General features: G+C 34.6%; 42 protein-coding genes and 4 tRNA genes. 31 read left to right on the top strand and 15 right to left on the bottom strand.

Translation table 11 applies throughout. The features are described 5' to 3' along the window. Window positions 1-541: 541 nt before the first annotated feature. The 4 genes from ACH2CJ_RS07355 to ACH2CJ_RS07340 all read left to right on the top strand — a co-directional run bounded on the left by ACH2CJ_RS07355 (window position 542) and on the right by ACH2CJ_RS07340 (window position 5,032). Entirely contained in the window at window positions 542-2,017 is a 1,476-nt protein-coding gene (locus ACH2CJ_RS07355) for a phytoene desaturase family protein (protein WP_394991689.1), read from the top strand. A gap of 202 nt (window positions 2,018-2,219) precedes the next feature. Then, window positions 2,220-3,056, top strand: a complete 837-nt coding sequence (locus tag ACH2CJ_RS07350) for a phytoene/squalene synthase family protein (RefSeq protein ID WP_394991693.1) — start codon at window positions 2,220-2,222, stop codon at window positions 3,054-3,056. A 139-nt stretch (window positions 3,057-3,195) separates the two neighbouring features. Next, the gene (gene dnaN, locus ACH2CJ_RS07345; protein ID WP_394991688.1) at window positions 3,196-4,320 is read left to right on the top strand and encodes a DNA polymerase III subunit beta; all 1,125 of its coding nucleotides are present in this window, start codon (window positions 3,196-3,198) and stop codon (window positions 4,318-4,320) included. 373 nt (window positions 4,321-4,693) lie between these two features. Further along, window positions 4,694-5,032, top strand: coding sequence for a potassium transporter KefB (locus tag ACH2CJ_RS07340; protein WP_394991687.1), 339 nt, complete (start codon window positions 4,694-4,696; stop codon window positions 5,030-5,032). Between the two features lie 135 nt (window positions 5,033-5,167). Here the strand turns inward: ACH2CJ_RS07340 and ACH2CJ_RS07335 are convergent, their stop codons facing one another. From ACH2CJ_RS07335 to ACH2CJ_RS07325, 3 genes are read right to left on the bottom strand one after another with little or no spacing between them, the layout of a single operon-like run. Then, the gene (locus tag ACH2CJ_RS07335; protein WP_394991691.1) at window positions 5,168-5,917 is read right to left on the bottom strand and encodes a succinate dehydrogenase/fumarate reductase iron-sulfur subunit; all 750 of its coding nucleotides are present in this window, start codon (window positions 5,915-5,917) and stop codon (window positions 5,168-5,170) included. A gap of 56 nt (window positions 5,918-5,973) precedes the next feature. Further along, on the bottom strand, window positions 5,974-7,956 hold the full coding sequence (locus tag ACH2CJ_RS07330) for a fumarate reductase/succinate dehydrogenase flavoprotein subunit (RefSeq protein WP_394991686.1): 1,983 nt from the start codon (window positions 7,954-7,956) through the stop codon (window positions 5,974-5,976). Window positions 7,957-7,984: 28 nt separating this feature from the next. Next, a complete protein-coding gene (locus ACH2CJ_RS07325; RefSeq protein WP_394991685.1) occupies window positions 7,985-8,776 on the bottom strand; it encodes a succinate dehydrogenase cytochrome b subunit in 792 nt (263 codons plus the stop codon). A 254-nt stretch (window positions 8,777-9,030) separates the two neighbouring features. Between ACH2CJ_RS07325 and ACH2CJ_RS07320 the strand changes: the two genes are divergently transcribed. Both ACH2CJ_RS07320 and ACH2CJ_RS07315 read left to right on the top strand, forming a co-directional pair. Further along, window positions 9,031-11,895 (top strand): gliding motility-associated C-terminal domain-containing protein, encoded by a 2,865-nt coding sequence (locus ACH2CJ_RS07320; RefSeq protein WP_394991683.1) that lies wholly within the window; start codon window positions 9,031-9,033, stop codon window positions 11,893-11,895. 119 nt (window positions 11,896-12,014) lie between these two features. Beyond that, window positions 12,015-12,989: a LytTR family transcriptional regulator DNA-binding domain-containing protein gene (locus ACH2CJ_RS07315; RefSeq protein WP_394991681.1), complete on the top strand. Its 975-nt coding sequence runs from the start codon at window positions 12,015-12,017 to the stop codon at window positions 12,987-12,989. 199 nt (window positions 12,990-13,188) lie between these two features. On the opposite strand, the gene ACH2CJ_RS07310 is transcribed toward ACH2CJ_RS07315, so the two are convergent. Genes ACH2CJ_RS07310 through ACH2CJ_RS07300 form a run of 3 tightly spaced genes read right to left on the bottom strand, consistent with a single transcriptional unit; the run spans window position 13,189 to window position 15,090 of the window. Next, window positions 13,189-13,635 carry a nucleotidyltransferase gene (locus ACH2CJ_RS07310; RefSeq protein ID WP_394991679.1) on the bottom strand — a complete coding sequence of 149 codons (447 nt, stop codon included), beginning with the start codon at window positions 13,633-13,635 and terminating at the stop codon, window positions 13,189-13,191. Beyond that, window positions 13,595-13,801: a hypothetical protein gene (locus ACH2CJ_RS07305; protein ID WP_394991677.1), complete on the bottom strand. Its 207-nt coding sequence runs from the start codon at window positions 13,799-13,801 to the stop codon at window positions 13,595-13,597. The genes ACH2CJ_RS07310 and ACH2CJ_RS07305 overlap by 41 nt, the downstream gene beginning before the upstream one ends. A gap of 53 nt (window positions 13,802-13,854) precedes the next feature. Then, window positions 13,855-15,090, bottom strand: a complete 1,236-nt coding sequence (locus ACH2CJ_RS07300; protein ID WP_394991676.1) for a protoporphyrinogen/coproporphyrinogen oxidase — start codon at window positions 15,088-15,090, stop codon at window positions 13,855-13,857. Window positions 15,091-15,350: 260 nt separating this feature from the next. Here ACH2CJ_RS07300 and ACH2CJ_RS07295 point away from each other — a divergent pair, with 260 nt between their 5' ends. Next, the gene (locus tag ACH2CJ_RS07295; protein WP_394991674.1) at window positions 15,351-16,124 is read left to right on the top strand and encodes an alpha/beta fold hydrolase; all 774 of its coding nucleotides are present in this window, start codon (window positions 15,351-15,353) and stop codon (window positions 16,122-16,124) included. A gap of 33 nt (window positions 16,125-16,157) precedes the next feature. Next, window positions 16,158-16,823, top strand: a complete 666-nt coding sequence (locus tag ACH2CJ_RS07290; protein ID WP_394991673.1) for a CBS domain-containing protein — start codon at window positions 16,158-16,160, stop codon at window positions 16,821-16,823. Here the strand turns inward: ACH2CJ_RS07290 and ACH2CJ_RS07285 are convergent. The 9 genes from ACH2CJ_RS07285 to ACH2CJ_RS07245 all read right to left on the bottom strand — a co-directional run bounded on the left by ACH2CJ_RS07285 (window position 16,820) and on the right by ACH2CJ_RS07245 (window position 25,630). Further along, window positions 16,820-18,049 carry a TCR/Tet family MFS transporter gene (locus ACH2CJ_RS07285; protein WP_394991671.1) on the bottom strand — a complete coding sequence of 410 codons (1,230 nt, stop codon included), beginning with the start codon at window positions 18,047-18,049 and terminating at the stop codon, window positions 16,820-16,822. The two genes, ACH2CJ_RS07290 and ACH2CJ_RS07285, sit on opposite strands and share 4 nt — an antisense overlap. 47 nt (window positions 18,050-18,096) lie before the next feature. Continuing rightward, the gene (locus ACH2CJ_RS07280) at window positions 18,097-20,601 is read right to left on the bottom strand and encodes a YfhO family protein (RefSeq protein WP_394991670.1); all 2,505 of its coding nucleotides are present in this window, start codon (window positions 20,599-20,601) and stop codon (window positions 18,097-18,099) included. A 131-nt stretch (window positions 20,602-20,732) separates the two neighbouring features. Then, complete coding sequence (gene tuf, locus ACH2CJ_RS07275) at window positions 20,733-21,920, bottom strand: elongation factor Tu (RefSeq protein ID WP_394991668.1); 1,188 nt, start codon at window positions 21,918-21,920, stop codon at window positions 20,733-20,735. A 199-nt stretch (window positions 21,921-22,119) separates the two neighbouring features. Then, a tRNA-Thr gene (locus ACH2CJ_RS07270) sits at window positions 22,120-22,191 on the bottom strand. A gap of 54 nt (window positions 22,192-22,245) precedes the next feature. Next, window positions 22,246-22,318, bottom strand: a tRNA-Gly gene (locus tag ACH2CJ_RS07265). A 31-nt stretch (window positions 22,319-22,349) separates the two neighbouring features. Beyond that, window positions 22,350-22,432, bottom strand: a tRNA-Tyr gene (locus ACH2CJ_RS07260). A gap of 643 nt (window positions 22,433-23,075) precedes the next feature. Beyond that, window positions 23,076-24,110 carry a hypothetical protein gene (locus ACH2CJ_RS07255; protein ID WP_394991666.1) on the bottom strand — a complete coding sequence of 345 codons (1,035 nt, stop codon included), beginning with the start codon at window positions 24,108-24,110 and terminating at the stop codon, window positions 23,076-23,078. Window positions 24,111-24,135: 25 nt separating this feature from the next. Further along, on the bottom strand, window positions 24,136-25,038 hold the full coding sequence (locus tag ACH2CJ_RS07250; RefSeq protein WP_394991664.1) for a hypothetical protein: 903 nt from the start codon (window positions 25,036-25,038) through the stop codon (window positions 24,136-24,138). Between the two features lie 34 nt (window positions 25,039-25,072). After that, complete coding sequence (locus ACH2CJ_RS07245) at window positions 25,073-25,630, bottom strand: RNA polymerase sigma factor (RefSeq protein ID WP_394991662.1); 558 nt, start codon at window positions 25,628-25,630, stop codon at window positions 25,073-25,075. Between the two features lie 147 nt (window positions 25,631-25,777). On the opposite strand from ACH2CJ_RS07245, the gene ACH2CJ_RS07240 reads away from it, so the two are divergent. From ACH2CJ_RS07240 to ACH2CJ_RS07130, 23 genes are all read left to right on the top strand, one after another. Further along, window positions 25,778-25,848, top strand: a tRNA-Cys gene (locus tag ACH2CJ_RS07240). Between the two features lie 174 nt (window positions 25,849-26,022). Further along, window positions 26,023-27,222 (top strand): site-specific integrase, encoded by a 1,200-nt coding sequence (locus tag ACH2CJ_RS07235; protein ID WP_394991661.1) that lies wholly within the window; start codon window positions 26,023-26,025, stop codon window positions 27,220-27,222. Window positions 27,223-27,230: 8 nt separating this feature from the next. Continuing rightward, window positions 27,231-28,019, top strand: a complete 789-nt coding sequence (locus ACH2CJ_RS07230; RefSeq protein ID WP_394991659.1) for a hypothetical protein — start codon at window positions 27,231-27,233, stop codon at window positions 28,017-28,019. Window positions 28,020-28,107: 88 nt separating this feature from the next. Beyond that, a complete protein-coding gene (locus tag ACH2CJ_RS07225; protein ID WP_394991658.1) occupies window positions 28,108-28,413 on the top strand; it encodes a helix-turn-helix domain-containing protein in 306 nt (101 codons plus the stop codon). An 81-nt stretch (window positions 28,414-28,494) separates the two neighbouring features. Then, entirely contained in the window at window positions 28,495-29,862 is a 1,368-nt protein-coding gene (locus tag ACH2CJ_RS07220; protein WP_394991656.1) for a phage/plasmid primase, P4 family, read from the top strand. A 158-nt stretch (window positions 29,863-30,020) separates the two neighbouring features. Continuing rightward, window positions 30,021-30,914 carry a toprim domain-containing protein gene (locus tag ACH2CJ_RS07215; RefSeq protein ID WP_394991654.1) on the top strand — a complete coding sequence of 298 codons (894 nt, stop codon included), beginning with the start codon at window positions 30,021-30,023 and terminating at the stop codon, window positions 30,912-30,914. A gap of 176 nt (window positions 30,915-31,090) precedes the next feature. Further along, complete coding sequence (locus ACH2CJ_RS07210; protein ID WP_394991652.1) at window positions 31,091-31,420, top strand: hypothetical protein; 330 nt, start codon at window positions 31,091-31,093, stop codon at window positions 31,418-31,420. Window positions 31,421-31,422: 2 nt separating this feature from the next. After that, window positions 31,423-31,617, top strand: a complete 195-nt coding sequence (locus tag ACH2CJ_RS07205) for a hypothetical protein (protein WP_394991650.1) — start codon at window positions 31,423-31,425, stop codon at window positions 31,615-31,617. Window positions 31,618-31,804: 187 nt separating this feature from the next. Beyond that, entirely contained in the window at window positions 31,805-31,984 is a 180-nt protein-coding gene (locus ACH2CJ_RS07200; RefSeq protein WP_394991648.1) for a type I restriction-modification system subunit M N-terminal domain-containing protein, read from the top strand. 170 nt (window positions 31,985-32,154) lie between these two features. Then, on the top strand, window positions 32,155-32,751 hold the full coding sequence (locus ACH2CJ_RS07195; RefSeq protein ID WP_394991646.1) for a DUF6088 family protein: 597 nt from the start codon (window positions 32,155-32,157) through the stop codon (window positions 32,749-32,751). After that, complete coding sequence (locus ACH2CJ_RS07190; RefSeq protein WP_394991645.1) at window positions 32,744-33,757, top strand: nucleotidyl transferase AbiEii/AbiGii toxin family protein; 1,014 nt, start codon at window positions 32,744-32,746, stop codon at window positions 33,755-33,757. The genes ACH2CJ_RS07195 and ACH2CJ_RS07190 overlap by 8 nt, the downstream gene beginning before the upstream one ends. Window positions 33,758-33,975: 218 nt before the next feature. Next, a complete protein-coding gene (gene hsdR, locus ACH2CJ_RS07185) occupies window positions 33,976-36,384 on the top strand; it encodes an EcoAI/FtnUII family type I restriction enzme subunit R (protein ID WP_394991643.1) in 2,409 nt (802 codons plus the stop codon). Then, window positions 36,381-37,514 (top strand): PD-(D/E)XK nuclease family protein, encoded by a 1,134-nt coding sequence (locus tag ACH2CJ_RS07180; protein WP_394991641.1) that lies wholly within the window; start codon window positions 36,381-36,383, stop codon window positions 37,512-37,514. The genes hsdR and ACH2CJ_RS07180 overlap by 4 nt, the downstream gene beginning before the upstream one ends. A gap of 11 nt (window positions 37,515-37,525) precedes the next feature. Then, complete coding sequence (locus ACH2CJ_RS07175) at window positions 37,526-38,956, top strand: N-6 DNA methylase (RefSeq protein ID WP_394991639.1); 1,431 nt, start codon at window positions 37,526-37,528, stop codon at window positions 38,954-38,956. Window positions 38,957-38,958: 2 nt separating this feature from the next. Further along, window positions 38,959-40,617, top strand: a complete 1,659-nt coding sequence (locus ACH2CJ_RS07170) for a restriction endonuclease subunit S (RefSeq protein WP_394991637.1) — start codon at window positions 38,959-38,961, stop codon at window positions 40,615-40,617. A 14-nt stretch (window positions 40,618-40,631) separates the two neighbouring features. Further along, window positions 40,632-40,862, top strand: a complete 231-nt coding sequence (locus tag ACH2CJ_RS07165; RefSeq protein WP_394991636.1) for a hypothetical protein — start codon at window positions 40,632-40,634, stop codon at window positions 40,860-40,862. Then, window positions 40,859-41,269, top strand: a complete 411-nt coding sequence (locus ACH2CJ_RS07160; RefSeq protein ID WP_394991635.1) for a putative toxin-antitoxin system toxin component, PIN family — start codon at window positions 40,859-40,861, stop codon at window positions 41,267-41,269. The genes ACH2CJ_RS07165 and ACH2CJ_RS07160 overlap by 4 nt, the downstream gene beginning before the upstream one ends. Before the next feature lie 890 nt (window positions 41,270-42,159). Further along, window positions 42,160-43,332, top strand: coding sequence for a hypothetical protein (locus ACH2CJ_RS07155; RefSeq protein ID WP_394991634.1), 1,173 nt, complete (start codon window positions 42,160-42,162; stop codon window positions 43,330-43,332). A 1-nt stretch (window position 43,333) separates the two neighbouring features. Beyond that, window positions 43,334-43,759 carry a hypothetical protein gene (locus ACH2CJ_RS07150; RefSeq protein ID WP_394991632.1) on the top strand — a complete coding sequence of 142 codons (426 nt, stop codon included), beginning with the start codon at window positions 43,334-43,336 and terminating at the stop codon, window positions 43,757-43,759. Window positions 43,760-43,772: 13 nt separating this feature from the next. Then, on the top strand, window positions 43,773-45,293 hold the full coding sequence (locus tag ACH2CJ_RS07145; RefSeq protein ID WP_394991631.1) for a hypothetical protein: 1,521 nt from the start codon (window positions 43,773-43,775) through the stop codon (window positions 45,291-45,293). Between the two features lie 45 nt (window positions 45,294-45,338). After that, window positions 45,339-48,884 (top strand): hypothetical protein, encoded by a 3,546-nt coding sequence (locus ACH2CJ_RS07140; RefSeq protein ID WP_394991630.1) that lies wholly within the window; start codon window positions 45,339-45,341, stop codon window positions 48,882-48,884. Window positions 48,885-48,887: 3 nt separating this feature from the next. Further along, window positions 48,888-50,024, top strand: a complete 1,137-nt coding sequence (locus ACH2CJ_RS07135; protein WP_394991628.1) for a hypothetical protein — start codon at window positions 48,888-48,890, stop codon at window positions 50,022-50,024. Between the two features lie 11 nt (window positions 50,025-50,035). Further along, window positions 50,036-50,263: a hypothetical protein gene (locus ACH2CJ_RS07130; RefSeq protein ID WP_394991626.1), complete on the top strand. Its 228-nt coding sequence runs from the start codon at window positions 50,036-50,038 to the stop codon at window positions 50,261-50,263. The last annotated feature ends 103 nt before the right edge of the window (window positions 50,264-50,366 follow it).

Genomic DNA, 50,366 nt, shown 5'->3' with positions numbered 1-50,366 from the left:
ACTTTATTTTACCTTTATTTCTAATCCTAATTAACTCCGTTTACCATGCTCTTGCTCCGTAACGCTCGGTCGTCTTACTATTATCATTAATCCCTAACTTCCATTTTAATTAACTCCGTTTACCATGCTATTGCTGCGTAACGCTCGGTCTATTGCTCTTTCTGTTTGGGAGTGCAAAGGTAAGAACCTTTTTTAAAAATACAATACCACCTCTAAAAATATTTATTACCCCAATTCAATGACCTCCTTAGTATCAACCTATTACAAATTATACCCAACCAAAAAATACAACAAGTTCTTCCTATTGTCCTGTAAATAAATACTGCCTTCTCACCTCAAAACAAAAAAATAGCACCAAACCTTCTGTACGAAGGGTGAATTTAAACAACTTTCAATAATAAACGTTTTAGGATAAGAAGTTTCATGCTTGGTACGGTTAATAAATCAATATTTATATCATCTTTGTAATTCATTCTTACTACTATATATATAGCCTCAATAATATGGTAGTCTTTACCAGTAATAATGTTCAAGTTTATTTATGAAAAAAGTAATTGTAATTGGGGCTGGGTTCGCTGGGCTTTCGGCAGCAACAAAATTGGCTGATGAAGGTTATGATGTAACGATTTTGGAAAAGAACTCGATGGCAGGCGGGCGAGCGAGGGTTTTTGAGGAACTAGGTTTTACATTTGATATGGGTCCAAGTTGGTATTGGATGCCTGATATTTTTGAAAGGTATTTTGCGGAGTTTAATAAAAAGCCTTCAGACTATTATCATTTGATAAGGCTTGACCCTTCATATAAAGTTATATTTGATACTCAAGATGAAATTTCTTTACCCGCTAATATGGGAGAACTCGAAAAGCTTTTTGAGAGCATTGAAACTGGCAGTAGTAAACGATTAGCCGATTTCCTTTCCGAGTCTAAGTATAAGTATGATGTAGGTATTGGCGAGTTTGTATGGAAACCTAGTATTTCGATTACTGAGTTCTTTGATTTTCGTTTGGTATCTAAAGCTTTTAGTTTAGATTTGTTTGCGTCGTTTGGTAATCATATTCGAAAGTTTTTTAAAAGTGAACGCCTTTTGAAGTTAATGGAATTTCCAATTTTGTTTTTGGGAGCTACTCCTCAGAATACTCCTGCATTATATAGTTTGATGAATTATGCAGAAATAGCTCTTGGAACTTGGTATCCTGTGGGCGGAATGCATGAAATTGTGAAAGGAATGGTAGCTGTTGCAAAAGAGAAAGGTGTAAAAATCAAACTGAACGAGCCAGTAACTCGTATATTGGTAGATAAAGGTTTGGCGAAAAAAGTCATTACTAATAAAGATGAGTATGAAGTTGATGTGGTAGTGGGGGGAGCTGATTACCATCATATTGAAAGTAAGTTATTGGATACTGAGTATCGAAATTACAGTGAGAAATATTGGAATAACCGAACGATGGCTCCTTCATCACTTTTGTTTTATTTAGGTGTTAATCGTCGAGTAGAAAAATTGACCCATCATAATTTGTTTTTTGATGAAGATTTCAATCTACATGCCGACGAAATTTACGAAAATCCTAAATGGCCATCAAAACCTTTATTTTATGCTTCTGCTCCATCAAAAACTGATGCAAGTGTTGCTCCAAAAGGTTATGAAAATTTATTTATTTTGATTCCGATTGCTCCAGATTTGGAAGATAGTGAGAAAATTCGTGAAAAATATTATAAAATTGTGATGGAACGCCTTGAAAAGTACGTGGGGCATGATGTCAGGAATCATGTGGTTTTTAAAAGGAGTTTCGCAGTAAGTGATTTTAAGGAGGACTACAACTCTTTTAAAGGAAATGCTTATGGCTTGGCAAACACCTTATTTCAAACAGCGTTTTTGAAACCAAGTTTGAAAAACAAGAAGGTAAAGAACTTATATTATACAGGGCAATTGACGGTTCCTGGGCCTGGGGTTCCACCGTCATTAATTTCTGGTTTGGTTGTGGCACAACAAATCGTGAAGGAGTTTAAGAATTTTTAAACAAGTTGAGCAAGATATTACTAAATTTATATTGCTCAATTCTAAACAGTTTTAAATTTCTCTTGTTTATAAAAATAAACATTTATCATAGAGTAAAAAATGTTTTACAATGATAATTGTGTAATAACAAAGAATTAATGTGTCGAATTTTGCAAAAAAATATTAATAAGTCAGTTTCCCAACCGTTTTGAATAGAAAAGTAATGCTTGATTTGTACGAAAAAACTACCTTTGGATGTAGTAAGCTCATCACCGAGCTTTACAGTACTTCGTTTACGTTAGGAATAAAAACCCTCGACCGAAAATTTCATGGTCCTATCTACGCTATTTATGGTTTCGTTCGCTATGCCGATGAAATTGTAGATACTTTTCATGATTTTGACAAAAAAGTTTTGCTTGATCGCTATAAATATGAGGCGTTTAGATCTATTGAAGAAGGCATTAGTTTAAATCCTGTTTTACATTCCTTTCAAAAAGTAGTTCATCAATACAAAATTGAGAGTGAACTTATAGCAGCATTTTTGCATAGTATGGAAATGGATTTGTTTAATGTAGTGTATGACGATAGTGGTTACGATGAATATATATATGGTTCGGCAGAAGTGGTTGGATTGATGTGTTTAAGAGTTTTTTGTGAAGGCAACCAAGTATTATATGATAAATTAAAAGCCGATGCTCGAAGTTTAGGGGCTGCTTTTCAGAAGGTTAATTTCTTGCGAGATTTAAAAAGTGATTTTAGCGAACGTGGCAGGGTTTATTTCCCAGGCGTAGATTTTAATGATTTTGGTATTGAAGCAAAGAAAATCATTGAAGCCGATATTCAGAAAGATTTTGATAATGCTTACCGAGGTATTATTGGGTTACCTGACGGAGCAAGAAAAGGTGTGTATCTTGCTTACGTTTATTACTTAAAGTTATTTGATTGTATCAAACGAACTTCTGCTAACCGCATTCAACACGAACGTATTCGTGTTCCTGACCGTATAAAATTTGCTTTACTTGCCAAAACTTTAGTACAAAGTGGATTAAATGCTTTGTAGTAATGACCAAATTTCCTTTGGGTAGATTCATATTTTTTTACTAAATTTGCTAACTTATCTCGTGCCGAAAAAATTGGCATAATTTTCGTGAATAAGTTTTGAATAATGAAGTTTTAATAGCAAAATCTAATAAAAACCCATGAAATTTATTATTTCGTCCTCTTCTTTACTGAAACATCTTTCTACTATTAACGGCGTAATTGCCAGTAATCCAATTGTCCCGATTCTTGAAAACTTTATGTTTCAATTAGATAAGGAAAACTTGACTGTTACGGCATCGGATATGCAAACTGTTATGATTACTGAGTTTGAAGTGGAATCTCGTGATAAAGGTGCATTTGCTGTGCCTGCCCGTTTGTTGTTGGATACTTTGCGTAGTTTGCCTGAGCAACCTATTCAGATAAATATTGATGAAGAAACTTTCGGAACAGAATTGGTAACAGCTAATGGTCGCTACAAATTGGCTGGGGAAAATCCGCTGGATTTTCCCCGTGTTCCGCAAGTAAATCGCAACTTTAGCATAGAAATGGACTCTGATATGCTCGGTTCAGCTATTGCAAATACTATTTTTGCAACAAGCACCGACGATTTACGTCCTGCAATGACAGGCGTTTTTGTTCAAGTTTCTGACGATGCAACTACTTTTGTGGCAACTGACGGGCATCGTTTGATTCGTTACCGTCGTGAAGATATTAAATCTCCGAACGCAACTTCGATGATTTTGCCTCGCAAAGCTCTAAATTTATTAAAATCATCGCTTCCTGGTGAAACATTACCAGTAAAAGCTGAATTTAGTAGTTCTAATGCTTTTTTCAGTTTTGGAAATATAAAGATGATTTGTCGTTTGATTGATGAACGTTTCCCGGATTACGAAAATGTGATTCCGCAAAGCAATCCAAATAAATTACGCATCGAACGTACGGAATTGTTGAGTACATTGAAACGAATTTCAATTTATTCAAACAAAACTACGCATCAGATTCGTTTGAAGATTTCGGCAAATGAATTGGTAATTTCGGCAGAAGATTTAGACTACTCGAATGAAGCTACTGAAAAGCTTTCTTGCGAATATGACGGAGAAGAAATGGAGATTGGTTTCAATGCTAAGTTTTTAATTGAAATGTTGAATAACTTGAGCGTAAAGAATATTTCATTGGAAATGTCGCAGCCAAATCGTGCTGGTTTGATTATTCCTGTTGAAAAAACAGAAAATGAAGATACTTTGATGCTTGTAATGCCGGTAATGTTGAATACTTATGCTTAAAGATAGTTTTCAATGAGTGAATGTTTGAATGAACGAATATATTCAAATGTTTTTCTTCATAAAATAAATACCCCGAAAACTGGCAGATTGTCGAGCTTTCGGGGTATTTATTTTTATTTAATTTATTATTTTCGCATCTATGTGACTGTTAACTGTAATTATAAATTGGTATTTTAATATCGAAACAAGTAAAAGGTAAACTTCAAAAGTAAAAAATTGCTTTCCACATAAAATCATTTTCTTTTTCTTAACAAACTATCTTATGATTTTTTTTAAAAATATATCTTGTATAATTCGAGTATTCATGATTACTTTGTAATTCAAAGTACTTTTTAATTAAAAAACTATTTGTAAATTATAAAACTCAATTATCATGACACAGAGCAACAATTTGACGACAAAGCCTATTCATCCAGCTTCATTAGGTAAGAGAATGTTTTTGGGTGCCGGTATTGGATTAATCCTAATCACGATTTTTCTTTTTGGAGCTGGAAAACCTAATCCAGAATGGGGAAAGTTTTGGATGATTAGACCTTTAATAATAGTTCCCTTCGCTGGTGCAATGGGTGGGGCATTTTATTACTTTATGGATTATCTGCGTTACCGAGGTAGCTTGAAAAAGATAGTTGCTATTATATTGAGCATAATTGTATACATTATTGGGCTTTGGATGGGTATTGTTTTGGGATTGGATGGCACGTTGTGGAATTAAATAACTCATAATATAAGAAATGCGATAGATAATCTTGATAAAGCAAGTACACCTGTAATCCATTCTTTTAAACAAAAAGCCCTATTTTCTGCAAAAATTTGCAAAAAATAGGGCTTTTGATATTTATATATACTCTTAGTTCGTAGAACCTAAGCTTGCTCCAAGATATTCACGATTTAGACGAGCGATGTTTTCGAGAGAAATCTCTTTTGGACACTCGGCTTCACAAGCACCTGTATTTGTACAAGAACCAAATCCTTCGAAATCCATTTGAGCTACCATTTTCTTTGCACGGTCTTGACGCTCTGGTTGTCCTTGTGGCAATAAAGCTAATTGCGAAACTTTTGCCGAAACAAATAACATTGCCGACGCATTTTTACAAGCAGCAACGCACGCTCCGCAACCAATGCAAGCCGCAGCCGCAAATGCCTTATCGGCATCGTCTTTCGGAATTGGCAATGAGTTTCCGTCTTGGGCATTCCCTGTATTTACAGAAATATAACCACCTGATGCAATAATGCGGTCAAATGAGCTTCTATCAACAACCAAATCTTTTACAACTGGAAAAGCGGAGGCTCTCCAAGGCTCAACTACTATAGTATCGCCATCTTTGAAACTACGCATGTGCAGCTGACAGGTTGTTACGCCTTGCAAAGGCCCATGTGGTTTTCCATTAATGTGCATGCTACACATTCCGCATATTCCTTCACGGCAGTCATGGTCGAATGCGATTGGTTCTGTGCCTTCCGAAACGAGACGTTCATTTAAAACGTCAAACATTTCCAAAAACGACATATCTTCTGAAATGCCTGCAACTTGGTAAGTTTCAAGTTTACCGTTTACTTTTTTATTTTTTTGACGCCAAACTTTTAGCGTCAAATTCATATTTCCTTCAGACATAAAGTTAAATATTTTGAATTCACCCCTTTGGGGCAAGCGGTTTATTTATAACTACGTTGAGCAATTTTGATGTTTTCGTAAACTAATGGTTCTGGATTCAGATTCCACTTGCTTTCACCATCATACTCCCATGCGGCTACATACATATAGTTTTCATCGTCACGCAGTGCTTCTCCTTCTTCGGTTTGGTATTCCTCACGGAAGTGTCCTCCGCAAGATTCATTACGATTAAGAGCATCAACACACATTAATTCTCCGAGTTCGATAAAATCAGCAACACGACCTGCTTTGTCTAACTCAGGGTTAAACTCATCGGCATCACCCAAGATACGTAAGTCTGACCAAAACTCTTTTTTCAAGGCTTGAATGTCTGTAATTGCTTCTTTCAAACCTTCGGCATTGCGAGCCATTCCACATTTTTCCCACATGATTTTTCCCAAACGCTTGTGGAATGATTCGGGAGATTGCTTTCCTTTAATATTTACTAATGTATTGATTCTTTCTTGAACCAATTTTTCGGCTTCAACAAAGGCTGGATGGTCAGTTGGAATTGATTTTGTACGAATTTCGTTTGAAAGATACGAACCAATTGTATAAGGAATAACAAAATAACCATCGGCTAAACCTTGCATTAAAGCACTTGCACCCAAACGGTTTGCACCGTGGTCAGAGAAATTAGCTTCGCCCAAAGCGTATAGACCTGGTACATTTGTCATTAAGTTATAATCAACCCAAAGTCCACCCATTGTATAGTGAACCGCTGGATAAATACGCATTGGCAAAACGTAAGGGTCTTCGCCAGTAATTTGCTTATACATATCAAACAAGTTACCGTATTTTTCTTTGACTACTGCCCTACCCATTTCGTTGATTAGGTCTTCTGAGGCATCGTGGATATTCTTTTTATTTGCTTCGATTTTGCCATAACGGTCAATTGCGAAAGCAAAATCAAGATAAACTGCCATTTTTGATGCACCTACACCATAACCTGCATCGCAACGCTCTTTGGCGGCACGTGAGGCAATATCACGAGGAACTAAGTTTCCAAAAGCAGGGTATCGACGCTCTAAGTAATAATCTCTTTCTTCTTCTGGAATATCATTTCCTAAACGAGTATCATTTTGTTTTTTCGGCACCCAAATTCTACCATCGTTACGCAATGATTCTGACATCAAAGTAAGTTTCGATTGGTGGTCGCCCGATACTGGAATACAAGTCGGGTGAATTTGTGTATAACAAGGATTAGCAAAATTTGCTCCTTTTTTGTGGGCTTTCCAAGCGGCGGTTACGTTGCTACCCATTGCATTGGTAGAAAGGTAAAATACGTTTCCATAACCACCTGTACAAAGCAGAACTGCATGTCCGAAATGACGCTCCAACTCACCTGTTACTAAGTTTTTAGCAATAATTCCACGAGCTTTTCCGTCAATCGTTACTACTTCGAGCATTTCGTGGCGGGTATACATAGTTACATTACCGATACCAACTTGACGCTCTAAACCAGAATATGCTCCGAGTAACAACTGTTGTCCTGTTTGTCCTGCGGCATAGAAAGTACGTTGTACTTGTGTTCCACCAAACGAACGGTTTGATAAAAGTCCACCATATTCCCTGGCAAACGGTACGCCTTGAGCTACACATTGGTCAATGATACTGCCCGAAACTTCTGCCAAACGATGTACGTTTCCTTCTCTCGAACGATAATCGCCACCTTTGATGGTATCATAAAACAGACGATAAACCGAATCACCATCATTTTGATAGTTTTTGGCAGCATTTATTCCACCTTGTGCTGCAATTGAGTGAGCTCTACGAGGTGAATCTTGAAAACAAAATGCTTTAACTTTATAGCCCATTTCGGCTAATGTAGCAGCAGCCGATGCTCCTGCTAAACCTGTACCAACCACAATAATTTCCAAACTACGCTTATTAGCTGGATTTACGAGAGGTACAGTTGAGCGATACTTTGTCCATTTGTCCGAGATTGCACCTTCTGGGATTTTGGCGTCTAATTTATTTGACATCTTATTTCTATCAATTAGTCTATTAAAATCAATTACCCATTAAATGTTGTACATAAAAGAAAATCGGCATTGCCGCAAAGCCAATTGGAATTGCAATAGCAAAAACCCAAGTTCCGATGAACTTAACCAAAGGGGTATATTTTGGGTGATTCCAACCTAATGTTTGGAATGAACTTTGAAAACCATGATATAAATGATATCCCACGGCAAACATTCCTAAAATATAAAGAATTACCAACAAAGGATTTTGAAATGAAACCCCTACCTCCTTATATAAATCTTTCAAGATAACTGTATGTGTACCAGCCGCTTGGTTGCTCATTTCGACCATTTTCACTTCTTGTGTGTAAGTGCTTGGCATTTGCTCGGTTATAATTACACCTGTATTTATATTTTCAGTATATTGAGCATAAGGAAGTGGCTCATTATGAAATTTGTACCAGAAATCACTCATGTGAACAACAATATAAACCAATAGAATTGTACCAAGAATAGCCATGTTGCGACTCGAAAATGACGATGAGTTATTTGAAACAGCATAACGTATTGGACGAGCCTTGCGGTTTTGAAATTCGAGGTAAAGTCCCCAAAAAGCATGAAATAGAATCAAAGCATAATTGACATAAGAAACCACTTTAATCAATGGAAACGTTGTCATAAATACAGCGTATTTATTAAACGCGTAACCACCGTCATCTTTAAAAAGTTGTAAGTTTCCAACGAGGTGTACTAATAGAAAAGTACAAAGAAATAGCCCTGTTAATGACATGAGAACTTTCTTCCCTATTGAGCTTGAAAATGTTTTTGTTAGCCAAGACATAGCCTTATTTACGAATTTTGATTGACAATTGAGAAATCTACGATTCCTTTGAAAAGTACAATTACTTTCAATCCTCAAAAGTAAGCCACAAACAATTTAGAATCAATAAAAATAAGGTACTTTTTTATTGATTAATGTTGTTTAATAAATCAAACTTCTTGTTTTGTAAAATTGTTTTCAAAAATTATGGTCATTTTTCACACAACAGCGTTGTTTTTTTCGTTTATATTTACAGAAAACCTAATCATTTGCTTATGAAAGCTTTGAAGTTTACAATATTTACTTTTATTATTAGTCTTTTGTCGTTATTCCACGCAAACGCTACCCACTTACGAGCAGGTGAAATCACTGCGAAGCGAATTTCAAATACAACTCTTACCTATCGTGTTACGCTCACGACTTATACCGACCAAATTAATGGCGTACAGGCAAACGAAGGGCAAAATTTTGTAAAATTTTACTTTGGTGTTACAGGCGTGCCTCTTTATGATGTAAAACGTAAGAAAAAATTTCTTATCAATGCCTCCACTATGTGTAATGTTTATGATACAACATTTACATTTCCTGCTCAAGGAAAATATACCATTACCTGTGCCATTACCAATCGCAATGCAAATACAGTAAACCTCCCTGGAAGAACAGACGAACTTAGCTTTTTTGTAGAAACCACAATTGTAGTAAATGGTGCATTGGGCTTAAATAATACACCTGTTTTGTTGAATATTCCTATTGATACGGCTGGTGTTGGTAAAAGATTTATTCATAATCCAGGTGCTTTTGATGCTGACGGTGATAGTTTGGCTTACAGACTGACGACTCCAAAACGAGATTTTGGCGAAGGTTCGGGTTTGGGTGAATTTATTACTGGTTATAAAGATCCCGCTTCGTTGGGACAGCCACTCTTGACCGAAGATGGTTCGGGAGCATCTGTTTTTAAAATTGACCCCATTACAGGAGATTTGATTTGGGACGCTCCTGGAAAGTTTACAACACCTCAATATCAAATAAATGTGGCATTTATTGTGGAAGAATGGCGAAAGGGATTTGATGGAAAATATGCAAAAATCGGAGAAATTACGAGGGATATGCAAATTATTGTTGTAGAAACACCTAATAATAGACCCTTATTGACTGTGCCAAATCAGATTTGTGTGGAAGCTGGACAAAAAGTTGAGTTTAAAGTTTCTGCCAGAGATAAAGACAATAGTAACCTAAAAATAACAACTAATAGTGGTGTTTATAACCGTGATGCCAGCGGAGTAAATACCAGCTATGTATTTCCGCTCGAAGCTAAGTTTACACCTCTTAATCAAACACAAAAAAGCCCCGCCGAAGGTACTTTTACTTGGGAAACTAATTGTAAACATGTGCGAGAACAGGCGTATGATGTTTTGTTTAAAGTAGAAGACTTTCCTGGGCGTTTTGCTGTGCAACTGACTGATACCAAGACCGTTAAGATAAAAGTAATTCCGCCAAGACCTCGTGGTTTAATTGCCAAAAATACTGAAAGAGGAACCGAATTGCGTTGGCAGCTATACCCCGATTGTAATATTCAGAAAGCTGAGATTGTAGTTTATCGCAAAGAAGGGTGTTCAAATTATATTCCTTCGCAGTGTGAACTGGGCTTACCTGCTTCGTTGGGCTTTGTTGAAGTGGCACGGGTTTCAGTAAAAGACACGTTTTTTCTTGATACCAAAACTCAAAATGGCAAGATTTACAGTTATAGTATTGTAGCAAGTTTGGCAAGTTCTGACTTTGTCTCGATTCCGAGCGTGCCTTCTAACGAGGCGTGTGTTGGTAGCGAATTACCTCAACTTGCCCCTGTAATGACCAATGTAAGCATTGATAAAACAGATATACAAAATGGTCAAATTACCGTAAAATGGACTCGCCCGCTGAATTTTGATTCAACAAATTTCAAAGGACCTTATCAGTATAAACTTTATCGAGCAACGGGTATTAGTGGTGGCGTTTTTCAACTTATAACTTCAATTAGTACAAAAGTTAACAAGCTTGCCGATACTATTTTTGTCGATAAAGCTTTAAATACTTTTCAAAATGGTTATACTTACAAAGTAGCTTTTTTGTATGAAGGAGAGAAGATTTTAGCAGAAAGCCAAGCAGCCAGTAGTGTGAGACTTACAGCAGTTTCGGATGCTCAAAAAGTAAAATTAAGTTGGCAAGCTAATGTACCTTGGAATAATGATAATCGTAAACATAGAATTTATAGAGAGGTTAAAAATAAACCAGGTACATTTAATTTGATAGCCGAAGTTGGTGTTCAAGCAGTAAATACTTATGTTTATTTTGACGATGGTCTTGACCGTTTTCCTGATGATGGAACAAACACGATTCAGTTGATAATAGATTCGACTTACTGCTATAAAGTTGAAACTGTGGGTGCTTATTTGAAGCTGCCACAATTGGGACTTCTAAATAATTTCTCACAAGTATCGTGTGGATCACCGATTGACAATACGCCACCCTGTCCACCAAATTTCACTTCTGAGGAAATCGACTGTCAGAATCTCGACCGAAAAGCCATTTGTGAGGCAAGTAGTCTCTCGAACAAATTCAAATGGAGTACGCCACTGAGTACGGCAGGAATTATTTGCCGAAAAGATATTTCCAAATACAATATTTATTACGCTCGCTACAAAGACGAAAAGCCAAAATTACTGGCAAGTGTGCCATCAACTGAAACCTCTTACACACACGTACGACCTTTGCAAGATGGTTTTGCAGGATGTTATTACATTACGGCGGTCAATCTCTTAAATATCGAAAGTGCCCCAAGCAATATTATATGTAAGGATAATTGTCCGACTGTTGAGCTACCAAACGTTTTTACGCCAAATGGTGATGGTAAAAATGACACATTTTCGCCTTTAACTTGTACTGCTTTCATTCAGACCATAAGTATTGAAATATATAATAGGAATGGAACGAAAGTATATGAAGCAAGTGGAAATAATTTGAATTGGGATGGAAAATCAACTAATGGAATCGAACTTCCGTCTGGTACGTACTATTATTTAGCGAAAGTGCTGATTCAGCGTTTAGACAAAAATGATGAGACGCCAAGCACTATTAAAGGTTGGATTGAGCTGATACGTTAGCGATTCCGAGCGAACTTTTAATTATATGGTTATTTTCAAGCCAAAAACCTTACCTTTGCACCTCAATTTTTGGTATAGTTTTTGAACATTGATTCAAAAACACCAAAATTTCGAGTCCAATGAAAACTATATTGAATTTACCAATGAATATTTTACGTAGTATTTTTAGCGTTATTAGTCAGTTTTTTAGTAATATTTTCGGTGCGATTAGTCAGTTTTTTGCTTTTATTCGTAAGCAAATTGTAGCCTTGATTAATTCTTTCAAACGACCAATGGCTACTTCTATCAATTCGATGAGAGGCTTTGTTATTTCTCTTTTGGCTGGACTTTTTGTTGCTATCATTGCTGTTGGCGTTCAGCCTTTTGGACTTTCAAACTTTAGCCATGAATCAAAAACACTTTATTTGGTTGGTTTTGGCCTAGTAGCTTTTATAGGAATGCTGATTGCAAAGTTTGTTTTACCACAATTCTTAAAAGGTTTCTACGATAACCAAGATTGGACAATTGCCCGACAAGTGATTCATCTGTCAGTTGTAATGTGTATTATAGGTTCATTGTTTATCGCTTATAGCAACTACTTTAGTATCTCAAATTTTACATTTATTGATGTTTTGAAAGTATTAGTCATTTGTATTATTCCTGCGGTTGTGGTTACTTTTATTCAGCAAAATTTATTTCACACGCAATTTTCTACAGCAGCCGATAAAATCAATTCTCATCTAAATTCTTTAAATTTACCTGCTTCTAAGCAAATATTGCCTGTTTTGGTTTTTGGTGAAAACGGACAAAAATTGAGCCTTTTACCAAACCAATTGATTTATGCTGAAACCTCAAAAAACTCGACAGATTTTTATTGGCAAAACTTAATGGGTTTTGAAAAAACAACTGTTCAAACCTCTTTGGCAAATGTAGAAAAAGAACTTTCGGCTCACCCGCAGTTTGTACGTTTGCACCAAAATTTTGTAGTAAATATGCGAGGAATTCAGGAGGTAGAAGGCAATGCTCGTGGCTATCGTTTACGTATTGCTCGCAAAAATCAAGCAATTCCTGTTTCGTGGAAGTTTCATAAGAAATTAGAAAAAATTGGAAAATAGTCGTTTCACATTAAATACAAAAAAAGCAGCCTTAAAGAATCATCTTTAGGCTGCTTTTTTTATTCAAGTTTAATATAAACTTTCACATCTCAGCTACCTTTCTACCTGTTTGCATAGTAGCGTTGAGCGATGGATATGCCAAATAATCGCCACAACGATAAAGATTTTCACTTAATTTCGATAGTTTTTCTAATGTTAATTAATTTTCAGTTTTGGGGAGATTTCTTATGTCTTCCAAATCTTTAGGGCGACCAACCGCCTGCTTGTTTTTAATTAAGTCTGGTAAACTAATAACATTGATTGAAACACCCTCAGTTTCAAAAACAAATTTATTTTTGAAACATTCATCAAAAGTTACTCCGAGAGTTTCTGTCAAAAGTTCTATTTTTCCATCATAGCGGTCAAGTGAAATGCAGACATTAGGCTGTGTGAAGTCCGATTGCTCAAAATCATAAGGGCCATAACCAAATTTTAGCATGACCATAAGTAATTTGTCAGCATTTTGAATTGTAGGGTTAATTAGAAAGTCAACATCAGCGGTGGTGCGAACATAACCATGCACAATTACAGCATAACCACCCAAAAGAACATACTCCACCTCATGCTCATTTAGCAATTGGATGAAACTTAGATATTCGTCCTTCATAATAAAGAGGCTTATTTTTAGGATTTGAATAATAGAATTTTTCAGCTCTTTCAATCAGTATTTTTGCTGCTTGAAGGCGTTGCTCTGGTGTTTTTTGCAACCAAAATTCTAAGTCATTTGTAGGAACATCCTGCCACGATTTGTATTTTTTAATTACTAAATCCATTTTAGAATATGTTTATTTTCACAAATCTAATAAAAAAATCACCGAAATAAGTTCTACATCTCAGTTATCATCTCAGCTACCTTTCTACCTGTTTGCATAGCAGCGTTGAGCGATGGATATGCCAAATAATCGCCACAACGGTAAAGATTATCATTCAATTTCAATGCTTGATTTGGCATTCCTGCTCGATATTGCACCAACGATTCGGGAATATGATAAGTTTTAAGATGTTGCCAAACATTTACTTGAGCTCCAAACCAATCAAACAATTCTCTTTTGATTCGGCTCGTCAGCCTATGTTCATCAACTTTTTCTAAACCTTGTGTACTGACCGAAATCAACGATTTGCCTGAAGTACTATATGTTGGTGAAATATCGCTTGGCACGCATAAGTTATGCACTACTCCTCTACGATTGGGGTTCAATGCAATAAACTTTTGTCCTCGCAATGGCGAAGATTCTGCCGAAAAATAAGTACAGGTTGTCGTATTATAAACTCGCTTGGTAGTTTCGCCCAAAAGATTATCAGTTGTATGCGGGTTAGTTGCCAACACTATTTTATTGGCTGTAAGAATTTCACCCCCTTCCAAAAAAATTTGATTATTTTCAATGCCTCTCACCCGGGCATTTAGACGAATCTTTACGCCTGAAATCTTTTCTGCAATTTGGTCAGGAATTGCCTGTATTCCCTCCGCAGGAATAGCTGTATCGCCTCTAAAAAATTGCTTAAATGTAAATTGAAAGAAATTACTCGATGTAACTAAATCATTTTCAAGAAAAACACCTCCAAAAAAGGGTTTGAAAAAATTAGCAATCATCTTATCGCTCCAACCATAATTTTTCAAGAATGTCAATGTATCAGTAGCCTCCATCTGAAAAAACTCTTCGTCAGGAATTTCGGCTAAATCATTAGCAAACTTTCTAATTTTTAATTTATCACTCAATGAACCCACCGACGAAAAAGCCATTGTGAAATAAGCCATTTTTTTTCGGAAAGGATTCTCCATTTTCATAAAACCATTTTCAGCTTTTATTAACGAACCCGAATCAAAATATTTTAAACGTAAATCGCTGTAATTTAGCGTTTTACGAGCTTCTGGATAATTTGTTAGCAGAACCTGAAAACCTCTATCAAGTATAAAACCGTCTACTTTATCAGTCTTTACTCGCCCTCCGAGTGCATCCGAACCCTCTAAAAGTATGAAGCTGCATCCTTTTTCATTGAGATATTTGGCACAAGTTAGTCCCGAAATACCCCCACCGATGATAACTGTTGAAAAATCATTCATAAACTTTTATGGAAGGTTTGACGTTTTTAAATTAAAAGTTTTGAAAATTCGATTTTAAAGCCCTATTTTGTCATTTAGCGATAAGCCATAGTCTTTATACAATATACTTTTTTAGTTATTACAGCAAATTTGCTTTTCAACAAAAGAAGCCTAACGATTATTGCTACATCAACGGTCTGATCATAGCTTAAAGCTAAAGAATACACAAATATACACGCTTTTACAAACAAACAGTACAAATAGAAATTTACAATTAGCGAATGAATTACGAAATAAAACAAGAGGGAGAATTCAAATACATTGACGAGGGTCAAGGTGATACTTTACTCATTTTACATGGTCTTTTTGGGGCTTTGAGCAATTTTGATGATGTAATTGAAGGCTTTAAGCATCGTTGCAGAATCGTTATTCCTGTGATGCCTATTTATGATATGCCCATGCGAGAGGCAAGTTTGGAAGGTTTACAGGCATTTATTGAAAGATTTGTGGCATTTAAGCAATTAGATGACATTATTATTTTGGGAAATTCTTTGGGCGGTCATGTTGGCTTACTTTATACGCTTGCTCATCAAGAAAGCATCAAAGCACTGATTTTGACAGGTAGTTCGGGGCTTTTTGAAAATACAATGGGCGGCTCTTTTCCTAAACGTGGTAATTATGAGTATATCAAAGAGCGTGTAAGTTATACTTTTTATGACCCAAATACGGCTACTAAAGAATTAATTGACGAATGTTTTGAGATTACTTCAAGTATTCCAAAATGTATGAATATTGTTCAGATTGCAAAATCGGCTCAACGACATAATATTGCAAAAGAGATTCGGAACATCAAAGTACAAACTTGCTTGATTTGGGGCTTAAATGACACCATTACACCACCTCATGTTGGTTTTGAATTTAATCGTTTAATACAAAATTCGGAGTTATATTTTATTGACAAATGCTGTCACGCACCCATGATGGAACGTCCTGCGGAATTTAATGTTTATCTTGAAAACTTTCTTGATAAAGTTCAAGCAGAAGTGGAGGCTTAATACGTTGTTATTATTAAAACTATATTAACAAAAATGACGACCGCTGAAATTATCAACCATGAATTGCCGATTTTGAAACTTTCTGACACCGTTGGAAATGCTTTAAATTGGATGGAAGAAAACCGAATTGTGCAATTGGTAGTTGCTAATAATGGCAAATACGCTGGCATTGTAAGCGAAGAAACGTTGATGAATTATGATGAAAATTTGCAGTTAATAGACGTGATGTTACAATTTTCTGAAATATATCTATTTGATTATCAGCATATCTATGAATCTTTAGGAGTCATTTCCAAATACCATTTAGACATACTTGGGGTTGTTGACGAAGAACTAAACTTTGTTGGAACAATTACCGCCACTGATATATATAGTAAGTTTGCTGAACTTTTGGGCAGCCAAGACCCTGGTGCGGTTTTAGTTGTATCGCTCAAAAGTAGAGATTATTCACTTGCCGAAATTAGTCGTTTGATAGAATCAGACAATGCAAAAATTACGAGTAGTTATTTTTCAGGAAGTAACTATGCTAACGATGATTCGGCAAGACTAACGCTTAAAATTAATCGAGAAAATATCACTTCTATTATTGCTACTCTCGAACGCTTCGGGTATATCGTAGAGGCGAGCTACGCCCACGAACCCATTGAAAGCCTCGAACAAGAACGCTACGACATGCTAATGCGGTATTTGAGTGTCTAAGTTTTGGCAGTATGACTCGGATTCTTCTTTAAAGTTCTGACTATCAACAACAAACTTATCGCCGTCAAGATAGCTGCTGCCATAAATGATGCTCCGGGGAAATAAATTGGTGCATCTTTTGCCGTAAATTTATAAAAAAGTGAAGTCATCAAAATCGGACCAATGATTGCTGCCACACTATTCAAACTTGTAAGCGAGCCTTGCAACTCTCCTTGTTCATTGGCAGGAACTTGTGACGAAATAATTCCCTGCATAGCTGGGCCAGCCAAACCACCCAACGAAAAAGGAACCATGATTGCGTACATCATCCAGCCTTGGTTAGCAAAAGCGTAAGCAAACGAACCTAAAATTGAAAAAGTAAAACCCGCATAAATTGAATTTTTAGTACCTAATTTTGGAATCAAAATTCGAGTAAGTCCGCCCTGCACCAAAGCAATCATAAATCCGATAAAGGTCAATGACCATCCAATTTCTTTATTAGACCAATTGAATCTTTCTTTTGTGAAATAAGACCAAGTACCTTGCGTAGAAAAATTAGAAATATAAACCAAAAATAAAGCCGATACCAACCCAATTAACATTGGGAAACGACGAAGGTTCAATAAAGCTCCCACTGGATTAGCCCTTTTCCAATCAAATTTTCGTCGATTTTCGGGTTTTAATGATTCTGGAAGTACGAAATATCCATAGCAAAAGTTACACAAAGTTAATACTCCCGACACTATAAATGGAACTCTTGTGCCAAAATCACTTGCGATTCCCCCGATAATTGGCCCAATGATAAAACCTAAACCAAACGCTGCACCAATCATTCCAAAGTTTTGAGCCCTTTTTTCGGGTGTACTAATATCTGCCATATAAGCAGCTGCGGTTGTGAAACTTGCTCCCATTACTCCCGCAATCAGACGGCCAATAAATAACCAAGTAATTGTCGGGGCAAAAACCAAGAAGAGATAATCTATTCCAAAGCCGAAAAGTGATGCTAAAAGTATGGGTCTTCGACCAAATTGGTCGCTCAAACCTCCTACAATTGGTGAAAAAACAAATTGCATTACCGAGTAGGCTGCAAACAAAAACCCGCCATAACGAGCAGCTCCACTGACATCGGTATGAGCTAATTCTGAAATAAGTGAAGGCATTATAGGAATAATTATTCCAAAACCAATTGAGTCAATCAATACTGTAATTAAGACAAAAATTGTTGCTGCACTACGTTTTTCTACCATTATTGATGATTTTAAAAATCTATTTTTTATGTTTTAAACTTAGAAAACTACACCTTAGCCTCTTCATTTTTTTTCTTTTTCTTCTTTAAAGAAAAAAACACTATACCAGCTCCCCAAAGTAAAACTGAAAGAATTGAGATATAAGTACCCTCTCGAACATAGGGTGGTTCAAATTTTAGTTCAATTTTATGATTTCCTTTTTCTAATAGAATACCCATTAAACCAGCATCTACTTTTTCGATGTTTGCTACTTTCCCGTCAACCATTGCAGACCAACCTTTATCATGTGGAATTGCAAGAAAAAGCACCTTTGATACATCAAGTTGAATATCGCCTTTAATCAGGTTTGGAAAAAACTCCTTTATTTGTAACGTATCTTGTTTTGCTTTATCTATCCATGTTTTTAGTGCTTCAATCGTAATGCCTTGTGGTGGTAAATTTACTGAAGTAATTTCTTTAAAGCCTTTTAATTTTGCTTGAAAATCTTTATTTATCGCCATTGATTGTAATAAAATTACCTGCCGACTTACTGAATCAAGTTTTTCGAAATTATCTTCCGAAATATAAGTATCAAAAGTAATTCCTAAAGGCAATGTATCTTTCAGCTTCAAAACTCTCACCTCGCCAAAAGTTGCAACCGAATCCATGTTCATTCCTTGATTCGCAGCAAAGGCATCAGGATTTTTAGAGAGGTAATATTTTACTCCACACAACCGCTGAAGTAACGGTGAACTTATTAAACCAACAATCCATCGAGAAGCTGTTTCATCCTTAGGGTTCAACAATTTAACACTTCTCATAAATCGCACATAATTGAGCTGATTAAATGATTGATAAGTACGAGAACCATAATAACCCTGTACTTTTGCATCATTCATACTTCCATGTATGGCTGTTCCCGACGTAAAATCTTTTTCTATTCTATAAAAAGGAGAAGGGTCTGCCTTTTTTAGATATGCAATAGCATCTAAAGTAGCATCTCTAAATCCATTACTTGCTTCATTCATTTCTTGTTTTGTTGCTCTACTCCTTTTATTAACTGTTGTATTATTTGAAAAGAAAATCATTTCTCCAATACAAACTAACAACAAAGCAACAATTCCAACACTTAGCAATATTTTTTTTGAAATCAAGTACATGATTCCTGCATAAGTAATAACTAAAAGAGCAGCAGTTTTTTGCAACGATTTATTGATGTTTTCGGCTGGAGCAAATGCAAAAAGTATAATCAACACAAGAACTACTGTTGCTAAAAGTGTCAATAAACCAACTTTTTTCTCTTCAATAATGCTTTGAATAGCTCTTATGTTCAAATATAGCAGGGCTAATAAAGTAAACAACCCTAATGTTCGGTAATAGTCTCCTGTAAAAAGCCAAAAAGTATACCTGAAATATGGAAATAACATTACCCAGAAACATAATCCTAACAAAATACCATAGATAATTTTTGATTTCCGATTTCCAAAATAAAATACTTGTGGTACAGTAACCAAACTCAATAGACCACAGTAAAACATTGGGGCTTCCATATAATTATTCCAACCTCTAAAAGTTTCGGCATTTCCAATCATATTAGTTGAAAACAATCGCATAAAATGGGTACTTCTCTGTACTGAATCTGCCAAACCTAAAATTGGCTGTGATAACAATTGATTGGTATAAGCAAATTCTCCACTTCCACGAGGACTTTCAAACATTTGGAATACGTTGCTTCCAAACATGAAAGCCCCGATACCTACGCCTAAAACTGAAATAATTCCGATGGTTAGCAATCCTATAAACCATTTTCCAAAATTCCACCGTTGAATCTCATTAAAGCGAAGAGTATAATAAACAACAATCAAAATTGTGTAGAGATATAAATAAAATGGTAGGTGAATGGCTATCATTGCGATAGGAATTGGGATAAAATACCATTTCTTCTCGCTAATAAACTTTTCTAATGCAAATAATAGCAAAGCGGTATACACCACTTCTGTACCAAAAACAGACATTTGCCAAGTCGTTCCTAAAACCATATAACCACTAAAAGCATAAAGTAACCCACCTAACACTGCTAAAAATCCTTGTACTTTTAATGTACGGAGAAATAAGTAGAAAAATAATCCTGCCAAGATCAGTTCAAGTAAGAAACCATAAATGAGGTTATTAGCTATTTGCTCTTTTCCTCCTAAAATCAGTAAGAATGAAAAAGGGTCAAACCAATATGGGTGCATATTTTGTCCTAATCCCTGTTCGAAAGACCAACTTGGTGAACCATATTTTTCCCAGTAATCAGCTAAGTGATAAAATTTAGGGTAATCAAAATTATACGAATCGCTACCAATATCTTTGAATAAAAAGACATTCTTACCAAACAAAAAATCTTTATATAGAATAGAGGCTACTATAATGAGGATAATTGGTAAAATAACGATTCCATAGCGTTGAAAAAAAACTAAAAGGATATTTTCAGAAGTATCGGAAACATCAATAGTCGAAGGCCCTATTTTATTAGTTGATACAGATTGAAGCGGAACGTTGGATAAAGCTTTGTTCTTTTTCTTACTCATTGGTTTAGAAGATTAGAGAGTTGCAATTTAATTACAAGTTTTCAAATCTCATGCCATTTGTGAAAGTAAATAGCAAAAAAAAGAGCATCCTCTTTCGAGAACGCTCTTTTATATTTTCAGCTTAAAAATGATTAAGCTATGATTTCTGTTACTTGACCAGCACCTACAGTACGTCCACCTTCACGAATCGCAAAACGAAGACCTTTATCCATAGCAATTGCACTGATTAATTTTACCTCGATAGTGATATTATCACCTGGCATAACCATTTCTACTCCTTCTGGTAACGTGATTTCTCCTGTTACGTCAGTTGTACGGAAATAGAATTGAGGACGATATTTGTTAAAGAATGGTGTGTGACGACCACCTTCTTCTTTGCTCAATACATAAACCTCAGCTTTAAAATGAGCGTGTGGTTTTACCGAACCTGGCTTACAGATAACCATACCACGTTTGATATCGGCTTTCTCAATACCACGAAGCAATAACCCTACGTTATCACCAGCTTCACCACGGTCAAGGATTTTACGGAACATCTCAACACCAGTTACAACTGATTTTAAGTTTTCTGCACCCATACCCAAAATTTCAACACCTTCACTTGAGTTGATGATACCTGTTTCAATACGACCCGTAGCAACTGTACCACGACCTGTGATTGAGAACACGTCTTCAACTGGCATCAAGAAAGGCTTGTCAGTTGCACGTGGAGGAAGTGGAATAAAGCTATCCACAGCATCCATCAATTCTTCAATTTTTGTAACCCAAGCTGGCTCTCCATTCAAACCACCAAGTGCCGAACCTTGAATTACAGGAATCGCATCACCATCATATTTGTAGAATGACAATAATTCACGAATTTCCATTTCAACAAGTTCCAACAATTCTGGATCATCAACCATATCTACTTTGTTCATAAACACAACCAATTGAGGCACACCAACTTGGCGAGCTAAAAGGATATGTTCACGTGTTTGTGGCATTGGTCCATCAGTAGCAGCTACTACAAGAATAGCTCCGTCCATCTGAGCAGCACCCGTAACCATGTTTTTAACATAGTCAGCGTGACCCGGACAATCTACGTGAGCGTAGTGACGGTTTACAGTTGAATATTCTACGTGAGCTGTATTAATTGTAATACCACGCTCTTTTTCTTCAGGAGCATTATCGATTGACGAGAAATCTCTCTTCTCAGCCAAACCTTTTTCTGAAAGTACCTTTGTAATGGCAGCCGTCAAGGTTGTCTTACCGTGGTCAACGTGACCAATAGTTCCGATATTTACGTGAGGCTTACTACGGTCAAAATTCTCTTTTGCCATGATTGATAAAGTCTATTATTGTTGTTCTTGTATACTTATTTAAACTATTACTGTGATTTTAAAGATAAGAGCTTTGATTTAAAAAAACTCTTATATAAAACGAGCCTTCAAGCAGAATCGTATAGTGCGACTACCGTAGCTACACTACGGCTTCCGATCTCTTCCTTGACAAGGAAACTATATTTGCTTTAAGATTTTGAGCCTTCAAGCAGAATCGGACTGCCGACCTCTTCCTTACCAAGGAAGTGCTCTACCACTGAGCTATGAAGGCTTTCAAGCAGAGCAGTTTCAATTATGTTTGATAACTGCTCTACTTGTCCAAATGAGCGAAAGACGGGGCTCGAACCCGCCACCTATAGCTTGGAAGGCTATCGCTCTACCAAATGAGCTACTTTCGCATAAACTACTAAAATTATTTCAAAATAAAAGTGGGGGCGGATGGATTCGAACCACCGTAAGCGTAAGCTAGCAGATTTACAGTCTGCCCCATTTGGCCGCTCTGGTACACCCCCTTTTTGCGTTATTCTCTGTTCAAAAATTAGACTTTTCAATTGCCCTGTTTCTAAAAAGAGTTGCAAAATTATACCCTTTTTTTGGTTTGTCAAACACTTGACGAAAAAAAAATTTTTGAGCAACACTTTTACATGCTTTTTTAGGGCTAAAATAAAGGCCGATTTCAGGGTTTTGGTTATGTTTTGATGTACTATCAATGTCACTTCAAAATTACAGTTATATTGTATTTTTTTGCATTTTTAGCCTAAAATATTAGCCAAAGACTACAAAATAAACGCATTTTGATGATTTGTGGTATAGGTGTTTCAAGCGTTCAGCGTGAGAAATTGGAGTTTGTTTTTTTGTTATATATCCCTAATTTTTTATTTCTGTGCGAAGATAATATTTTATAAAAATAATGAATTCTTGAAATATTTAATGGTGTCGAGAACAAACATTGGCAAAATTTTATATTTCACTAGCAGTGTTTTATTTTGTTTGCCTTCAATGCTCCGATATTTGTAAGGCAACTGCTATGAACATTTTCGTAGTATTTCCAAATTTGTTTAATTAGCTTATATTCCTCTCATCTGTTAGAAAAACATATGGGCTATCTAAAAATCAGATAGCCCATATATTAAAATTTTCAACTTAACAATCTCATTATAATCTCAAACCAACACTCCATGCTTGCAAACCCTTCGCATTTACTTGATCAGATTTAAACATTTCACTTAAATCATATCTTAAAAAAAATGTTAAGCCTTTTCTTTTACCAAGTTCGGCAGTTAAACCATATCGAAAATCATTTAACCCAAAACTACCTTTCTGTTTTTCTTTCTTACTATCTTCATACTTTATTTTTCGATAGCTCCCTACTCGATAGCCAATGTATCCTCCCACACCTATTTTGAATTTTGATTCTTCAAAGCCAAAGTTGAGCATCATTGGAAAGTTCAATGTTGGAACAACTAACTTTGTTTTATTAAGATTTTGTCCAAAATTTTTGAAAACAACTTGCTTTCCTGACATTTCTACAACATTATTTTCTTCAAACATAAAATTATTCCAAGCGATTTCTGGACCATAAGTAAAAGCCAAATCTACTTGCTTTCCATTAATTAACGTGGCATTTTTTTGTAATGAAACTGCAAAATACCTTGAACCCCATGTATCGAGAGATGAACCACTTGTATTTCCTTTTGACCAATTGTTTAGTCCAATATATACACCAAAATCACTGCCCGAAAAGAAACGTCCTGAGCTTTTGGTTTTTTTCTTTTCATTCATATTACGATGGTCTTCTCTTTTTTCATCACGTGACCAATGGTCATTATCGGACTCGTTCCGTAATGTATCACGTCGCATTGTGCTTTCATTTGGCACTTTAGCTACAATTTTAATGCTACGTCCATCACGAGCGATTACTAAAATTGTATCTTGTTTTTCGCCATTACTTCCTGCCAAAATAATAGCCTTTTTCCTTTCAGAAGAATCTACACCGATACTTTTGAGCACATTATCGAGGTCGAGTATTTTTGGCAGATCAAAATCTCTTTTGCTTGATGTATATACGGTTATTCTTTTTTTAACTCCTTTGTCAGTAAACTCAACGATGGTCGTATCTGACTTGACATTTGCTTTTGCCGTAATACTACCAATAATCATCAGTAGCAAAATTATTTGAACTTTTCTCATTTTTTTCTTGCGTTTTTTATCCTTTCTAATCTCTTTTTTGAAGTCTTCCTACCCTTCTTTGTACAAAATCTCTTACATCTTCTCTTTCTTCTTTAAATAAGCTTTCATCAACTCTTACCAAAGCATCTTTTACGCCTATTTTTTTAAAATCTACTTTTTCGCCGTATTTAAAGTGCTTATACTCTCCATAAAGTTTGGCTATGAAAGACTTGGCATTTTCTTCTTTTTCAGCACCCAAACGCTTAACTTCTGCCAATGAGGTTTCTGAATCTTGATTAATTGCAGGAATCATCTCTCTTTCAATCTGTTCGGGTTCGAGAATAAGCACGATTGATTCATCAGTAATGTTTTTACTTACGTCAGTCGTTTGTATTCCCTTCGGTTCAATCTTTTCAATGATTGTTTTTTCAAAAATTGTATTAATAGCTACTGCATTTGGCTCTTCAGGCGAATCATCATCAATCAAATTCTCTAACACTTTTGGTTGATTTTCAAGTTTTGCTACGTTAGTTTCAAGGCTGATAATAGGGGATTTCAATGTATGCTTTGAAGCTTTTTTTTCTGATTGCTCAACATTGGTTTCAATTAATTTCTTTGTATTATTTTCCGATGCAACTAATTGACTATCAGTATTTTTGTTAATATTATACGGCTTATTATCTACCTTTTTTGGCATATCGGCACTTGCCAAAATTGTTTCATTTGACGTATTTTGTTGCGATAAAATTCCTATTGCCAAGGCCACAACGATTCCTGCAGCGGCAGCATAATAGCCCCAGTTTAGATTAGCTAAGAAAAAGCCACCTCTACGTTTATCTTGTTTTTCTGCCAAACGTACCTGAAATTTCTCAAAGGCTTTTTGCGAAGGTTCTTGTCGATGTTCTGCCAATTTTTTGGCAAAAAGGTCGTCAATTGGATGTTTTTTCATTTTAATTAGTATATTCATAACCCTTTTCCATTTATTAACCGAGGGCTTTTTGTTCTAACTTCATTACTTTGCTTTGTAACATTACTCTTGCTCTACTTAATTGTGATTTTGATGTTCCTTCGGAAATCCCAAGCATCTCGCCAATTTCTTGATGATTATAGCCTTCAATAGCATAAAGGTTAAAAACTGTTCGATAACCAACTGGTAATTCTTCAATTATTTTCATCAAATCGGCTGCTTCTAAATCGGTACTGAACGATGATTCATTAGGTTCTTCAACGGCATATTCTAAATCTACTATAATCATTTTTTTACTTCTGACATACATCAGGGCTTCATTTATCATGATTCGTCGCAGCCAACCTTCAAAACTTCCTTGAAACGTAAATTGGTCTATTTTGTCAAAAACTCTCATAAAACCATCAATCATTATATCTTCTGCTTCCATTTTATCACCTACGTAGCGAGTGCAGACTGCCAACATTTTCGACGAAAATTTTTCATAAAGTCGAGTTTGTGCTTTGGGGTCTTGTCGCTGTACGGCTTTTGCCAGGTCGTACTCGTTGCTAAATAAAGATAAAATTTTTGCCATAAAGTCTTGTGTTCAATAGCAAGATGCAAAAAATAAGTGATAGGGTTGCATTGGCGGAAGAAAAATAAAAAAAGTTTTTTTATAAAAAAACTTGGCAGTTTGGCATGAGTCTTGTACTTTTGCAACCCAGTATAGTAAAAAAAGTATGGTCCTGTGGCCGAGTGGCTAGGCTCAGCTCTGCAAAAGCTGCTACAGCGGTTCGAATCCGCTCGGGACCTCTCAAAAATGTTAAAAGCACCTCAAAAGGGTGCTTTTTGTGTGAAAACACTATAAAAAGTGCATTTCATTTAACATTTAATCACTACTTTTAACACTGTTTGTGATACCAGTTTGATACCGCTTTTTATTCTGACTACTTAGGGTATGTTTGTGCAACTAAACACAAACAAATCATGCAAGCAGAATACAAGGTAGTTTTCAATAGGAAAAAGAAGCTAAACAGTAAAGGAAAAGCACTCATCCAGATAGAGGTGTACTTAGATGGTAATCGTAAATATTTTAGCACAGATATTTATGTAACACCCCAAGAATGGAAACCTTCTCCTTTAAAAGCCAAATACATTTCTGATGCTTATAAAAATAAGTTGATTTTAGATAAGATTCAGGAATTAATAGGTTTTGAGCAAAAATGTCGATTTAATAATAATGGCAAGTTTTTATTGTCAGAATTCGATATTCTGAACCAACCAAAACCCATAAAACCAGTAGTTTTAACTTTTACCGAGTTCTACGCCCAACAACTTGAAATTGAAAAGAAAAACATTCAGTTTGTAACATGGCAACAGCAAAAAACAAACCTTGGTTTTTTGAAGGAATATTGTCCAGCAATAGCATTTGAAGACCTTACTTATGCTTTAATAGAAGGATATGACCAGTTTTTGAAAAGTAGAAAAGGTCGAGATGGTAATGGTATGAAGCTAAATTCGGTGGATAAACGCCATCGACAAATGAAGAAATATATTGCACTGGCTATCAATCATGGACATTTACCTTATGACCAAAATCCGTATTTAAAGTTTAAATCAAAAAAAGAAAGTGTAAATAAAGCATGGCTTTCCAACCAAGAGTGGGAAAGAGTTGAAAATCTAACATTTGATAGTCAATCAACCCCACTTATAGAGTTGGTAAGAGATATGTTTCTGTTTTCGACATATACTGGTTTAAGATACTCTGATGTTCATGCTTTGACAAAAAAGAGTTTTCAAACTACACCAGAAGGTTTAGAATTAGTAATTACTGCTAAAAAAACTAATAAACCTTTTAGATTACCACTTTATCACCTTTTTGATGGAAAACCACAGGAAATTGCCAATAAATATATAATGAGAGGTAAGGATAGATTATTTTATGGGATTACAAACCCTAAAGCGAACAAACTGATTAAAGAAATTGCCAAGCTTGCAAAAATAAATAAATACTTGACATTTCACTCTTCCAGACATACGTTTGCTACATATATGGTACAGAAAGTAGGGTTATTGTATGCTCAAAGTTTATTACAACATGGAGATATAAAATCCACGAGTGGGTATTTACATATTGATTTGTCGGAAATGTTTGACCGAATAAAAAATACTGATTGGAAAAAATAGATTAGACTATGGAAAATACTACTACTACAAAGCGAACTTATCAGAAACATAAGACAGGGTACACGATAGCTGTTAATTACAAGCTAAATAAAAGGTTAAAATCATTATCATTTTATAATCAAGATTGTTATCCATTATATATAGAAGTACGAGCAAAGGGTAAAATGAATTTTTTCCCAAGCAGATTAGGTATCATGTTGTCAGAAAAGGGTTTAAGTGATTTTAACAATTCTGAAATAGGAAAATTATTTATAAATCAAGAATGTAATAAAATAAAAAAATCCATTAGTGCTTTTTTTGAAGAAAATGATACTTTAACATTATCAAGCTGGTACGAAGTTTATTCAAAAGAAATTTTAAATAATTCTGTCCTTCATTATGCTAATATCTTATTTGCAAATCGTATAAATAGACTTATTGAAGAAAAAGCTACTGATAATGATGGAAAAAATTATTTTAAAGGTTTGAACGAACACTTTAAAAATAATTCTGAAGATTATGGATTTTTAATAGAATTGTTTTCTTTCTTGGGATTTCCAAATTTAGTAGGTCTGAATGAGTTCAGGATTTTATCACGAATAGTTGTCGAAAACTCAATGGGATTAGAATTCGATTTTAATCTGATTGGCTCTATTACAGGCTTTTTTACAATACAAGATATTCAAGATGGTTTTTATGAAAAATTAATCAATGATTATTATCAAAATAGTTTTGACCCATCTAAAATGCTCAAAAAAGATGTCATAAATTATCTCAATAAATTCAAGAATGAATTAGAAATTTTAGAAATTAAATAAAAAATAATTGTTAATTATTTTTTATCAAACATTTTTGTTTTACATTTGTGTATCATTGAATTATCAATTTTATTAAAACACAAATCCAATGCAAAAAGCATTATTATTTACTCCAACAAACCAACCAGATTTCACTCAAGTAATTCTCAAAGAATTATCAGAAATCAAAACATTATTAGAGCATTCTAATATCAATACTACCAAAAAGTACCTCCAACCTACTAATGAATTTCTTCGACCGAAAGAAGTATGTTCCATTTTCGGTATCTCCAGAACAAAATTTGATAATCTCAAGCGTGGGGGTGTCTTTCCGTTTAAAAAAATTGGGAAAGATGTAGTGGTTCTTCGCAGCGACCTCGATAAGTTCTTCTCCGCTCCTCAATCTAATTTCTGATTTAAGCATAAAAAAAGCCGTCAACTTGGCGGTCAGACGGCTTTTTTATGACTTTTAATTTCATAAACACGGAACAAAGATATGGAAAATTGTGAAATTCTAAATGCTATTTTAGAAGATGTCAAAAAAATCAATTTTAGGGAAAAAGCTGGCTACGCATTCATCAATGATGAAAATAAGAAACTTTTTGAAAAACATTATCTTATATGTGTTGTAGAAGAAATTCAAAGTGTTGCAAAGAATAAAGGCTATGCACTCTGCAAACATAATGGATATATATATTTGAATAATGGAGCTTATTGGAGTTTGGTTGAAGAAGATAATTTCCAGACATTTTTAGGAAAGGCATCTGAAAAAATGGGAGTATCAATGTTTGATGCTCGTTTTTTTAGATTTCAGGAAAACTTATTTAAGCAATTCCTAAGCTCATGCACGCTATCCAACTCAAATAGAAAAACAAATGCTGTTTTGATAAATTTGCAAAATGGCACATTTGAAATAACTAAAGGAAAAAGAGAACTGCGGGACTTCAATGAAGATGATTTTCTTACATATCAATTACCTTTTGAATATCAGCCACAAGCATTAGCACCCATATTTAAAAGCTATTTAGATAAGGTATTACCCAATATTACTCTTCAAAATATACTTGCAGAATACATTGGATATGTATTTATAAAAAATTTGAAACTTGAAAAAGTGCTACTACTTTACGGTTCAGGTGCAAATGGAAAGTCTGTTTTCTTTGAAATCATTAATGCCATACTCGGAGAACAGAATATCTCAAACTTTTCTCTACAAAGCCTAAATGACCCATCATATAGAGCTAAAATAGCTACTAAATTACTAAATTATGGTAGTGAGATAAAAGGATGCTTAGAAAGTAACATTTTCAAACAAATAGCTTCAGGAGAAAAGGTAGAAGCTAAAGCATTGTATAAAGACCCTTTCATAATGTCTGATTACGCAAAATTACTATTTAACTGCAATGAACTACCCAAAGACGTAGAACACAATGAAGCATTTTTTAGAAGGTTTATAATTATTCCATTTGAAGTAACAATTCCTTATGAAGAAAGGGATGTTGATTTACCTAAGAAAATAATTGAAAAAGAGCTTTCAGGAGTATTCAATTGGATAATGAAGGGTTTAGAAAGAGTCTTGGAACAAAAAAAGTTTTCACATAGCCAAATAGTTGATAGGTATATTGAAACTTATAAGAAAGAGTCTGATAGCATTGCTTTATTTATTGATGAAGAAGGATATAAAGTCCATCACGAAAAAAATATTTTACTCTCAAACCTTTACCAAAGCTATCGCTTCTACAGTTCACAATCAGGATTCAATTCTGTAAACTTGAAGAACTTCAAAGTCAGACTGCAAAATTTAAAATTCAACATTGAAAGAAAAGAGCAAGGCAACTGTGTCTATTTGGAAAAAACGATTTAAAGTCCGCAGGTGAAAATAAAAAAAATAATTAAGATAATTATCTACATTATTTACAGGAATTACAGCCTTAGTCAATCAAGCTGAATGTAGATAATGTAAATAATGTAGCTTTTAATAAAACAATATTTTTTTCCATTCTGCCCAACAAAGAAAAAGAAATGGTCAATCAGAATAAATTACAGGCTCTCAAGCAAATTTCAATCGTAGCCTATTTGGATGCGAGAGGTATTAGTTATCATACAAAACGAGGCAATACACTGCTTTATTCTTCTCCTTTTCGGGGAGACTCTACGCCTTCATTTTATGTCTATCTCAATGATAACAAATACCATGACTTTGGTTCGGGCGAAAGTGGTGGGGATATAATTCAATTAGCTACAAAGTTTAACGAAGGCAGCTTCACAAAGGCTATCACAGAGCTTGAAAACATGAACTTAGGCATTACCCCTGTCTTTTCTTTTGCTGGGCAAACAGAGACCATTTCTGAAAGCGTAGTTGAAATAATAGACGAGAAACCTTTGCAGCATAAGGCATTGCTAAATTATTTGCAATCTCGGTCAATAGAGGTATCATTGGCCAGACTATACCTAAAAGAAGTAACTTATGAAGTCAAGGGTAAGCGATGGTTTGGGATAGGATTTCAGAATGACTTAGGAGGTTATGAAATTCGTAATCGTATTAACGAAATTGATATTAAGACTTCTACAAAACCTAAAACTATTCGGACTATTGAGGTTTCGGATTCAAAAAGTATCAATGTATTTGAAGGTTTCTTCGATTTTCTTTCTGCTCTCTCCTACTTTCAGTTATCGAAACCTAATCATTCGACCATCATTCTCAATACTTTGAGCCTATTGCCGAAAACCATTCCTACTTTATCAGCGTATAAGCGGGTAAATTGCTTTTTTGATAATGATGAAGCTGGAAAAAAGGCATTTCAGAAATGTAAAGAAGCAAACTTAAGTGTATCTGACAGGTCTGAAATCTACACCGATTTCAAGGATTTCAACGAATTCCACCAACAAAACATGAAATCAGTTGAAATCTCTTGATTTCGTGTAAAATCATTTGATTTCACATGAAATCATTTCTTTTCTCTTCTATCATCCGATTTCTTAAATGAATACACAGGTATTTGATAAAAATCATAGATTTCAGCTCGAAATCGGTTGAAATCCAACACGAAATCGAAAACGAAATCATAGTTTAACTTTATTAAATCGAAATCATGGTACAAATTGGATGTAAAGTAACCCCAGAATTATTTGAAGTTTTACAAAGTGAGTGGCAAAGTAATAATGACTCATTCCCAACATTTGCTGATTATCTACGAAGTATGATTGTTGCGAGGAATAAAAGTCCACAATTATTAACTGCCGACAACCAAATCAATCAAGTTGAAAAGAATCAATACGAAGTTCTTCTTAAACCTATGTTTGAAAAAGTAAAAGGTTCGTATCTGTCTTTTAAATCAATTGATGGTATAGTTAAAGAATTTGCCATTGAAAAACCAATTGATATTCTTAATGCTCTTCTCAAAACCAATAAATTTATCTAATCATGCACGAAATTCAGCAAATCGGAGTCTTGACGTTTTCAAGGCAAAAAAATCACGCTCGTTGGGTAGCGATTTTACTTTTACTAATACTTATTTTCTTTTTGTTATTCGCTGCTTTTGGTGAAGTCAAGCCAAATAAAACGCTTAACACTCCAAAAACATCAAAGCCAATTAGTAATCCAACAAAAAAAGTATAAAATCATACTTTTCTTCTAAGCCTTAAAATGAAGTTATCTACCCATTTTAAGGCTTTTTTGTTTTTGTAGCTTACACAGCTAAATAAATCCATCTTGTTTCTCGTACAATTCTTGCTTAGAATTGTACTTTTACAGAAAAAACAAACTACTGAGTTGTAGAAAGTTATTATTATTTTCCCGAATCCTAATGGCAATTAAAAAATCTGAGTTGTATAGCTCTCTATGGGCTGGCTGTGATGAACTTCGTGGTAGTATGGATGCAAACCAATACAAAGATTATGTATTGGTTTTGTTGTTTATGAAATATGTTTCTGACAAAGGCTGTGCTTTGGTTGATATTTCAGAAGGTGGAAAGTCCATCGCTTGACGCAACGTATTAAGGAGCTTTCCGAACGCTACAAAACGACTTTACCTATCTTGTCAGACGAAGTAAGTGCATTGGAACAATGAGTAAAAGTACATTTAGAAAAGATGGGATTTTAATACTTTTTTTGTCGCACATATTTGTTATATTTGCGACAAAAAACAGATGAAATAATGATAGAAAGTGTTGAAAATAAGATACTTACAAAAATAAAAAAAGCCAAGAGGGGTACGGTTTTTTTTATAGATGATTTTGTATCTTTTGGCAATGCCAAAGCTATTAATAAATCATTAGAAAGATTGGTTTTAGCTGAAGAGCTGAAAAGGGTGGCAATGGGTATGTATGTACGTCCGATTAATGACAAGTTTTTTGGTATTATCATGCCCAGCATTGACGAAATAGCCCTTGCAATTGCTCGAAGAGATAAAGCCAGAGTAATGCCCACGGGTAGCTATGCAATGTATAAGCTGGGACTTACCACGCAAGTACCGCTCAATATCGTGTATTATACTGATGCTTCTGCTCGAAAAATAAAAATCGGTAAGCAAACCATCACTTTTAAGAAAGCAAGTGCCAAAAACCTTTCGGCAATTGGCGAGCTTAGTAAATTGGCGATTTTGGCACTAAAAAGCATCGGAAAAGATAATGTAAGCGAAGAAGAAATAAACAAAATTAAAGAGATTCTGAAAAAAGAGAAGCCATACCACTTACAGCACGACTTGAAATTAGCTCCTGAGTGGATACGACGATTAATAGAAACAAATGAATAAACTGTCTCATATAAAAAACTGGTTATCGCTTTCTGAAACCAATATACAAAATGCCTATACAGCAACGAGCAATAGTATAGGTTTGCCTCCTTTTGCTGTCGAAAAAGATTGGTGGGTTGTGCATACCTTAGCTCTTATTTTCTCAATGGATTGTGCCAAGGCATTGATTTTTAAGGGTGGAACTTCACTCAGTAAAGGCTGGAATCTGATAGAACGGTTTTCGGAAGATATAGATTTGGCTTTGGATAGAGAATACATTGGTTTTGGTGGCGAACTAAGCAAAACTCAAGTAAAGAAACTCAAAAGTGCTTCTTATGATTTTATGACTAAAATATTTGTACCTGAACTTCAAGCAAAATTTAATGACGTGGGCTTTAAGGATGTAAACGTAAAATACCGAGCAGTAGAAAACCATGACCAAGACCCACTGATTATTGAGATTTATTACCCAAAACTTACTGAAAAAGACGAATACCTAAAACCAGGTGTATTGGTAGAAGTAGGCTGCCGTTCGTTAAAAGAACCTATTACACCCCGTACATTTGGCACATTGGTAGCCGAAAACTTTAAAGATAGCCCATTTGCCGATAGTCCGATTACGATACCGATTGTAAACCCTGAGCGAACTTTCTTAGAAAAAGTTTTTTTGCTACATGAGGAATTTCAGAAGCCAGCCGATAAGATTAAGGTAGCAAGACTAAGCCGACATTTGTACGATATTGAAAAACTCAGCCAAACCGAATATGCACAAATAGCATTACAAGACAAAGAGCTGTACGATACCATAATTGCCCACCGTAAACGATTTACACCTATCTCTGGCATTGATTATGACAAACACCAGCCACAACATATTCGTTTTATACCGCCAGCTCATTTACTACCTCTTTGGGAAAGTGATTATAAGGAAATGAGAGAAAAAATGATTTATGGTAATCCATTATCTTTTGATGATTTAATAAAAAAACTAAGTGAATTACAAAACCTTATCAATAACCCACAATAACCACTACCCCACAAAAATACAAAAACACGAAAAACGTCCTAAGAAAATTACTCACCTATCCTAAGCACTATATTAGCATTATTGATTCTTCTTTCATTATCTTTGGGTATTGTTGATATTACATACTAACAACATATACTTTTGCCGTATCATAAATTGATTAGATATGTTGATTTTTTATCAAGAAACTATCTTTATCTATCAAAATAATCAATGTGATGTTTGATAAAAAACTGCTATCTGAACGAGACATCTGCACAAAATACATTTCACCTGCCATCGAAAATGCGGGTTGGAATAAGCTTATTCACTACTTAGAAGAGGTCAATATTACTGCTGGAAAGATTTTGGTTAAAGGCACTCTTACCACACGAGCCAAGAACAAAAGAGCCGACTACATTCTGTACTACAAAGACAATCCTGTTGCAATCATTGAGGCAAAAGACAATAATCATTCTATTGGTGCAGGTATGCAACAAGGTTTAGAATATGCCCGAATGCTTGACATTCCTTGTATTTTTAGTAGCAATGGCGATGGTTTTATTTTCCATGACAAAACTTCCACCGACGAAAACATAGAAGCAGAAATTAGTTTAGATGAGTTTCCGAGTCCCGAAGAAATTTGGCTTAAATATAAAACCTTCAAAGGGATTGATACGCCAATTACTGAGAAAGTAGCTTTACAAAAATATTACTCCGATGGTAGCGGTCGAAAGCCTCGTTACTATCAACAAATAGCCATTAATCGTACCGTACAAGCCATTGCAAAGGGTAATAATCGCATTTTGTTAATTATGGCTACTGGCACAGGTAAAACCTACACAGCGTTTCAAATAGCTTATATTTTGTGGAAGGCTGGCGTAAAGAAACGCATTTTGTTTTTAGCCGACCGAACTTCATTGATTGACCAAACACGTAAAGGAGATTTTAAGCATTTCAAGGATAAAATGACGGTTGTAGAACACCGTCAGGTAGATAAAAGCTACGAAATATATTTAGCACTCTATCAAGGACTAACAGGTAACGAAGACGATAAAAATATCTACAAGCAATTTTCTCCCGAATTCTTCGACCTTATTATCGTTGATGAGTGCCATCGTGGTAGTGCCAAAGAGGATAGTGCTTGGCGTGAAATATTAGCGTATTTCAGCAATGCCACACAAATCGGTTTGACAGCAACGCCAAAAGAAACCAAAGAAACGAGCAATATTGAGTATTTTAAAGACCCTGTTTACACCTACTCGCTCAAACAAGGCATTGATGATGGATTTTTAGCTCCGTATAAAGTGCTAAAAATGCAGTTCGGAATGAATTCGGGAGCGGAACAATGGCGACCAGAAAAAGATAAACTCGACAAACAAGGCAATTTCGTTGAGGACAGGGTTTATAACCTCAAAGACTTTGACCGAAACTTAGTAATTGAAGAGCGAACCCGAAAAGTAGCGAAACGTATCAGCGATTTCTTGAAAGCAACCAGCCGTTTTGACAAAACGATTATCTTTTGTGAGGACATTGAACACGCTGAAAGAATGAGGTCGGAGATAGTAAAACAAAACCCCGACCTTTGCCGAGCAAATGATAAATATGTAGTGCGTATCACTGGCGACAATGATGAGGGTAAACGAGAATTAGACAATTTCATAATCCCCGAAGAAACTTATCCAGTCATTGCTACTACATCGGAGTTAATGACCACTGGCGTTGATGCCCAGACCTGCAAACTGATTGTGTTAGATGCCAATATTGGCTCAATGACTAAGTTTAAACAAATTATCGGTCGTGGCACTCGTATCAATGAAGAGTTTGGTAAGCGATATTTTACCATCATGGATTTTAGAAGTGCCACTGAACTTTTTGCAGATAAAAATTTTGATGGTGAGCCGATTCGGATAAAAGAAATAACTGAAGAAACTGATTTTGAGGAAATTGTAGCGGAGGAAAACGATTTAGAAGCTCCAATTTCGAGCGAATATGATGCAGAGGAAACAGAAGCACTCGAAAACGCTGTAAACGAAACAAAAGAGACTTATACAACAAAGAATTTTTTTGCAGCAGCCACCAAACGCACCAAAGTATTTGTCAATGGTGTGGAGGTTACGCTGTTGGTTGAGCGTGAAATGTATTTTGATAACGATGGCAAGCCCATTACTAAAAGCCTAAAAGATTATACCAAAGATATTATTCAGGCAAGATATAATTCTTTAGATGAGTTTTTGAATAAATGGAATGCTACCGATAGAAAAGATGCCATCATTGCCGAACTCGAAGAGCAAGGCATTTTAATTGATTCATTAAAAGAAGCCGTAAACAAAGATTTTGATTTGTTCGACCTTATTTGTCATATTGCATTTGAGCAGCCACCATTGAGCCGTAAAGACCGAGTAGAGCGTGTAAAAAAACGCAACTATTTTACGAAATATGGCGAACAAGCTCGCAAGATTCTCGAAACGCTTTTAGAGAAATATGGAGAAGAGGGCATTGAAAATTTAGAAAATATTGATATTCTAAAAGTGCAGCCATTGAGCCAATTTGGTTCGGCTTACGAGATTATCACCACTTTTGGCGGTAAAAACAAGTATTTACAGGCAATTAAGGAATTAGAAAACGAGATTTATAAAACAGCATGATAGACACGTACCATCACCAATTACAAACTGCCCTTAATGATTTGATGTTAAAATTCAATGATTTACCACCGATTATTGAGCAAAATCCTACATTTTTAGAAATTACAGAATATCCACACTATGAAAATGTTTGTAGTAATATTCTTCGTTTCTATTTTGACACATCACAACCTCATGGATTAAAAAACTTACTCTTAAAATCACTTCTCCAAGCGATTGATAAAGATGATTTAGCTGAACAGATAATTAAAACAGAACGAGATAATGTAAATAGAGAAGTAAGAACCGATGATGCTAAAAGAATAGATTTATTAATTCAAACGGATGAACATATTATAGCCATAGAAAATAAAATCTATCATCATCTTACGAATCAATTATCTTACTATCAAAATCATGTAGAGGTAAAATATTCCAAACTTAAACCTTTATATGTTTTACTTGCTCCTGAGAAAATTATAGCCCAAAATTTACCTCAAACATTAAAAAGCGATAAAGAATGCTTAAATGAAGATGCCGAAAAAGGCTTTAAATCTATAACCTTCAATGAGCTTTTTAACAAGGTTAAAACTAACCTTGGTGAATATATACAAAACGCTGATACAAAGTATTTAGCATATTTTATTGATTTTATGACAAGCATTGAAAACCTTGATAAGAGTATGACACTATCTCCTGAGTTGGTTAAATTTGTAACTGAAAATGAAGAAAACATTCAAAAAGTAAATAAAGCCTATGATGAGGTTTGGTATGAAGTTTATGAAAAAATAAAGAAGATAAAAGAACAGATATTTAATTCTAATGAGAAAAATCTCTGGATATACGACAAGTCAGTATTAGTGCGTGAATTTTACTTAAAAAGAGGAAATGATACTATAAATGTTGCTTTAAATTGTTCTTTTACCTTACATCATGTCAATATTGAAATCTTTGTTCGAGGAAATAAAGTTGATAATAAATATTCGTTCTTAGAATCAATAGACTATTTTTCTCAAAGCAAAGATAATTTCGAGAAATCAAAGCGTGGTTTTATTGTCTATAAAAATCATCATTCACCCTTTGAGATTGATAATCTTGAAATAATCACCAAACTCAACGAAATAATACCCCAAATCAAAATATCAGAATAATTATAACCCCTATGACCAACATTTCAGGCACAATAAAAAGTATCCGTGATATAATGTGGCAAGACACTGGACTCAACGGTGATGCCCAACGAATTGAGCAGCTCGGATGGATGCTTTTCTTAAAAATATTCTCAGATAAAGACAAAGAACTCGAACTCACCGACGATAATTATATAAGTCCGATTCCTGATGCGTTTCATTGGGTAAATGAAAAAGGCAACTGGGCGGGCGACGACGAAGGTATGACTGGCGATGAGCTTTTAGAGTTTGTTGATAGACAACTTTTTCCAACTTTACGCAGCATTGATGTCTCGACTGGCAACCGTCGGGCTTTGATAGTGCGTGAGGTTTTTGAGGGCAATAACAACTACATGAAAAGCGGCACGAATATCCGCAAGGTGCTAAACAAGCTCAACGAAATTGATTTTAATATTGCCAAAGACCGCCACGCTTTTGGCGAGCTATATGAGAGTATCTTGAAAGAACTCCAAAGTGCGGGCAAAAGTGGTGAGTTTTATACGCCAAGAGCCATTACAGCTTTTATTACCGACACCATCAACCCCAAATTGGGCGAGCGGATTCTCGACCCTGCTTGTGGTACTGGTGGGTATCTGACTTGTGCCATTGAGCATCTGAAAAAACAAGCCAATAACGTTGAACAACTCAAAAGTATAACCGAAAATATTGCAGGTTGGGAATATAAACCTTTGCCGTTTTTGTTGGCTACTACCAATCTGATTTTGCACGATATTGAAGTGCCAAATATTCGTTTTGGCGATGCTCTCGACCAACCTTTGAGCAATTTTACCGAAAAAGACCGAGTAAACGTAATATTGGCAAATCCGCCGTTTGGTGGCATTGTTGCCAATGGTAATGAGTCGAATTTTCCGCAGAATTTCCGTACAAAAGAAAGTGCCGATTTGTTTTTGATTCTGATGATTCATTTACTCAAAACTGGCGGACGTGCAGGAATTGTACTACCCGATGGCAGCCTCACGGGCGAGGGTGTGAAACAACGAGTACGTGAAAAACTACTGAAAGACTGTAACCTACACACCATCATAAGGCTACCACAAAGCGTTTTTGCTCCTTATGCTACTGTAAATACCAATCTTTTGTTTTTTGATAAAGGCACTCCAACCAAAGATATTTGGTACTACGAACACACCCTACCCGAAGGGCAAAAAGCATATAGCAAGACCAAAACCATAAAAGTTGCCGAGTTTGAGCCAATAAAACAATGGTGGCACAACCGCCAAGAAAGCGAGGTAGCTTGGAAAGTTTCGATTGATACTATCATTGAGCGTGGCTATGATTTGGATATTAAAAACCCAAATAAAGTAGTAGAGGAAGTGATTTATGATAGAAAAGCGATTATCAATAAACTTCAAATTTCATTTAATAAATCATTGGCAATATTAGCTGAATTAGATAAAAACTAAATATGAGCAGAGGACGAAAATCTAAATCGGGAAGTATTACACAAGATTGGGAACAAATTTTTCAAAAAAACATTGATAGTTACTTCCAAATTCTTCTTGTAGAGTTGGGTAAAATAAAAAATTGGGGTAATGAAAATAGTTTAGATTTGTTTAATCAAATACAGGAAGAAAAGTTAAATCAGAAAAGTATCTTTAAAAAAAATCATATTGAACCTATTAAATCCGAAGAAATACCATTTAAACTTCCTGAAAATTGGTTATGGTGCAGGTTAAAAGATATTTGTGGTAATATTACTGATGGCACACACCAAACTCCAACTTATTTTAATGATGGAGTAGTTTTTTTATCATCAAAAAATGTAACGAGCGGTAAAATAGACTGGGATAATGTCAAGTATATAGACCAAAAGCAACATTTAGAAATGCACAAACGTGTTGCTCCTAAACTTAATGATATATTGTTAGCAAAAAATGGAACAACGGGCGTAGCTGCTATTGTAGATAAAGATATTGTATTTGATATTTATGTAAGTTTAGCGTTACTGCGTCCACTTAATGGAATAAACCCAAAATATCTTTTATATTTTATTAACTCCAAAATTGCAAAATCACAATTTAATGAAAGACTTAGAGGTATAGGCGTTCCTAATCTACATTTGAATCAAATTAGAGAAGTTTTAACCCCACTTCCTCCTATTTCTGAGCAAGAACGTATTGTGGAGTTTTTTGATGATTTTAAGGATAATAATTTAGATTCAAACAAGATTTATTTTAATAATGAAATAGAGCAAAAAATTATTACCCTGCACAAATCGCAATTATTAGCATCCGAAAACTTTACTTTAATTTCTGAGCAACTCACCCTCATAGAAAACCTAAACCAAGCTATTTTACAAGAAGCGGTGCAAGGGAAATTAGTACCACAAGACCCCACCGATGAGCCAGCCAACCAATTATTGGAGCGAATAAAAGCAGAAAAAGCCAAAATAGGCAAAAAAGAAAAACCTTTGCCACCCATCAAGCCCGAAGAAATCCCTTTTGAAATACCCGAAAATTGGGTTTGGTGTAGGTTGGGGGAAGTTTGTTCTAAAATTGGTTCGGGAAGCACTCCACAAGGAAGTAATTATTCAACAACTGGTTTTCCATTCTTTCGTTCTCAAAATATTTATAATGAAGGCTTAATCTATGATGATATAAAATTCATTTCAGGTGAAGTTCAAAAACAAATGAATGGAACAACCGTAATTGCCAACGATATTTTACTAAATATTACAGGTGGTTCAATGGGACGTTGTGCATTAGTACCAGAAGATTTTGAAGAGGGCAATGTTAGTCAGCACGTTTGCATTATTCGCCCAGTGAAAATTGATAAAAGTTTCTTTCATAAAACCGTCCTATCTCCTTATTTTCAGAAATTCATTTTTTCATCAACAACAGGTGCAGGAAGAGAAGGTTTACCAAAATATAATCTTGAACAGTTTTTAATCCCCCTTCCACCCCTATCCGAGCAGCAGCGAATAGTAGCCGAAATAGAAAAGCAATTGGGCAAAACCAAAGAACTAAAGGCACACATCATAGCCAACCAACAAGCCACCGAGCAATTGCTTAAAGCCTTGCTGCATGGGGCTTTTGAGGTGGAGGAAAAAGAAGTATCTTTGTAAAAAATAATTAAGAAATGACAACAACCAATCAAGCAACCAAACTCAATGCTGTGCAGTTGCATTTGCTCAAAATGTTTGCCCGCCCAATGGACGAGCAAGATTTAACAGCAATAAAGTCTTTATTATCAAACTATTACGCCCAAAAAATTGATACTGAGTCAGATAAACTTTGGGAAGAAAAAGGCATGAGCCAACAAACCATTGATGATTTATTGAATACTCATTTACGCACACCCTATAAATGAGAGTTTTGATAGGCACCAATATTTTGTTAGCCATTGCCCCGAAACGCTCATCGGAAAGGTGGCTCTATGAAATGTTACGAACAGGCGAATTGATAATGATTTTATCAAACGAAATCATTGAAGAATACGAAGAAAAATTAGCTTGGTTTTATTCTGAATATTTCGCTGAAATAGTTTTAGATGAACTATTAAATTTGCCCCAAACCGAGCAAGCTGAAGCATTTTATAAATGGCAATTGATAGAAGAAGACAACGACGATAATAAATTTGTGGATATTGCCATAGCCTCAAATGCCGACTATATTATTACGAATGATAAGCATTTTAAAGTTCTGCGTAGTATCCCTTTTCCAAAAGTGCAAGCTATCACACTACAAGAATTTAAAAATTTAGTTGATAATCAATAGTATTTGGTAAATGTACAATTACAAATCCTTACGTTTTGGAAGTTTCAAATTATTGAAAACCATAAAGTTTTAAGCCGAAGTCAATTTCTTGATTTCGGCTTTTTTTATGATATTGCACCTCAAACTATTACACTAAGCATATTACAAATAAATTAGAAAGAAATTTAGAAAGAAACTACAAATAAAAATCCAGTAAACTACTGATAATCAAACACTTAAGAACCCTATTTATTTATAGATTTAGAAAGAAATATTATTATTTTCAGAAACAAAATACAAATAAATTCAACAGTTTTTGAGAAAACTAACCTAATCATGGAAGACAATCAACTTATGACCTCTCTCAGTGAAATTGTGAAGGAACATCAACAATTGGTAAAGCGTGATTTAGATATTTATCGTGTCTAAGTTTCTGAGCTTATTAGTTCTCCAACACAAAACGATAAGGAAATAAGTGCCTGTCAAGTAGTTAACTTCAAATAGTCGACAAATGTTTTTAGTGTAAATAATTGATAATAAATGACTTATGTTTTTGTGGACTGCCGACTATTGACTGCGGACTACTTATATTATTTCGGCTCTATAGCCGCTTAAACCTTTACAAAGGTTGTGAATATTACCGTAAGATAAATATGTGAAACAAAATTTATTTAGGTATAACAAAACTGCTATATTGCAAAGAAATATCCTTCTTTGTTACTGAAACTTTTGTTGATAATTATTCCTACATCGAAAATTTACTTAGTATGCAACTGATAAAGGCTTATTCGGTTCTATTTCTAATTTTTTTATTTATCTCTTGTGGTAAGAGTGAACGAACTCACGAGAATACCGAAAAAAAAGGAACACTACAAGTCCCCAAAAATACTCTTATAGAACCTAAACTTTATTTGGAACATAGCGGTAGTATGTACTTCTATGATGGCCCCAGTGTCAAAGGACAGTTTAAAAATACGCTTGTTACATTGATGCAAGGCTTTGAGAAAGTTAAGCCAAAAATACCTAAAGTTTTTATTGTCAATGATAAAGTTTACCCTTACCCAAAAGATTTTGAGCAATTAATAACTTCAAAAAGTATATTTGAAACAAAAATTGGAAACTCAGGTTTTACAGATTTTCAAACAATTTTTAGTACAATTCTTGCCGATTTGAAGCAAGACCAAATGGGTATTCTTTTTAGCGATTTAATATATTCGGGCAAAAATAGTCAAGGAAAATCAGCACAAAAAATTATGGATGAAGCCGAACAACTTTGTCAAATGACATTTTCACCTAATGCCGCCAATACATCTGTTTTGATTATCAAACTTCACTCTGATTATCAAGGCGTATATTATTCTTATAATTCTCCGAATAAAGGCAAAACATATAAAGGAAATCGTCCTTATTATGTTTGTCTTTTTGCAAAGAACCAGACGATGGAAAAATTCCTGAAAGATGGTTTATATAGCCAAATTAGGAGTTTTGAGCAATTGCCAGACTTTCAAAATAAGATTTTCTTTAGCAACGGCTCCTTCCTATCTGCTCCTTATTATACTATTTTACAAAATGATTCCGAAGGAAAAGGGAGTTTTAATAAAGGTGATAGAGATTTAAACAAAAATGGGCTTCATGTTATCAAAGATGTTAAACCTTCGCACCGAAGTACCGACAAACTAACCATTTGTGTAGCAGTTAGTTTTCCGAAAGGAGCTTTGGAGGAATCCGAAATTACAAATATAGAAAACTACCAAATTGATGGTTTTAAAGATGGTTTTAAATTAAAAACTGTAAAATCGCTTAATCGAACTGATGGCACTACGCACAAGTTAATTTTAGAAGCAAGTAAAGTTGCAAGGGGAGAAAGAGAAGTAACCATAAAATTTAAGCGAAATTTTCCTCCAAAATGGGTAACGGATACTCATTCAAGCGATGACACTAATATAAATCCGAAATCAGTTTTTGCAACGCAAACATTTGGTATTAATAGTATTATGAAAGGCTTGGATAATTCATTTAACCTACCAAAAAGTAGCAGTGATAAAAATTATTATTTTACCCTTACCTTAAAATTAGAAGATTAAAATGGAAAATTTTTTTATTAATATTTACAACCTATTTGTAGATGGTTCATTATTACAAGACCTTATAGACGAAGGTTTAATAATGTCATTAACACCTTCAGCGTTTTTTATTACACTTTTTTGTGCAATATCGTTTTATTACTTTATCAATAGCGTAAGGTTTTGCAAAAAAAGACATTGGCTAATTACAATGCTTATAAGTGCTATAATTGTGTTTATTGTTAATATTTTAACTTGTTTTTCGATGGCAGGAAGAGAAATTTTAAGAGACCCCTCAAATCCGCCTGCTGGATTTTTGTTTGACCAAGGTGATTCTGTTTTCTTTATGTTTAGCCTACAAATGTTTCTTTTGGCCTGCTTTTATTTTGCTATTTTCTCAATTATCGTTAAATGGTGGAGTACAAACTGCCGTAAAACACCTTTCTAAAATTAATTATTTTATGGCATCAAAGTTATTCATATTTGCAATAGGCGGAACAGGCTCAAGAGTTGTAAAAGCATTGACTATGCTTTTGGCTTCAGGTGTAGAATTAAAAAACACATCAGAGGTTATACCAATCATTATAGACCCTCATAAATCGAATGAAGATTTGAAACGAACCGAAAGTTTGTTGAAAACTTATAAAAAAATTCGTGATTCGCTCACCGAAAAACCAAAGACGAGTGAGTTTTTTGGGACGGAAATAAAAACACTGAAAAACATCATTAGCAATAATGACAGGATAGCTGATAACTACACTTTTGAACTAAAAGGAGTGAGCAACGAAACTTTTGGTAATTATATTGACTTTGATAATCTTTCAGGTAGTGCCGATGGTTTTGAAATGTATGAACCCAACAAAGATTTAGCGAGCCTGTTATTTTCTAAGAAAAATTTAGCAACCGAAATGAATATTGGTTTTGTTGGAAATCCTAATATTGGAAGTGTCGTTTTAAATCAATTCAAAGAGTCAGAAGAATTCAAACAATTTGCTGCAAATTTCGCAAAAGACGATAGGATTTTTATTATCAGTTCAATTTTTGGAGGAACAGGAGCGGCTGGTTTTCCAATTATCCTCAAAAATATTCGTGGAGCAGAAGCAGGCGAGTTGGATAGCCCTGAATATTTGAAAAATGCTAAAATTGGTGCATTAACTGTGCTACCTTATTTTGGTCTTGAACCAAATGATGAAAAAAGAGTAGATAAAGCTACTTTTTACTCAAAAGCAAAGGCTGCATTGCATTATTATAGTAGAGGTGTCAATAAATCAGTCAATAAGTTTTATTATATCGGTGATGAATTAAATAATAATTATAAGTACGACCCAGGCGAAAATGGGCAGAAAAACGATGCTCATTTTGTAGAATTAGCTTCGGCCATGGCAATTGTTGATTTTGCAGCAACAGATAATAGTGATTTAGAGAATGAAAAAGGCCTTCCTCTTCAATCTGTTTACAAAGAGTTTGGAATAAGAAGTGAAGCAAATAAGTTAGACTTCTCACATCTGGGTAACGACACGCTACAAGTCATTTGCCGAGATTTGACCAAAATGACACTTTTAAATCTTTATATGGAGTATCATTTAGGTAATGTCGTCGGTACCACCTTACCATGGCTAAGTGAGGATAATAAAATTATTGATAGAGGTTTTATGAGTGGATTATTTTATAAAACTCATTTGGGTGATTTCAAAAGGAGTTATTTTGAATGGCTGAATGAAATGGCACGTAATACACGTGGTTTTCAGCCATTTAATTTAACGGCAGATTTGGCTCAATTAATAGTTGGCGTAGAACTTAAAAAAAGCTGGAACCCCTTGGCTGATAAAAATTACTTTAGAGCTTTGGATGAATCGCTTAATTCATTTTGTATTAGAAAACATTTTAGTAGTGTGGAAGACAAGTTTTTTAAAGCTTTTGGTAGTGGTTCAGATACCTTTCTGAACGAGAAGTTTTCTAACTTATTCAAGAATCTTAATTAGTTTACATGCGTAACTGCCAATTTCTGAATTCAATACCATCAATATATGTCAAAGACTAAAACACTCACGCTTCATAATACCAATGAAGGGAATGGCGAACATTGGTACAGCCGCCAGAATGAATATGGTAAAAAAGAAATAGATGGTATCATTGACCCCGAAGGAGGTAATACAAAAGAACCTCCAACATCAATTCCGAGTCCCTTTGCAAGGTTTGATTTGGTGCGTACTGCATTTGCCAAATTATCTCAAAATGAAACACTTGATGGTGAGCCAAATGATAAACGTTTGGTGTCGGAATGTTTTGATGTAGGACAAATATTTTTCAATTATGATAAATTGAAAGATAAAGTAAAAATCATTAAATGGGATAAAGCAATAGGTCTTGAAAGTCTGAAAAATTCGCCATTAACAGGGCATAAAAGATTTGGAAATGCATTAGACTTATTTCTCAAACAAGATGGTGGTACAGCAAAAGCATCAGATGATGATAAGCGAAGCGGTGGCTATAACTTTGATTTGATGGATACTGTTTATATTTTGAGATATACCGATGATAAAGATTCAGGAATTATTGGCGGTACTTCTCCTTCAACGATATTTTTTAGTTCACCCAACGATTTGAGTTTTGTTGATATTCAGTTTGGCAATGATAAACTCTTTGATAAAGACCTTTGTCCGCTTCATAAAAGAGATGTTGAATACCAAAAATTTTGGCATGGATTCAGCAAACAAGCCAATTTTATGAAGCATTTCCCAGAAGTTTCGGCTTATTTAAAACGTAGCCTCGATTTATTGAAAAAAGAAAATAATGTGGCATGGCAACAAATTGGGACGGATGCCGAAAAATTGACTTCAAGCGTTTATAATGATTTATTTGAAGATTTGGTTTCGCAATCGGGCGATTTAGTAACAGCTTTGGAAGGATTTCGTATCAAGAAAGTGAAAGTTGACCCAGCACAATTGGCTATCAGTGATTTCATTATTCCATCAGAAAAATATAGCAGACTTTACCCCGATAAATTGAAACCTATGATATTGCAAAACAATTATCAAGGGCGATTAATTTACTCAAAAGATTATTGGAATAAAGACCAACCTGTACCATCATATGTGGCAGACGATTGGAGAGAAAATAAACGTAGATTACCTGGGCAACAAGATTTTTACCCTTGGCTTACTGTTAGTGATTTTTTAGAGCCAAATATCGTTCGATTAGTCTATCCAATAAATAATGATTGTTTTTTTAATGGTGGATTATCGGGCGGAAATGAACTAACAAAAAGTTATTTATTGCCACTTAAAAAAGATTTCTTTGATTTTTTTGATGTAGAAGATTTAACAATTGGACAGGGTCGTAAGGTTGGTATCAAAATGGAAAACCTTGCAGGGGAAAGTGCTGTAAAAGTAACGCTTTCTATTCCTATGAAAGTTGGCCAGCCACCCATAGTATTTGAACGTGTATATAAAGACTCAATTAGTGGTATTCCGCTTATTCCTGATGAAAATAAAAGAGTGGGTGGTTCGATTGTCGAACTCCAATTTGGTGTAAATGTAATGCCTTTTTTAAGAATCGAAAGTGAAGGATTTAATCCTCTTTACAGGGTACAAGTAGTCGATAGAGACATTGATTATTTGACATTCTCTAATGATTATAATCTTAAATTTATAAATAAAGATAATCAATATATTCTTACGCCACCTCCAAAAGAACGTAGTAAAAAGAAGCAAAATGTGGGGCTTGCGGCAACTACTAAATATTATAGTGTCGAAAAAAACTTTGATTATATATCGGTCGAAGTTGGGGGCAAAAAAGGAATTATTCTTCCAAGATTTGATAAAGTTAGCAAAGAAATGGGGAGTGAAAAGTTCACTTTTGCGGTAGATTTTGGTACAACAAATACCCATATTGAGTATAAAACGGTAAGAAATACAACGGCTATGCCTTTGGAAATAAATAAAGAAGACAATCCAATCGCTACACTACATGACCCAAGATTCCTTTCAAAAGATAGTTCTTTTAATGGTACAGCAGCAGCTATTTTAGCCCTTATTATTCCTGTCGAGATGATTCCTGAAAGAATAAATAAAGAAGAGAAAGCTTCTTTTCCTACTCGAACTGCCTTATTAGAAAACTCGCCTAAATGGTCTGAAAACCTTTTTGGTTTTATGGACTTTAATCCAGCATTTCTTTATGAAAAACAAAATTTAGATGATTCTTATAATCCTGCAACTAACTTAAAATGGTCAAATTATAAGACTGATGATAGAGAAGAAAAAAGGGTTGAAGGATATATTCAATCTTTGTTAATATTAATAAGAAATAAGATTCTGTTGAACGGTGGAAATTTGGAAGCAACAGAATTAGTTTGGTTCTATCCATTAAGTATGCTCGAAACTCGAAGGAATTATTTTGAAGGAGTATGGAACAAACACTACCAAAGAATAATTACCAGCAAAAATTATCCTCAACGAATTCCTGAAAGTACAGCTCCATTTTATTGGTTTGCCCATGGAGCTGGCAAACAAACCGCTATTGCTGCTGTTTACTATCCTGCTGTTTGCGTTGATATTGGTGGTGGCACGAGTGATGTCGTCATTTTTGAGGAAGATAAGCCTGTCTGTCTGACTTCATTTCGGTTTGCAGCAAATGCAATTTTTGGCGATGCTTTTGCACAAGAAGGTGCGGCAAATCGGAATGGATTTGTATTAAAATATGAAGATAAAATTAAACAACTTTTGAAAGACAATGGTTTTCAAGACCTTATTAGAGCCTATGAGGCTATAAGAAACCGCCAACATTCGGAAGATATTATAGCTTTTTTCTTTTCATTGCAAGACAATAAAGAAATACAAAAGAAAACAAATTTGAATTTCAATGATATGCTTGCTAAAGACGATTCATTGAAAATTATTTTCTTGATTTTTTATACAGCAACGATTTATCATATTGCCAAAATCATGAAAATTAAAAACTTCAAGATGCCTCGTTATTTGGCATTTAGCGGCAATGGTTCAAAAGTTCTACGAGTATTGAGTAATAAAACAACTGTTTTGGCTCAATTAGCTAAGTTGATTTTTGAAAAAGTATATGAAATGCCCTATCACGAAGATGATTTAGAAGTAATTATGGACCAAGATTCCCCTAAAGAGGTTACATGTAAAGGAGGATTGAAGCGAAGCAATAGTTTGAAATTTGATACGCCAGATGATGGAAAAGAAGACCTCTTAATCGAAAAGATAAAAGCTGTATTGATTGGTAGTGCTGATGACCGTTTTGGCGTGCGAAGCGATACTTACGAAAAAATTGATGAAAATACCCTGAGTTCAGTGGCCGAAGAAGTGCGTAAATTCATAGATTTATTATTTACCCTTAATGAAGACTTCAATTTCAAGCAAAAACTGAATGTAAACACCAGTGATTTGGACGAGTACAAGAAAATTCTTCTGAAAGACTTGGCTCAAAACGTAAAAATTGGATTCTCACACAAAAAAGCTGAATCAGATAAGAAAGACCCTGTTGAAGAAACACTTTTCTTTTATCCGCTCATCAAGGGAATTAATAATTTAGCCACCGAAATCGCCAAATAAATCATGAAAAAACTACTATTGAGTGCCTTATTGCTTAGTTTTTTCATCACATCAGCGTTTGGACAATGTGAAGGGAATCGAATGGCATTGAAAAAACAGGGAGAACGTGATTGGGTTAAGGATTATTATGATAGACTCGAAAAAACATATCCTAAAAAAGAACCTGTTATTTCTTTACGTATATATTTTTACCAAAATAATATAGTAAAAACTTGCATATCGTATGATAGTTTAAAATTACTACAAAAAGATTTAGAAATAGTATTTCCCAAACCTGACAAATTAGTAAGCGAATTAAAAGCAACGATTGCAGGCATTATTAAGAAAAATCCAAAGGGTTTTTCAACCGAACCCATATCAGATTTTTCTCCAAGTATAGCAGATTCGACAAATGATATCATAGCAGATGATTCAGAAGTTATAGCCGATGATTCAGAAATAGATAAACTTAATGAAAAAATAATAAAACTCGAAAAATACAAAAGTCTTTGGTTTTGGATAAGTATTGTTTCATTTTTGGGATTAATAAGTTTACTAATTCTCTATCTTTTTGACAGAAAAAAATTGACTGAACAAATCGCATTAAAGGATGATATTTTCAATAAATCACAAAGGGAAACATTTGAATTCGATGATAACGCTGTAAGACTATGGCAAGAAAAATACTTTATTCTACAAAAGCAGAAGGACAATTTAGAGAAAGAATACTCTGATTTTAAAAATAATTTTAGTAAATTAAATGTAGAAAAACAGGTAGAAAAAGAGGTTGCAACGTCACAAAATATTGCTAAAATTGCCACACAAGAGGTTGCCAAACAATTTTATCTCTCCATTCCAACCCCAACAGATGATGGTCTGGGTATTTTTAGAGATATGCGTCAAATCCAAGCCAATCCAACAAGTTCGTTTTATCGTTTTGAATTAGAGCATGACGAAACAAAAGCAAAATTCTGGTTTTTAGATAATCCAAATACTATTCAAAGTGCTGTTATTTACCCCGAAACATATATTAATCCAGTATGTGATTATGAAGAGTTCAATTCTAATGCCAAAAAGATAGTAACAAAAATACCAGGCATTGCCGTAAAAGAAGGGGATATTTGGAAAGTACGTACAAAAGCTAAAATAAGATTTGAATAAGTTTTACTAACATGACAAATAAAAATACATCCCTTATCATTTGTTTTATCCTTGTCTTATTGGCTTTAGGACTCATTTTTTATGGCATTTCATATAACAATTCTACTATGGTTCAGATAAATAATGGTTTGGCAGGTGTTTTGGGAAGTGAAAAAGACAATTTTGGTTCATTGTGTATTGGTGGTGGCGTTATCTCAGCCATTATAGCTATAATTATCTTTTTCAAATCAAATCGTTAAATATTAATAATGCGAATTTTGCGATAAAATCTTAGATAAGTACAATTTTATCTAAATCATTTTTATCAAGTTTGCATATATAATTTGGCATAGAAGGGAATGA

This window comes from Emticicia sp. (assembly GCF_043780375.1).
GTDB lineage: Bacteria > Bacteroidota > Bacteroidia > Cytophagales > Spirosomataceae > Emticicia.
This window is presented reverse-complemented; position numbering and strand designations above follow the sequence as displayed.

Bases quoted from the DNA above. Each gene is read 5' to 3' on its own strand.
- ACH2CJ_RS07175 (WP_394991639.1), top strand. From the start codon at position 37,526: ATGACCAACATTTCAGGCACAATAAAAAGTATCCGTGATATAATGTGG.
- ACH2CJ_RS07195 (WP_394991646.1), top strand. From the start codon at position 32,155: ATGATAGAAAGTGTTGAAAATAAGATACTTACAAAAATAAAAAAAGCC.
- ACH2CJ_RS07310 (WP_394991679.1), bottom strand. From the start codon at position 13,635: ATGAAGGACGAATATCTAAGTTTCATCCAATTGCTAAATGAGCATGAG.
- ACH2CJ_RS07230 (WP_394991659.1), top strand. From the start codon at position 27,231: ATGGAAAATACTACTACTACAAAGCGAACTTATCAGAAACATAAGACA.
- ACH2CJ_RS07290 (WP_394991673.1), top strand. From the start codon at position 16,158: ATGACGACCGCTGAAATTATCAACCATGAATTGCCGATTTTGAAACTT.
- ACH2CJ_RS07320 (WP_394991683.1), top strand. From the start codon at position 9,031: ATGAAAGCTTTGAAGTTTACAATATTTACTTTTATTATTAGTCTTTTG.
- ACH2CJ_RS07200 (WP_394991648.1), top strand. From the start codon at position 31,805: ATGGCAATTAAAAAATCTGAGTTGTATAGCTCTCTATGGGCTGGCTGT.
- ACH2CJ_RS07325 (WP_394991685.1), bottom strand. From the start codon at position 8,776: ATGTCTTGGCTAACAAAAACATTTTCAAGCTCAATAGGGAAGAAAGTT.
- ACH2CJ_RS07205 (WP_394991650.1), top strand. From the start codon at position 31,423: ATGCACGAAATTCAGCAAATCGGAGTCTTGACGTTTTCAAGGCAAAAA.
- ACH2CJ_RS07285 (WP_394991671.1), bottom strand. From the start codon at position 18,049: ATGGTAGAAAAACGTAGTGCAGCAACAATTTTTGTCTTAATTACAGTA.
- ACH2CJ_RS07250 (WP_394991664.1), bottom strand. From the start codon at position 25,038: ATGAAAAAACATCCAATTGACGACCTTTTTGCCAAAAAATTGGCAGAA.
- ACH2CJ_RS07330 (WP_394991686.1), bottom strand. From the start codon at position 7,956: ATGTCAAATAAATTAGACGCCAAAATCCCAGAAGGTGCAATCTCGGAC.
- ACH2CJ_RS07130 (WP_394991626.1), top strand. From the start codon at position 50,036: ATGACAAATAAAAATACATCCCTTATCATTTGTTTTATCCTTGTCTTA.
- ACH2CJ_RS07280 (WP_394991670.1), bottom strand. From the start codon at position 20,601: ATGAGTAAGAAAAAGAACAAAGCTTTATCCAACGTTCCGCTTCAATCT.
- dnaN (WP_394991688.1), top strand. From the start codon at position 3,196: ATGAAATTTATTATTTCGTCCTCTTCTTTACTGAAACATCTTTCTACT.
- ACH2CJ_RS07335 (WP_394991691.1), bottom strand. From the start codon at position 5,917: ATGAATTTGACGCTAAAAGTTTGGCGTCAAAAAAATAAAAAAGTAAAC.
- ACH2CJ_RS07150 (WP_394991632.1), top strand. From the start codon at position 43,334: ATGGAAAATTTTTTTATTAATATTTACAACCTATTTGTAGATGGTTCA.
- ACH2CJ_RS07165 (WP_394991636.1), top strand. From the start codon at position 40,632: ATGACAACAACCAATCAAGCAACCAAACTCAATGCTGTGCAGTTGCAT.
- ACH2CJ_RS07245 (WP_394991662.1), bottom strand. From the start codon at position 25,630: ATGGCAAAAATTTTATCTTTATTTAGCAACGAGTACGACCTGGCAAAA.
- tuf (WP_394991668.1), bottom strand. From the start codon at position 21,920: ATGGCAAAAGAGAATTTTGACCGTAGTAAGCCTCACGTAAATATCGGA.
- ACH2CJ_RS07170 (WP_394991637.1), top strand. From the start codon at position 38,959: ATGAGCAGAGGACGAAAATCTAAATCGGGAAGTATTACACAAGATTGG.
- ACH2CJ_RS07350 (WP_394991693.1), top strand. From the start codon at position 2,220: ATGCTTGATTTGTACGAAAAAACTACCTTTGGATGTAGTAAGCTCATC.
- ACH2CJ_RS07140 (WP_394991630.1), top strand. From the start codon at position 45,339: ATGTCAAAGACTAAAACACTCACGCTTCATAATACCAATGAAGGGAAT.
- ACH2CJ_RS07315 (WP_394991681.1), top strand. From the start codon at position 12,015: ATGAAAACTATATTGAATTTACCAATGAATATTTTACGTAGTATTTTT.
- ACH2CJ_RS07160 (WP_394991635.1), top strand. From the start codon at position 40,859: ATGAGAGTTTTGATAGGCACCAATATTTTGTTAGCCATTGCCCCGAAA.
- ACH2CJ_RS07215 (WP_394991654.1), top strand. From the start codon at position 30,021: ATGGTCAATCAGAATAAATTACAGGCTCTCAAGCAAATTTCAATCGTA.
- ACH2CJ_RS07295 (WP_394991674.1), top strand. From the start codon at position 15,351: ATGAATTACGAAATAAAACAAGAGGGAGAATTCAAATACATTGACGAG.
- ACH2CJ_RS07145 (WP_394991631.1), top strand. From the start codon at position 43,773: ATGGCATCAAAGTTATTCATATTTGCAATAGGCGGAACAGGCTCAAGA.
- ACH2CJ_RS07340 (WP_394991687.1), top strand. From the start codon at position 4,694: ATGACACAGAGCAACAATTTGACGACAAAGCCTATTCATCCAGCTTCA.
- ACH2CJ_RS07305 (WP_394991677.1), bottom strand. From the start codon at position 13,801: ATGGATTTAGTAATTAAAAAATACAAATCGTGGCAGGATGTTCCTACA.
- ACH2CJ_RS07180 (WP_394991641.1), top strand. From the start codon at position 36,381: ATGATAGACACGTACCATCACCAATTACAAACTGCCCTTAATGATTTG.
- ACH2CJ_RS07210 (WP_394991652.1), top strand. From the start codon at position 31,091: ATGGTACAAATTGGATGTAAAGTAACCCCAGAATTATTTGAAGTTTTA.
- ACH2CJ_RS07135 (WP_394991628.1), top strand. From the start codon at position 48,888: ATGAAAAAACTACTATTGAGTGCCTTATTGCTTAGTTTTTTCATCACA.
- ACH2CJ_RS07255 (WP_394991666.1), bottom strand. From the start codon at position 24,110: ATGAGAAAAGTTCAAATAATTTTGCTACTGATGATTATTGGTAGTATT.
- ACH2CJ_RS07300 (WP_394991676.1), bottom strand. From the start codon at position 15,090: ATGAATGATTTTTCAACAGTTATCATCGGTGGGGGTATTTCGGGACTA.
- ACH2CJ_RS07220 (WP_394991656.1), top strand. From the start codon at position 28,495: ATGGAAAATTGTGAAATTCTAAATGCTATTTTAGAAGATGTCAAAAAA.
- ACH2CJ_RS07235 (WP_394991661.1), top strand. From the start codon at position 26,023: ATGCAAGCAGAATACAAGGTAGTTTTCAATAGGAAAAAGAAGCTAAAC.
- ACH2CJ_RS07190 (WP_394991645.1), top strand. From the start codon at position 32,744: ATGAATAAACTGTCTCATATAAAAAACTGGTTATCGCTTTCTGAAACC.
- ACH2CJ_RS07225 (WP_394991658.1), top strand. From the start codon at position 28,108: ATGCAAAAAGCATTATTATTTACTCCAACAAACCAACCAGATTTCACT.
- ACH2CJ_RS07355 (WP_394991689.1), top strand. From the start codon at position 542: ATGAAAAAAGTAATTGTAATTGGGGCTGGGTTCGCTGGGCTTTCGGCA.
- hsdR (WP_394991643.1), top strand. From the start codon at position 33,976: ATGTTTGATAAAAAACTGCTATCTGAACGAGACATCTGCACAAAATAC.